The sequence below is a fragment of the Pectobacterium sp. F1-1 genome, assembly GCF_025643735.1.
Lineage (GTDB): Bacteria > Pseudomonadota > Gammaproteobacteria > Enterobacterales > Enterobacteriaceae > Pectobacterium > Pectobacterium colocasium.
Genome location: NZ_CP104733.1, coordinates 4729059 through 4786729 on the forward strand (window position 1 = coordinate 4729059; position 57671 = coordinate 4786729).

The window sequence follows — 57671 nt, forward strand, 5'->3', positions numbered from 1 at the left end:
CACCAAAAATGGCGCTCAAAAACGTTTCCTACGTTTTGTTACTCGTCTCATCCTTGAGACTCGCCCTAAAGGGCCGTCACCTTGTGACGTTCAAAAACGCTCCCGGCGTTTTGTTACTCGTCTCATCCTTGAGACTCGCCCTAAAGGGCCGTCACCTTGTGACGTTCAAAAACGCTCCCGGCGTTTTTGTCTTGGGCGTTGGCGTCGCGCATGATTCATACGCCCGTTAAACAGGGCGCGATGCAACCGATGCTTACGCTTCGATAATAGCCATAGTTTACTGAACAGATAGAGCAGATAAAACGCGACCAGCAATATCAGGAACAGAAACAGCCATTTCATTGATTAGAACGCGTCTTTCGGGTTATTACGTTTCAAAAGCTGCAACATATCTTCCTGCTGCTCTTCTTCGTCATCATCACCCAGCTCAATGCCAAGCTCTTCCATCAGGATATCGATACGATCCAGCGTTTCATCAACCCATGACTGATCTTTAGCGCTTAGCGTTTCACCGCTATCCAGACGATCTAATAAAGCATCCAGACGTGAATCGTTTTCTAACATTTCCAGCTCTTCTTCCGGAGACATTGTCGGTTTGGCAGCAACAACTTTCTCCACAGGCGCAGAAGGCTTCGACTTAGGCTTCGGTTTCTCTACGGCGCTGTCTAACACGCCAAGCTGTACGGGCTTCTTACTACCAATGCGCGGATCGGCTACTTTACGCTGACCAGAACGCTGATCGGTGGATACTTTTTCCTGAGTTCGGCTGCCCGCCGCGTGACCACGATGCTTTTTATCTTTCTTACGCTCACGCGCTTCGCGCTCTAACTCTTCGCGAGTCTTTCTTTTTACTTTGGGTTTTCCTGCCTTATCGGCAGCCCCTTTGACAGGTCGGTTCATAATGTTGTTCTCAGGTACACAGATATAAGGGAAGTGCGGCGGAATCTAGCAGAAAGCCCAAGAATAAAAAAGCGTCCACATCAGACGGCTGAGCTTTGAGGCAGATAAACCCGCCTTTATTGTCAGTTACAGGTATAATCCCCAACCAGACAGAGATCCAGATAGAGATAACCATCGTGACCCTGCAATATAACTACCACATGACGCGTTTTATCATCAGCGCCCCGGATATTCGCCATCTGGCAACAGATAGCGGTATTGAAGTGGCCTTTGCTGGGCGCTCTAACGCCGGAAAATCCAGCGCGCTAAACACGCTGACCAATCAGAAGAACCTGGCACGAACCAGTAAAACGCCGGGCCGTACCCAGTTGATCAACCTGTTCGAGGTGACCGACGGCGTGCGTTTGGTCGATCTCCCTGGCTATGGCTATGCCGAAGTGCCAGAGCAAATGAAGATCAAATGGCAACGTGCGCTCGGTGAATATCTGCAAAAGCGTAACAGCCTGAAGGGGCTGGTTGTGCTAATGGATATTCGCCATCCGCTGAAAGATCTCGATCAGCAAATGATTCAGTGGGCGGTCGATGTCGAGCTTCCAGTCTTAGTGCTGCTGACCAAAGCCGATAAGCTGGCCTCTGGCGCACGTAAGGCACAGTTGAATATGGTTCGCGAGGCAGTCTTGCCATTTATGGGTGATATTCAGGTCGAAGCGTTTTCATCACTGAAAAAACTCGGTGTCGATAAACTACGGCAGAAATTGGATAACTGGTTCAGCACGCTAGAACACGCTGAAGAAGAACAAGAAGCAGAATAATTCTTTCGCGTGGTGCAGAGCATCATCACTCGCATCACGCCCCCACTTTCCCGCAATGATCGCCCACCAGAGACGTTATTTTCACCCTCGAAACCGCGCTGACACCTTGCTGCCAGCCACGTAGCTACCGCCGTTTTGAGGGGTAAAAAACCTGGATAAGCCCCATAAAAAACGCCCCGCTCAAAACTGAGCGGGGCGGCTAATATTCAGCCAAATCCGATTACGTGAAGTAAAAGGTCTGAAAGATAGAACATCTTACCTCTGTACCCTACGTCTTTAACTCTACCCTATTTTTTCACGGGAACAAAGGATTTTTTGTTGTTTACTTTCATAGAAAATGGTTATCGATTACACAAAGTTAAACCAGGTCACACAATACTGTTATTTAATTACAGAAATAGCGCAAGAATCGGCCATTAATGTGCTTCATCCCAGTTCATGCCCGTACCGATGTCGACCTGTAACGGGACATTCAATTGCATACAACCTTCCATTAATGCTTTGATTTTACTAATGGATTCTTCAATAACCGAATCGTGGATCTCGAAAACCAGCTCATCGTGAACCTGCATGATCATCTTCACCTGCGGCGCGTCTTTCTGTAGCCAGTCGTCAATCGCGATCATCGCTTTCTTAATAATATCAGCAGCGGTGCCCTGCATCGGGGCGTTAATCGCCGCACGCTCCGCACCTTTACGCGCCATCGCATTACGAGAATGGATATCAGGCAGATAGAGGCGGCGACCGTCAAGCGTGGACACATAGCCATGCTCCGCGGCCTGTTGGCGTGTACGCTCCATGTAATCCTGCACACCCGGGTAACGCTCAAAATACAGGTTCATGTATTTCTGCGATTCGCTACGGGGAATATTCAACTGACGCGACAGACCAAATGCGCTCATACCGTAGATCAGACCAAAGTTGATCGCTTTCGCACTGCGACGCTGTTCTGATGTCACCTTATCCAACGCAATGCCAAACACTTCTGACGCCGTTGCCCGGTGGATATCCAGTCCGTTCGCAAATGCGTTCAACAGCCCTTTATCACCGGATAAGTGCGCCATGATACGCAGTTCGATTTGCGAGTAGTCCGCCGCCACAATGCTGTAGCCCTTCGGCGCAATAAATGCCTGACGAATACGGCGCCCTTCGTCATTACGCACCGGGATATTTTGCAGGTTCGGATCGCTGGAAGACAAACGCCCGGTCGCAGTAACGGCCTGGTGATAAGACGTATGCACACGCTTTGTCGCCGGATTGATCATCAGCGGTAGCTTATCGGTGTAAGTAGATTTCAGCTTGGCCAACCCACGATATTCCAGGATCAGCTTCGGCAGAGGGTAATCCAGCGCCAGTTCAGCCAGCACTTCCTCATTGGTTGACGGTGCGCCTTTTGGCGTTTTCTTCAGAATTGGCAGCTTTTGCTTTTCATACAGAATGCCCTGTAGCTGCTTGGTCGATGAGAGATTGAACTCTTCGCCCGCCAGCTCATACGCTTGTGTTTCCAGCTCCGCCAAACGGATTGTCAGCTCTTTTGAGTGCTCCGCCAGAATCGCGGGATCGATCAGCACGCCAGTACGTTCGATGCGGGATAAAACTGGCACCAGCGGCATATCGATAGTCTGGAAGACCTGACACAGGTCTGCATGCGGCTGAAGTTTCCCCCACAGTTTCTGGTGCAGATGCAGAGTGACGTCCGCATCCTCGGCCGCATAAGGCCCAGCCTGTTCCAGTGCGATCTGATTAAACGTCAGCTGATTTTTCCCCTTACCCGCGATCTCTTCAAAGGTAATGGTTTTGTGGTTCAGATAACGTTCGGCCAGGCTATCCATATCGTGGCGGCCGGCCACGCTGTCGAGTACGTAGGATTCCAACATGGTATCAAACGCGATACCGCGTAAATCGATGCCGTACCGCTGCATCATGCCTTTATCAAATTTGAGATTCTGACCAACCTTAAGCAGCTTCTCATCTTCCAACAGTGGTTTGAACAAAGCCAAAACCTTGTCGCGATCCAGCTGTTCTGGTGCATCCAGATAGTCATGCGCCAACGGCAAATAAGCCGCTTCACCCGGTTTAATGGCAAATGATAGGCCTATCAGGTTAGCAGTAAGCGTATCCAGCCCGTCGGTTTCTGTATCAAACGCGAAAACGTCAGCCTGTTTTAAACGCTCAACCCAATCAAGCAGCGTTTTCTCATCAAGAATCGTGACATAACCGTCGGCAGAAAGCGCAGGAGCATCCCCCTCTTCAGCAGCCTGCTCAACCACAGCCTTGCTCACAGCCTGAACTGGCTGGCTACTTTTTTTACCTTCCAGCCAGGTGCCAGATTCAACATCTGATAACCAGCGTTTGAATTCATAACGGGAAAAAAGACGATGCAGTTCATCCACGTCCGGTTCATTAACGGTAAGCTGCTCGCTGCTGAGATCCAGCTCAACATCCGTTTTAATAGTGGCAAGCTGATAAGAGAGGTAGGCCACATCTTTATGCTGTTCCAGCTTCGGCGCCATGGTTTTCGCACCACGGAAAGAAAGCTCGGCAATTTTATCCAGATTGGCATACAGCGCATCCAGCCCACCGAGACCTTGCAATAGCGCCTGCGCCGTTTTTTCACCCACACCGGGTACGCCAGGAATGTTATCCGATGCATCTCCCATCAGCGCTAGGAAATCGATAATCAACTCAGGGGGAATACCATATTTATCACACACTTCTTGTGGGCCAAGAATCGTGTTATTCATGGTATTAATGAGCGTCACGCTTGGCGTCACCAACTGTGCCATATCTTTATCGCCGGTACTAATCAGCACCGACTTACCCGCTTTTTCCGCCTGAACGGCGAGCGTGCCAATCACATCGTCCGCTTCTACGCCGGAAACGGCCAAAAGCGGCAGTCCCATCGCTTTCACCATACTATGCAAAGGTTCTATCTGTTCGCGTAGATCCTCTGGCATCGGTGGTCGGTGAGCCTTATAGTTTTCGAACAGTTCATCGCGAAACGTTTTTCCTTTCGCATCAAAAACAACGGCAACATGGCTGGGCTGATATTGCAGCAGCAAACTGCGTAGCATATTCAGTACGCCATACATTGCACCGGTTGCTTCTCCCGCGCTGTTTGTTAGCGGTGGAAAAGCGTGATAAGCACGATACAAATAGGATGAACCGTCTACCAGTATTAAAGGGTTTTCTGCAATCTGAGCCATAGCCTGCCGTGATCGTTGTTGTCTGTCATGGCGCTAAGCATGCCATAGGTCAGGGAAAGAGACGATCCTTAACGTAAGATATTGGCTGATTTTGCATGGATCCTCGCAAGATCTTTCTGTGGATAACTTTGTGAATAGTTTTATCCCGTTAATTATTAATCTCTTTTGTTATCTTACGAATTTTTTTTATATTCATTAATTTCATACATTTATAATATAAACTGTTTATTTTTGAGACATGATAAACCGTCATCCAATTTGTGGATATAAATAAACAGATAAATAGCCATTGTAGGTTAGGGTGATATAAAGATAAGAAGGTGAACAGCGAAAAGGTATACAGTCATGCGGGTAAACCGCATGACTTATTAAATAATTACTTTTTAGTAAGGAGGAAATTCACAACGTCAGCGTACTGTTTGGCATAATTATCCATTGAACTGGTATCAAGGCCATCGCTTTTTATCATGTATTTGCCGTTCACGAACACAGCCGGAACACCTCGCAGTTGCAAATCGGCAGCAGCTTTTTCCTGTTGTGCAACCAGAGATTTCACCACAAAACTATTCAATGCACTGTCGTAGTCTTCCGCTTTTACACCCGCAGCGACAAAAACCTGACGAATGTCTTGAGGTTGTTTCACCGTCTGAGTTTTTTGGACAGCATCAAACATCAGTGGGGAGACTTTGTCTTCTACTCCCAAGGCAATTGCCACCGCCCAAGCCTGAGTCAAGTCCTTACCTAATGGCCCCAGAAAATCGACATGGTACTTTGTTAATTTAGCATCAGTCGGAAGGGATTTCTGAATAGCATCAGGAATATGGTAAACCTGAGAGAACTGGTAACAATGTGGACAATAGAATGAGAAGAACTCCAACACCTGAGGGGATTGAGTAGCAGGTTTATCCAGCGTAACATACTGCTTACCATCAGAAAAATCAGCAGCAGACGCACTAAACGCAAACACAATGCCAGCCAGCACAAGCCATAATTTCTTCATAAATTTAACTCTCTCCATTTAATTTCAGTACATTGGCATTAGCTGCAGAGGAGGTTCCTGTAACAGCTGAGTTTGCCCAATAAATATTGCCGTTTGCTTCAACCAAAAATCAGCATCCGTCATCCAGGGGAAATTTTTCGGAAAAGCTGGGTCTTCCCAGCGACGAGCCACCCAAGCTAAATAATAAATCTGTCGCATCGCACGAAGCGGTTCGATCAGTGCGAGCTCTTTCTCCTGAAACTCCGCAAATTCGCTATAGGCCTCTAACAAAATATCCAGTTGAATACGTTGTTCACGTCGGTCACCGTGCAACAACATCCATAAATCCTGTATTGCCGGGCCATTGCGGGCATCATCCAAATCTACAAATAGCGGGCCATCACGCCACAAAATATTGCCAGGGTGACAATCTCCATGCAAACGCAGTGGCCGCCAGTCGCTGTGCCAATAAGTTTCAACTGTATCAATCAGTTGACGGGTTGCCTGTAAAAAATCATGTCGATGTATTTGCGGTATTAACGGACATGTTTCCAACAACCGATAAGGCTCATGCAGATATTCATTTACCCCAATCGTCGGACGCTTGGTGAATAACGCTTTCTGCCCCGTTTGGTGAATCCGGCCAAGAAAACGACCGACCCACTCTAGCTGATCTTCATTATCCATTTCATACTGCCGCCCCCCCACACTGGGGAATACGGCAAAATGAAAGCCTTCATAGACATTCAGTGTCTGTCCATTAAGCAAAACGGGCGCGACAACAGGGACTTCATCTTCTGCCAACTGCTGGGCAAAAATATGCTCTTCCTGAATCTGTGCCGTGATCCACCGTTCCGGGCGATAAAATTTCACCACAAAGCGTTTACGATCTTCATCCGTAAACTGATACACCCGATTTTCATAGCTGTTTAGCGCCGTCAGGCCGGAATCAACGCGCAGCGCAACGTTCAGCAAGGCATCCATGATCAGCTCAGGGAACAGCGTCTGGAAATTAAAGACTGAACTATTCATCGCGGGCACAATAGGTCAGAGACGACGTAAAACATATGCGTGCAATAGTTAGCATCATGAACGTGTTATTCCTTTCCACTAGTCTTTAATAACTCCCCGGGCACGAAGCAAAGCGGTCTTGAAGTCCTCTTCATAGTCTTTCTTCAAACCGGGAATGACTTGTTCTTTATCTGCATCACGCATTTTTAGATGGTAAATAAGGATATCATCAGTCAGTTCATTTAACTGCCCCTCGAACCCCGCCTCCTGTGCAAGGTTTTGTAAAAATTGCACAAGATTTAAATCGGGTTCTTTTTGCCAGGCTGAGTGCAGCAGTTCAATCAACTCATTAACGCGATGACATTTCATTTTTTTCTCCTTAAAAACGATTTGTACTCAATAAATTTCAATATGCAGTAAGTTACCTAAGAGATATTGAGCATATACCCTTGTATCTTGAAGTTTAGATATTATTGACAATGTAAGTTTGGCACGGTTCATGTAGCCTGTTTTACTCTGGGGTTTCTAAGCCCGTTATTTAGCGCATTGCGCATGAACCGCGCCACTCATCTGAAACCCGAACAGTTGTTTGACCTCATTTCGTATTTGCAAGGAGGGGTAAAAATGAGTCTGCCAGATTTACTTCACATCGGTATTGATGTTTCCAAAGCCTCCCTCGATATCGCTATGGGTTCTGCATTGCCGCCCTTTTCCGCCAGTAATGACCTCGATGGCTTTGACGCTATTCAGGCTGAACTGGCAAAACATTCAGTTTCTCTTATCCTCATGGAGGCCACCGGCGGACTCGAAGCTCCACTGGCTTGTTCGTTACAAGCTGCTGGTTTTGAGGTCGTCGTTATCAATCCCCGCCAGGCAAGAGACTTCGCTCGCGCCATGGGATATCTGGCTAAAACCGACCGCATTGACGCCAAAGTATTAGCGCAAATGGCTGAGGTCATTGACCGACATCCTGAGCGTGAACGTTTCATTCAACCCCTGCCAGATATTCAACGTCAGGCTCTGGCCGCTCTCGTCACGCGGCGACGTCAACTCGTTACCATGCTTGTGGCAGAGAATAACCGACTTGCTTCGGCTCACCCTCAGTCCCGCAAGAGCATAAAGACGATCATTAATGCCCTGAAACACGAACTCGCTCGAATTGACCACGACATGAACAAACATGTTCAAAGCCATTTCAAAGCGCTTTCTGATTTACTTGGCAGCGTCAAAGGCGTTGGGACGACCACCATCTCTACCCTTCTGGCTGAGTTGCCCGAACTGGGGACACTTTCCCGTCGGCAGATAAGTGCGCTGGTAGGCGTTGCCCCTTTAAACCGGGACTCTGGGAAAATGCGCGGCAAACGGACAATATTTGGCGGAAGAGCCAGCATACGTAGCGTGTTGTATATGGCCGCGCTTGTTGCCACACGTTTTAATCCGGTGATTAAAGATTTTTATACCCGCCTTGTGAACGCGGGTAAGCCGAAAAAAGTCGCGCTTGTCGCGTGTATGCGTAAACTTCTGACTATTCTGAACGCGATGCTCAAAACGGGTCAGGCTTGGGACAACGATTTTCATCGAGCTACCCCATGAAAAAATGTTGTTCAAGACAGTTGCTAAATAATTCGAGTTTCAGGACAAAACGTTAGCGTTTTGAACAACGCTATGCGTTGACCCGCTAGGGCGAGGCTCATTTATGAGTCTCGTAATGCGGCAAGCGAGGGAATCCCGATGAGCTTACACTGGTAAGTGATTCGGGTGACCGAACGCGGCCAACGCACATGCAACTTGAAGTATGACGGGTATATAGTGATAAAAATAACAGCCTTGCGTACATGAGGAAAGAACTTGGTCTTCTACAAAAGTTTTCAGAGAATAGTGCAGGGTTATCCCTCAGAAACCTTCAGAACAGAGGAAAGTGGGCATAGATAATTGGGAAGTAAAATGATTACAGGGGTTATTCTCGCAGGCGGACGGGCAACGCGTATGGGCGGACACGATAAGGGTCTGGTAGCACTGAACGGTAAGCCGCTATATCTACACGTTCTATCTCGGCTTAGAGCGCAGGTCGATGAGGTTATTATCAGTGCCAACCGCAATCAGGCTGTGTATGCGCAAAGTGGATGCCGCATTATTAGCGATGCTGATACGCGTTTTTTAGGCCCGCTGGCGGGCATTCTAAGTGGACTACATGCCGCCACGTCTGAATGGGTGGTGTTCGTCCCCTGCGATGTCCCTGCCTTCCCCCTCGATCTGGTGCATCGCTTGTGGCAAAAACGGGGGGAAGAAAATGCGGCTTATGCCACTGACGGAGAGCGTCCACATCCCACATTACTCTTAATTAATAAAAATCTTATTGAACCACTAGAGACCTATCTACATCTCGGAAATCGTAAGCTGATGCTATTTATGGAACAGGTTGGAGCAAAAGCCGTTTCATTTAACGAACAGCCTGAAGCGTTTCACAATCTGAACTCACCTGAAGATTTATCTAATTGGGAGGATCAACGCAGTGGGTTCTAATCATCTCCCTTTACTCGCTGTCGCCGCTTATAGCGGTACAGGTAAAACAACGTTACTTAAATACGTCATTCCTCTGCTGATGAATCATGGTGTTAGAGTCGGGTTAATTAAACATACGCACCACCAAATGGACATTGATACACCAGGCAAAGACAGCTATGAATTGCGTAAAGCTGGCGCGGCGCAAACCATCGTTGCCAGCAATCAAAGGTGGGCATTAATGACGGAGACCCCAGAGCAGGAAGAGCCAAATATTTACAATCTGGTAGAGAAAATGGATGCCTCGACTCTCGACCTAGTGCTGGTTGAGGGCTTTAAACATGAAAAGATCGCTAAAATAGCCCTATTTCGCCAATCGTTGGGCAGAGAATTAAGTGATTTGATCGATGAATATGTTATCGCTATTGCGGCAGATACCGAGATACGCACCATACTTCCGGTGCTTGATATCAATCAGCCTGAGCAAGTTGCTGATTTTATTCACCAATGGCTTAAAAATGGTTCATCGCGCTTAAGCGTGAACCAATAGAAAACGGCGGTAAAAGTGGTTAGTTTTGTATTCGCCAAAACACTAACCGACCACTCAACCGCCGTCTGCCATGAATGCTAACCTCTCTTCCCTTTTCTGGGAAGGCTTTACCGTTGACTCCTTTTCCCATTCCTCATCTGATGCGCTGCTTATTACGCTTCGCCCAGACCCCCGTTTTGCACCCCAGTGCCGCCGGTGTGGCCGAAGAGACTGTGCCGTTCATGATGTCTCTGTACGTCAGGTTCGTGAGCGGGATTTGCTGCACTGGCGCGTCACCCTTCTGGTTCCTGTTCGTCGTCTTCGCTGCGCCTGCTGCGGTGTTGCCACCGAACGTATCTCCTGGTTGCCTGAGAGGCAGCGTTACACCTCTACATTATCCGTCTGGGTTGAGTCTCTTAGCCGTCTACTCCCCGTGAAGCACGTAGCACAGCTGACAGGCCTGCACTGGCACACCATCAAGAATATCGACCTCCGCCGTTTGCGTCGGGAATTGCAGGAGCCAGAGCGACATACACTTCGCCGCCTGATAATGGATGAGTTCGCCCTGTTTAAAGGCCATCGCTATGCCACTGTGGTCGTGGACGCTGATACGCAGCAGGTGCTGTGGGTCGGGGAAGGTCGCAGCCGCGCGGCCTTCCGCCCGTTCTTCACCTGGCTGGGACCGGAAGGCTGCGCGGCTATCGAGTCTGTCGCAATGGACATGAACACGGCGCTGGACCTTGAAGTCAGGGAGCAATGCCCACAGGCGGAAGTGGTCTATGACTTGTTCCACGTGGTGGCGAAGTTCGGTCGCGAGGTCATCGACAGGGTGCGGGTTGACCAGGCGAATCAGCTACGTGACAACGCGAAAGCCCGGAAGGTTATCAAGCGCAGCCGCTGGCTGTTGCTGCGTAACGCTGAAAATCTGCCAGCAGGTCATGATGTAAAGCTGGCAGAGTTGCTGGAGGCCAACCAGCCGCTGAACACCGTGTACGTGATGAAAACTGCGCTGAAAGAGCTGTGGTATGCGCCGGATAAGGAGGTGGCCCGGCATCGCTGGGATGAATGGTACAGGCAGTCTCAGGAGAGCGATATAAAAGCGCTGCAGCAGTTCGCAGATAAGCTCAAGGGCTACGTGAGCGGGATAATCGCCAGTGCTGAACATCGTCTGAATACGAGTGTGCTGGAGGGGATGAATAACAAAATCAAGGTACTAAAGCGAATGGCTTATGGATACCGGGATAACGACTACTTCTTCCTGAAAATTAAAGCAGCGTTCCCCGGTAAAGCGCGATGAACCTTAAAAATAACCGTCTGTAGTTCGGAGTAGGTCGCCGTTTACACTAAGCCATTCAGTAATCGGCTGATAGCGGCGATCTTTCACCACAGTATAGAGATTCATGATGGGTCTTCCTGACGGTGTTGTCTTCTCCAAAACGCAGACAGCAAGAAGCCCAGTCTTTCGACTGGGCTTCTTGTTTTATTTGATGCCTGGCAGTTCCCTACTCTCACATGGGGAAGCCCCACACTACCATCGGCGCTACGGCGTTTCACTTCTGAGTTCGGCATGGGGTCAGGTGGGACCACCGCGCTATCGCCGCCAGGCAAATTCTGTTTCATTCCAACCGTCGCACTTCAGTCGCTTTCGCTTCTCTCTGCACAACCATCAGAACCAATCTTCGAACAAGCTGAGTATTGTTTTTTATGAGTCGCCTCACAAAACACCTTCGGTGTTGTAAGGTTAAGCCTCTCGGGTCATTAGTACTGGTCAGCTCAACGTATCGCTACGCTTACACACCCAGCCTATCTACGTCGTCGTCTTCAACGGCCCTTCAGGGGTATCAAGTACCCAGGGAAGACTCATCTCGAGGCAAGTTTCCCGCTTAGATGCTTTCAGCGGTTATCTCTTCCGCACTTAGCTACCGGGCAATGCAATTGGCATCACAACCCGTACACCAGTGGTGCGTTCACTCCGGTCCTCTCGTACTAGGAGCAACCCCTCTCAATCTTCCAGCGCCCACGGCAGATAGGGACCGAACTGTCTCACGACGTTCTAAACCCAGCTCGCGTACCACTTTAAATGGCGAACAGCCATACCCTTGGGACCTACTTCAGCCCCAGGATGTGATGAGCCGACATCGAGGTGCCAAACACCGCCGTCGATATGAACTCTTGGGCGGTATCAGCCTGTTATCCCCGGAGTACCTTTTATCCGTTGAGCGATGGCCCTTCCATTCAGAACCACCGGATCACTAAGACCTGCTTTCGCACCTGCTCGAGCTGTCACTCTCGCAGTCAAGCTAGCTTATGCCTTTGCACTAACCTCCTGATGTCCGACCAGGATTAGCTAACCTTCGTGCTCCTCCGTTACGCTTTGGGAGGAGACCGCCCCAGTCAAACTACCCACCAGACACTGTCCGCAACCCGGTTTACGGGCCCACGTTAGAACATCAAACATTAAAGGGTGGTATTTCAAGGTCGGCTCCATGCAGACTGGCGTCCACACTTCAAAGCCTCCCACCTATCCTACACATCAAGGCTCAAGGTTCAGTGTCAAGCTATAGTAAAGGTTCACGGGGTCTTTCCGTCTTGCCGCGGGTACACTGCATCTTCACAGCGAGTTCAATTTCACTGAGTCTCGGGTGGAGACAGCCTGGCCATCATTACGCCATTCGTGCAGGTCGGAACTTACCCGACAAGGAATTTCGCTACCTTAGGACCGTTATAGTTACGGCCGCCGTTTACCGGGGCTTCGATCAAGAGCTTCTCCTTACGGATAACCCCATCAATTAACCTTCCGGCACCGGGCAGGCGTCACACCGTATACGTCCACTTTCGTGTTTGCACAGTGCTGTGTTTTTATTAAACAGTTGCAGCCAGCTGGTATCTTCGACTGGTCTCAGCTCCATCCGCGAGGGACTTCACCTTACACCAGCGTGCCTTCTCCCGAAGTTACGGCACCATTTTGCCTAGTTCCTTCACCCGAGTTCTCTCAAGCGCCTGAGTATTCTCTACCTGACCACCTGTGTCGGTTTGGGGTACGATTCGGTGTTACCTGGAGCTTAGAGGCTTTTCCTGGAAGCGTAGCATCAGTTACTTCATCACCGTAGTGACTCGTCATCACGCCTCAGTGTTAACGATGACCCGGATTTACCAAAGTCACCCACCTTCACGCTTAAACCGGGACAACCGTCGCCCGGATAACCTAGCTTTCTCCGTCCCCCCTTCGCAGTAACACCCAGTACAGGAATATTAACCTGTTTCCCATCGACTACGCTTTTCAGCCTCGCCTTAGGGGTCGACTCACCCTGCCCCGATTAACGTTGGACAGGAACCCTTGGTCTTCCGGCGTGCGGGTTTTTCACCCGCATTATCGTTACTTATGTCAGCATTCGCACTTCTGATACCTCCAGCAACCCTCACAGGCCACCTTCGCAGGCTTACAGAACGCTCCCCTACCCAACAACACCTGAGTGTCGCTGCCGCAGCTTCGGTGCATGGTTTAGCCCCGTTACATCTTCCGCGCAGGCCGACTCGACCAGTGAGCTATTACGCTTTCTTTAAATGATGGCTGCTTCTAAGCCAACATCCTGGCTGTCTGTGCCTTCCCACATCGTTTCCCACTTAACCATGACTTTGGGACCTTAGCTGGCGGTCTGGGTTGTTTCCCTCTTCACGACGAACGTTAGCACCCGCCGTGTGTCTCCCGTGATAACATTCTTCGGTATTCGCAGTTTGCATCGGGTTGGTAAGTCGGGATGACCCCCTAGCCGAAACAGTGCTCTACCCCCGAAGATGAATTCACGAGGCGCTACCTAAATAGCTTTCGGGGAGAACCAGCTATCTCCCGGTTTGATTGGCCTTTCACCCCCAGCCACAAGTCATCCGCTAATTTTTCAACATTAGTCGGTTCGGTCCTCCAGTTAGTGTTACCCAACCTTCAACCTGCCCATGGCTAGATCACCGGGTTTCGGGTCTATACCCTGCAACTTAACGCCCAGTTAAGACTCGGTTTCCCTGCGGCTCCCCTAAACGGTTAACCTTGCTACAGAATATAAGTCGCTGACCCATTATACAAAAGGTACGCAGTCACCTAACAAGTAGGCTCCCACTGCTTGTACGTACACGGTTTCAGGTTCTGTTTCACTCCCCTCGCCGGGGTTCTTTTCGCCTTTCCCTCACGGTACTGGTTCACTATCGGTCAGTCAGGAGTATTTAGCCTTGGAGGATGGTCCCCCCATATTCAGACAGGATGTCACGTGTCCCGCCCTACTCATCGAACTCACAATCTGTGCATTTTTGTGTACGGGACTATCACCCTTTACTGTGCGACTTTCCAGACGCTTCCACTAACACACAAACTGATTCAGGTTCTGGGCTCTTCCCCGTTCGCTCGCCGCTACTGGGGGAATCTCGGTTGATTTCTTTTCCTCGGGGTACTGAGATGTTTCAGTTCCCCCGGTTCGCCTCATTAACCTATGGATTCAGTTAATGATAGTGTGTCGAAACACACTGGGTTTCCCCATTCGGGTATCGTCGGGTATAACGCTTCATATCAGCTTACCGACGCTTATCGCAGATTAGCACGCCCTTCATCGCCTCTGACTGCCTAGGCATCCACCGTGTACGCTTAGTCGCTTAACCTCACAACCCGAAGGTGTCTTTGATAAATCAAAGTCATTATCGTGCTGTGATTATTTGAGAGACTCATTGACAGACAGAATCATCACAACTCACCCGAAGGCAGTCATGCATATTCAGCTGTCATGTTTCAATTTTCAGCTTGTTCCAGATTGTTAAAGAGCAATATCTTAAACCCTGACTATTGCTAATCAGTTTTAAGATATGAGGTAAGCAGATTACTTACTGAAGACCCCCGCTTTCACCGGAATGGTCGGATGCGCTGGCGTCCCCTAGGGGATTCGAACCCCTGTTACCGCCGTGAAAGGGCGGTGTCCTAGGCCTCTAGACGAAGGGGACACGACACCGTACTTTGTTGACGCTTTTGCTCGTTATTTTCATCAGACAATCTGTGTGAGCACTTCACTCAACGCACATCTTCTTGGTAAGGAGGTGATCCAACCGCAGGTTCCCCTACGGTTACCTTGTTACGACTTCACCCCAGTCATGAATCACAAAGTGGTAAGCGCCCTCCCGAAGGTTAAGCTACCTACTTCTTTTGCAACCCACTCCCATGGTGTGACGGGCGGTGTGTACAAGGCCCGGGAACGTATTCACCGTAGCATTCTGATCTACGATTACTAGCGATTCCGACTTCATGGAGTCGAGTTGCAGACTCCAATCCGGACTACGACGTACTTTATGAGGTCCGCTTGCTCTCGCGAGGTCGCTTCTCTTTGTATACGCCATTGTAGCACGTGTGTAGCCCTACTCGTAAGGGCCATGATGACTTGACGTCATCCCCACCTTCCTCCAGTTTATCACTGGCAGTCTCCTTTGAGTTCCCGGCCTAACCGCTGGCAACAAAGGATAAGGGTTGCGCTCGTTGCGGGACTTAACCCAACATTTCACAACACGAGCTGACGACAGCCATGCAGCACCTGTCTCAGAGTTCCCGAAGGCACCAAAGCATCTCTGCTAAGTTCTCTGGATGTCAAGAGTAGGTAAGGTTCTTCGCGTTGCATCGAATTAAACCACATGCTCCACCGCTTGTGCGGGCCCCCGTCAATTCATTTGAGTTTTAACCTTGCGGCCGTACTCCCCAGGCGGTCGATTTAACGCGTTAGCTCCGGAAGCCACGCCTCAAGGGCACAACCTCCAAATCGACATCGTTTACAGCGTGGACTACCAGGGTATCTAATCCTGTTTGCTCCCCACGCTTTCGCACCTGAGCGTCAGTCTTTGTCCAGGGGGCCGCCTTCGCCACCGGTATTCCTCCAGATCTCTACGCATTTCACCGCTACACCTGGAATTCTACCCCCCTCTACAAGACTCTAGCTTGCCAGTTTCAAATGCAGTTCCCAAGTTAAGCTCGGGGATTTCACATCTGACTTAACAAACCGCCTGCGTGCGCTTTACGCCCAGTCATTCCGATTAACGCTTGCACCCTCCGTATTACCGCGGCTGCTGGCACGGAGTTAGCCGGTGCTTCTTCTGCGGGTAACGTCAATCGGTGAGAGTATTAATCTCACCGCCTTCCTCCCCGCTGAAAGTGCTTTACAACCCGAAGGCCTTCTTCACACACGCGGCATGGCTGCATCAGGCTTGCGCCCATTGTGCAATATTCCCCACTGCTGCCTCCCGTAGGAGTCTGGACCGTGTCTCAGTTCCAGTGTGGCTGGTCATCCTCTCAGACCAGCTAGGGATCGTCGCCTAGGTGAGCCATTACCTCACCTACCAGCTAATCCCATCTGGGCACATCTGATGGCGCGAGGCCCGAAAGTCCCCCGCTTTGGTCCGAAGACGTTATGCGGTATTAGCTACCGTTTCCAGTAGTTATCCCCCTCCATCAGGCAGTTTCCCAGACATTACTCACCCGTCCGCCGCTCGTCACCCAAGGAGCAAGCTCCTCTGTGCTACCGCCCGACTTGCATGTGTTAGGCCTGCCGCCAGCGTTCAATCTGAGCCATGATCAAACTCTTCAATTTAAGATTTGTTTGATTTGCTGAACTCGTCAGCGATGCTCAAAGAATTAAAACTGTTTATTCGTAATGAATTTACTGTTGTTCACTCTTCAAGACTTTTTATATCGTCAAGATACGGTCTTGTGAGTGCCCACACAGATTGTCTGATTAAATTGTTAAAGAGCAGTGCCACAATCTCTCGTGGCGCGGGTCGCATATACTATGCTAATCCGCTTTAAAGTCAAGTCATTGCTGACTGCTTTATGAAATCTTTTTTCTGTCATCACAACTGCGTTTGCGCTGTTGCCGTGTCAGTGGAGGCGCATTATAGGGACTTCTCGCCGCCTGACAAGCGCTAAATGCAAAAAAATTATCGAGTGGGGATTTTTTCAGCAAAGCGCATTAAAAGACGCCGTTATGCCGGATTTTTCGCCGCTAATTGGGAGAAAATCTCACCGTACAGACTGACGCACCATTAATTCCGGCGTCAACACCAGCGCATTAGGTTCAGTATTGGGATGTTCCAGACGATACAAAAGTGTATCCACCGCCAATTCGCCGAGTTCATCCTTCGGTTGGTGAACAGTAGTAAGAGGTGGAGACATATAGCGGGCCAGCTCAATGTCATCGTAACCCACAACCGCCATGTCTTGCGGAATAGAAAGCCCAGCCTGATAAAGCGCATGGTACACGCCAACGGCCATCGCATCGTTACTGGTGAATACCGCTTCAGGTTTATCTTCCAGCGCTAACAACTGCTGCATAGCGCGGTAGCCCGCTTCAAACTCAAAATCGCCGAAAATTTCATAGTCAGCGGGAATGAATAGCCCAGCGAGCTGCATCGCCTGCCGATAGCCTTCTAATCGGTTATAGGCGGTCGTCTTATCTTTCGGACCCGCAATGCAGGCTATCTTTTTATAGCCACGAGAAATGAGATAATTGGTCGCGATCTCCCCACCGAGCAGAGAGTTATCTTTAATAACGTCCATGACGCCTTCAAAAGGTGCCCAATCCATCATAACCATAGGTATAGAAGGATAGCGACTCATCATTTCAGGCAAAGGGCGATGGCTTTCAGTGCACATCAACAGTACGCCGTCGACCCGCTTTTGCAGCAGCGTTTCGAGACTATGGCTCATTCTGTCGCGATCGCCTTCGGTGTTGCACAGAATCAGGCTATAGCCTCGCTCATAACAGCAGCGCTCTACGCCACGAACCACTTCGGCATAAAACGGGTTATTACTGGCAGTGAGCAACATGCCGATGGTGCGGGTCTGGTTTATTTTCAGACTTCTGGCCAGCGCAGACGGCGCATAGTTGAGATCCTCAACGGCCTTCATCACTTTGTCGCGAATGGTATCGCTGACAAAGCGATTGTTATTAATGACGTGAGATACGGTAGAAGTAGAAACGCCCGCAAGACGGGCGACATCTTTCATGGTGGCCAAAGATCACCCCTGGGTTTGCAAAAATGCGTCGATCTCTTCACGCCACGGGACAGAGGGCTGAGCACCCCGGCGAGTAACGGCTATCGCAGCTGCCGCATGGGCAAATTTTACTGCGGAGGACATCGGTTTATTTTCCAGCAACGCGGTAACAAGCGCACCATTAAATGTATCCCCGGCGGCAATAGTATCCACGGCTTTTACACGATACCCCGGAATGCGCTGCCCCTGGCCATTTTCACTTAGCCATACGCCACGGCTACCCAACGTGATGAGAACCGTTTCAATGCCTTTATCGTGCAGAACCTGTGCTGCGCGAGCCGCATCGTCTTCCGTCTCAACGGTAATTCCCGTCAGGAACTGTGCTTCGGTTTCATTCGGCGTGATCATATTGACCAGCGATAACAGTTCATCGGGCAGTTCACGGGCAGGGGCGGGGTTCAGAATCACTTTTGTTTGGTGTTCATGCGCGAGTTTAGCGGCCGCAATAACCGTTTCCAACGGCGACTCAAGCTGCATAAGCAACGCAGAAGCATCAATAATGTGTTGCTGATGACGATGAAGGTAATCAGGCGACACAGCAGCATTCGCACCGGCGTTAATCGCAATCATGTTCTCAGCGTCGGCGTTAACAAAAATCAGCGCAACACCGGTTGTTTCCCCGGAGATAGCCTCGACGGCGGAAACATCAATATTATCCTTGGATAGCTGCTGGCAAATACGGGTACCGATATCATCTTCTCCGACGCAGGCAATAAAAGCGATGTCTGCGCCGCTTCGACCAGCGGCAACGGCCTGATTGGCACCTTTCCCACCGAAAGCAACGCTATATTGCTCACCGATCACCGTTTCGCCTGGACGGGGGAATTGCTCAAGATTGAGAATATGGTCAGCATTAATACTGCCCAGCACCACCAGCTTACCCGTTTTCATTATGTCGAATCCCGCTACGTTAATAATGCGCCACCACAAACGGGTGGCGCGAGCCCTGCTTTATTCTTTAATTATTTTGCTACCAGCTTCAGGTCAACCGGAATGATGGCCTGCGTTTTTTCGCCTTTCAGCACTTTCGCAGCCGTTTCGATACCGATTACACCAATCTGATCAGGACGCTGAGCAACCGTTGCAGCCAGCTTGCCTGACTCAACAGCCTTCACGCCATCCTGAGTGCCGTCAAAGCCGACAACCAGCACATCTGTTTTGCCTGCGGTTTGCAGTGCACGCAGTGCACCTAACGCCATTTCATCATTCTGAGCAAATACGGCCTGAACGTCAGGGTGCGCGGTCAGCAGGTTCTGCATCACGTTAAGCCCTTTAGTACGATCGAAGTCGGCCGGTTGGCTGGCCAGCATCGCGAATTTATTTTTCTCAGCAGATTTCATGAAGCCTGCACCACGCTCGCGCGCGGCAGACGTTCCGGCGATCCCTTCCAACTGAATCACTTTAGCGCCTTCACCCAGTTTCTTGGCAATGAAGTCACCAGCAACTTTACCACCGAAGGCGTTATCAGAAGCGACGTGGCTTACAACTTCACCACTGCTGGCAACGCGGTCCAGCGTAATAACAGGGATCTTGGCCTGATTGGCCATTTTGATCGCATTACCGACCGCATCAGAATCAGTTGGGTTGATGAGCAGAACTTTGGTTCCACGTACCGTCAAATCCTGAACGTTAGCCAGTTCTTTTGCGGGGTTATTCTGAGAATCCAGCACGATCAGCTCGTAACCCAGTTTGTCGGCTTCTTTCTGCGCACCCTCTTTCATTGAAACAAAGAACGGGTTATTCAGCGTAGAAACCACCAGCGCAACCGTATCTTTGGCCAAGGCATTAGCACTGACAGTCGCGCTCAGCGCAACAGCGGAAACCAGAGTAGCCAGCTTTTTCATATTCATAACTCAATTCCTGTGTGAATGAAGGTTATTTACTGCTTTTGTTATCTACCAGAACCGCCAGCAAAATAACGACTGCTTTAACGATCATTTGGTAGTAAGAAGAAACACCTAATAAATTCAGTCCGTTGTTGAGGAAACCAAGGATAAGTGCGCCGATCAGCGTGCCAACGATACGCCCTTTTCCTCCAGCCAGACTGGTACCGCCCAATACCACAGCCGCAATAGCATCCAGTTCATACCCTGTGCCTGCCGTAGGCTGTGCAGAGGACAAACGAGCGACTTCGATAATTCCCGCCAGAGCAGACAGCAGCCCACACAGGGAATAGACAATAATCTTGATTTTATCAACGCTGATGCCGGACAAACGGGTAGCAGATTCATTGCCGCCCAGCGCATAGATATAGCGTCCAAGGCGTGTGTGGTGCAGCATGTACCAGGCCGCCGCGAACACGATAGCCATGATCCAGATGGGTGTCGGAATCCCCAGCGGACGACCGATGCCGAACCAGCCAAATGCATCCGCCACGTCGGAAAAGCCGGTATTAATCGGGCTACCGTTGGTATAGACCATCGTCACGCCGCGCAGTAACAGCATCATGACCAGCGTGGCGATAAACGCCTGCACTTTTCCTTTGGAAACAATGACACCGGTGCCCGCACCAATCAGCGCCCCCAGCGCCAGCGCGCCAAACACGGCCACCAGCGCATTGACTTCAAGCCCGACAATGGAAGCCGCGACCGCACCGGTCAACGCCAGCAGTGACCCCACCGACAAATCGATGCCTGAGGTCAAAATCACCAGCGTCATGCCAACGGCCATGATGGCGTTCACCGACGTCTGCTGAAGAATATTGAACAGGTTGTTCAGGGTGAAAAAGTTAGGGCTCATGGCGGAAACAATCGCAATAAGGATCAGGAGCGCGATCAGCGATTTCTGCTCCAATAACCACTCTTTGCTGAACCAGCGTTTTGCCGCGATAGGTTGAGAACTCATGTCTGACTTACTCCTGCTTTGCGCCGTATTGCTTACCAACGGCCGCAGCCATCAGTACTTCCTGGGTTGCCTGCTCAATCGGGAAATCACCGCTCAAGCGCCCTTCATGCATCACAATGATGCGATCGCTCATTCCCAAGACTTCGGGCATTTCGGATGACACCAAGATGATACTCAGCCCTTCTTCTTTGAATTGATTGATTAACTGATAAATTTCTTTCTTCGCCCCGACATCGACACCACGCGTCGGTTCATCGAGGATCAGGACATTCGGACGCGTCATCAGGCCGCGGGCTATCGCCACTTTCTGCTGATTACCGCCGGAAAGCAGGCCAATAGGCTGCTCCATTGATGGCGTTTTAACGTTGAACAGGCGAATAAAGTCGGCAACCGTCAATTGCTCTTCGGCGTGTTTCAACCGACCGCCCGCATGGCTGAAATAACGCAGTGCAGTTAAGGACATGTTTTCTTTTACCGACATGCCCAACACCAGACCATCACGCTTACGATCTTCCGAGATGTAAACGATGCCGTTCGCCAAACCATCCTGCGGTTTTCGGGTTACCACGTCGCGGCCATCCAGCGTCACATTACCGCCAGTCCGCGGCAGTGCACCGTAAAGAATCTTCATCAGCTCGGTACGACCCGCGCCCATTAGCCCGGCAACACCCAGAATTTCACCTTTCCGCACCGTAAAGCTGACGCTATCAACGCCCGGCCCAGACAGGTTTTGTACCTTAAGGCGAACCTCTCCCGGTTCTTTACTCGAACGTGGGTACTGATCTTCCAGCTTGCGGCCCACCATCATTTCAATCAGCGTATCTTCCTCTAAGTCACTGACCGGACGCTCGCCGATAAACTGGCCATCGCGGAACACGGTAATGTCATCGCAGATTTCAAAGATTTCTTTCAGACGGTGGGAAATATAGACAATGCCGCACCCCTGAGATTGCAACTCTTTGATGACACTAAATAGCGAAGCGGTTTCGGTATCCGTCAGAGCATCGGTAGGTTCATCCATGATGATGACTTTCGATTCAAAGCTCAGCACCTTGGCAATTTCCACCATTTGCTGATCGCCAATCGATAACTCTCCGACCATACGACGGCTGTCGTAGCGCAGATTAAGGCGCTTCAGCAGCTTGTCGGCTTCCGCATACATCTTATTCCAGTCGAGACGGCCAAAGCGGTTGGTAAATTCGCGACCAAGAAAGATATTCTCGGCAATCGTGAGCTGGGGAATCAGGTTAAGTTCCTGATGGATGATACCGATACCTGCTTCCTGGGACGCTTTCGGCCCGTTGAAATCCACCTCCTGCCCCAGAAAATGGATACTACCGGCATCTTTACGGTAGATCCCGGTCAGGACTTTCATCATGGTGGATTTGCCCGCACCGTTCTCGCCCACCAGCGCCATCACTTTTCCCGGATAGACGTTAAGCGCCGCACCGGACAGCGCCTTAACGCCGGGAAAAGATTTCGTGATGCCTTGCAGTTGCAGTAAAGGTTGCATGGATGCCTCAGAACGTTACGCCAGCACAAAGGATGACATTGGCATACGGAGAGCATTCTCCGCTGCGAATGATGGCCCGGCTTTTGCCGCTTTGGGTTTTAAATTCTTCATGGCTGACATAGTGCAATGCAATTGAGTTTCCCTGGTGTTGTTCAAGTTGCTTCAATTGATCGAGTAATGCGTCATGGACTGCGGGGTTCTTCTCAATTATCTCTTCCGCCAGAATAGCGGCCTCAACCTGCATTTCACTGGTGACCACACTCACCACCTGCAAAAACGTCGGCACGTTGTGCGTCAACGCCAGATCGATACGCGTCGTTGTTTCAGGAATCGGTAAACCCGCATCACCAATAACAAGGCTATCGGTATGGCCCAGTCGAGCAATCACGGAAGAAATATCTGAATTCAATAATGCTGCTTTTTTCATCTTTTCACCCCACCAGCGAAACGTTTCGCTAATAACATTCTAGAAAAAGAAGAGAGAAAGGCAACGGAGAGATAAAAAAAATGTGATCGCTATCGAAACGTTTCGCTAACAAAAAAATAAAGAGAACAAGAGGCGGTTATAGAAGATAGAGCAATGACGGGCAAAAGCCCGCCAATAGGGAATTGAGGATAACGATTTAGAGTTTACGAATCTGCTTCACATCCAGTTCGACGGAATTGAAGTCTTTATCCAGTTCCCCCTGAATTTCCACTTTATCAGTGGGTGAAATCATCTGGCCATTCCAGCGCTTGTGATCGATCTCAACCTCCATCGTGCCTGTCGAATCGCGGAACAGGTAGTTCTCATCACCGATTCGTTTTTCAATATTGCCGCTCAGCGTAACCCAACTGTCGTCACGCAGATCTTTAGCCTTATCTACCGTCGTAAGGGAACCCTGCGAATCGATGAATCCCCCTTTATGCGTGCCAACCGCCGGCGTTTCAGGGTTGACGAACCCACCGCCACTTTGCGCGGCAAATACCGGTGCAGAAACCAGAGCGGTAATGGCAAGTAACGCAGCTGCTTTTTTCATATTTACCTTCCTTATTTTGTCTGTCGTTTCGAGTCAACGATTTCGCAGTCAGCCTGCGGGAGTAATTGGTCTTCGGGAAGGATTAAAACAAACCGTTCTTAACAGAATCTTAAGGAATCAGCGTCTGCATTTTTAATTTTTTTTATATTGCCGAAATCGCCCGATTTCAGCGATTTGTCCTGTACATGTCGCCTCCCGATTTCGTATAAAACCGGAAAAGGCGCAAACGCGACAGCAGCACATTTCCTGTGAGGCAGCCATGAGAATATTGTTAATCGAAGACGATCGCCTGATTGGCGACGGCCTGAAAGCAGGCTTAATCAAACTGGGTTTTAATATTGACTGGTTTACGGAAGGCAAAGCGGGTGCCGCGGCCTTGAAGGCTGCGCCCTATGATGCGATTGTGCTCGATCTCAGCCTGCCGGGTATGGACGGAATGGATATCCTGCGCCAGTGGCGTCAGGCTGGGCATGACGAACCGGTGCTGATTCTGACCGCTCGGGATGCGCTGGAACAGCGTGTAGAAGGGCTACAGCAGGGTGCCGATGATTATTTATGTAAGCCCTTTGCGCTGACAGAAGTGGCCGCTCGCCTTCAGGCGCTGATTCGCCGTCGTCACGGCCAACTTCAACCGACATTAACGCACGGTGCGGTTTCCCTTGAGCCGGGATCGCGGAGCGTCACCCTTAACAACGAACCGCTGATACTAAAATCTCGCGAACTGGCGTTACTGGAACTGTTTTTGCTCAATCCAAACCGCGTACTCACACGCGCGCAGTTGGAAGAAAAACTCTATGGGTGGGACGATGATGTCTCCAGCAATGCGGTAGAAGTGCATATCCACCACCTGCGCAAAAAGTTAGGTGGCGGGTTTATCCGTACCGTGCATGGCGTTGGCTACATTCTGGGAGATGCGCCATGAACCGACTCAGCCTGCGTTTACGCCTGATTGCGGGTTTTACGCTGCTGACGCTGATTTGCTGGGGCGTTGCCAGTCTGCTTTCGTGGTATCAAACGCGTCATAACATCAATGAGCTATTTGATACCCAGCAAATGCTGTTTGCCAAACGTCTTGCCACCATGAACCCCGATGAATTGCGAATTCAGTCGACTTCTCTGCCCAAAACCAAAAGTCTGGTACATAAGGATCGAGGCAAGCAGGACGACGATGCCCTAGCCTTCGCCATTTTTACTCGCGACGGGAAGATGGTGTTGAATGATGGTGAGAACGGCAAAGATTTCATTTTTGATTACCAGCGAAACGGCTTTACCGACGGCAAATTGCGCGATGACAGTGACGCATGGCGCATCGTCTGGCTAACAACAGCGGATAATCGCTATGCGATCGCGGTTGGGCAGGAATGGGAATACCGTCAGGACATGACGCTGGATATTGTAAAAACCAACCTGATGCCCTGGTTATTCGCCCTTCCGATCATGCTGGCACTACTATTCTGGCTGGTCACACGTGAACTCTCACCGCTAAAACGTATAACCGCCGAGCTTCAGCAACGTTCCCCCGACGACAGTACACCTCTGGCAACGCAGCACATTCCACAAGAAGTTCGCCCGCTGGTTAACGCGCTGAACCACCTGTTTTCCCGTATCAGCGACATGCTGGTTCGAGAACGTCGTTTTACCTCCGATGCCGCTCACGAATTGCGTAGCCCGCTGGCGGCGCTGAAAGTCCAAACCGAAGTCGCGCAATTGGCGCATGACGATGAAGCCATGCGCCGCCATGCCCTGATCAATCTGGACAAAGGGATCGAACGGGCCACCCGGCTGGTGGATCAACTCCTGACGCTGTCTCGACTGGATGCCGACGCCTCCCCCGAAGGGATGCAGCCCGTCCAGTTCAATGAACTACTGCAACAGGCGGTGATCGCCCACTACCACACAGCGCAAACCGCAGGTATCGAACTGACGCTGGATTTACCGGACACCCCGGTTATCCGACAGGGCCACCCGCTGCTACTAACTCTGCTGGTACGCAATCTGCTGGATAACGCTATTCGCTACAGCCATGAAAGGGGAACGGTAAGCCTGACGCTGACAGCGCGCGGCTTTCAGGTTGCCGATAACGGACCGGGCATTAGCGAGGAGGCGCTGGCAAGAATTGGCGAACGTTTTTATCGTCCGCCGGGGCAAGAGAAATCCGGTAGCGGTCTGGGGATTTCCATCGTCAACAACATCGCTAAATTGCACCACATGCGGGTCACGTTCACCAATCAGCCCGGAGGCGGGCTGATCGTGTCAGTGAATTGGTAAAGGTTCTAAGACGTTACGTAGAGGTAAGATCGAGATACACGGTCGACCACGGGGCGAGGTATCCCTACGGGAACCTCATCCCCGTGTTTCCCTAATAACAAACAACGAGTCGCTGTCAGTGTATTAACTGATAGAAAATGAGTGGGAACACTTAAATTTCGACCTGTATCCCCAGCTCAATCAGCCTGTTCGGCGGTATTTCAAACTGATCCGCCGCTCGTAATGCATTGCGGCTGAGCATCATGAATAGCTTGCCGCGCAAGCGCAGATACCACGGGCGCTCACCGATAATCAGCGATTCATTGGACATAAAGAAAGAGGTTTCCATCATTTGGCAGGTTAACCCATCCTGCCAGCAGCGCTGAAAGACCTCTTCCACATCCGGCGTCTCACGCCAGCCATAGTTGGCAATCACGCGCCAGAACGTCGGCGAAAGCTGTTCAACCGTCACTCGACGTGCGTTCAGCACATAGGGCGCATCCTCCGTTCTCATGGTCAACAGCACCACGCGCTCGTGCAGGATTTTATTGTGCTTAAGGTTATGCAGCAGTGCGAATGGAATCACGCGAGTCGCACGCGAGAAATACACGGCGGTCCCTGGCACACGCGTCGGCGGCGTTTTCTCCAGTGACGCAATCATGGCATCCAGCGAGTTACCATGCTCATGCAGCCGACGCAGCAGCCTGAAACGCTCGCTTTTCCACGTCGTCATGATAATAAACATCACCATACCCAGCGCCAGCGGCAGCCAGCCGCCGGAGAGGATCTTGACCACGTTGGCCAAAAACATCGGCACGTCGATAACCAGTAAACCCGCCAGCAACACCCACGCCAGGTAGCGATTCCAGAGCCAATTCTTCACCGCCACCGTACAGAACAGAATGCTGGTAATCACCATCGTGCCCGTTACCGCAATCCCGTAAGCCGCCGCCAGATTGCTCGAATGCTCAAAGCTGACAATCACGATGACGACGGCGATATACAGCATCCAGTTAATGGCAGGAATATAAATCTGACCGGATTCCATATCTGACGTGTGTACGATACGCATCGGCGGTAAATAGCCCAGCCGCACCGCTTGACGCGTCAGGGAGAACACGCCGGAAATCACCGCCTGCGAGGCAATAATTGTCGCCAGCGTGGCCAATATCATCAGTGGAATCAGCGCCCAATCTGGCGCCAACAGGAAAAACGGGTTCTTGATGGCTTCAGGGTCTTTTAACAGCAACGCACCCTGCCCGAAGTAATTTAACACCAGCGACGGCAACACCACCGTAAACCAGGCCAGACGAATCGGGAATTTACCGAAGTGGCCCATATCGGCATACAGCGCCTCGACCCCGGTAATCGCCAGCACTACCGCCCCCAGCGCGAAGAACGACACCGCTTTATATTCGGCAAAGAAGCGCACGGCGTACATCGGATTCAACGCCTGCAAGACTTCGGGGTTGGCGACCACGCTGCGCGCACCCAGCACGCCAAGCGTTAAAAACCAAATCAGCATCACGGGTGCAAACAGCTTGCCGACGCTACCCGTACCGTGTTTTTGAATGATAAACAGTAACGTCAGGACGACAATCGAGAGCGGAACGATATAGCTGTCCATCGACGGCGCGGCAATTTCCAGCCCTTCCATCGCCGACATGACCGAGATGGCTGGCGTGATGACCACTTCCCCATAGAAGAAGCTGCCGCCAATCAACCCCATGATAACCAGCACGGACGTCATACGATCGGAGGTATTGCGTCCGGCTAGCGACATTAAGGTAAGAATCCCACCTTCGCCTGCGTTGTCCGCACGCATCACATAGGTCAGGTATTTCAGCGAAACAACAAGGACCAACAGCCAAAAGATCAGTGAAAGGAAGCCAAAAACCGAATCAGGTTCGACCCCAAAACCAAACTGCCCTGATAAACATTCCCTTAACGTATAAAGAGGGCTGGTTCCTATATCTCCATAAACCACCCCGATGGCCGCCAGCGTGACCGCTGGAAGCGAACGTTTATGTTCTGAGCTCATAAACCTATCTTCTGTTATTAATCAGTCCGCGAAGCGCATCGTTCACTGCAACCCGTCCAAGAGCGCACAGTATGCACAAATCAGGGTAAAAACCCATTTTTATTATGTGAATCGCCAGCTCAAGCCTCGCTGTAAAAGCGGGTTTATTGATTACTGTCGCCATTAGGTTGAATAATTCGTAAAAGTATTCTAATAAAAAACTGTGATCTGCCGTTTAATATTATTGTCTTTATAAAAGTAGGGGCTTTATGAAGTTCCGCTTTTAGTCATGCAGTGAGATTTAAAGATAAACGATTTCAGTACATCACACATGGACTAACGGATTAATTATGCGTCAAACTGCGGCATTGGCTGAAAGAATTTCTCGTCTCAGTCATGCGCTAGAACACGGACTCTACGAAAGACAGCACACCATTCGTCTCTGTCTGCTGGCCGCACTAAGCGGGGAAAGTGTTTTCCTGCTGGGGCCGCCAGGTATAGCCAAAAGTATGATCGCTCGGCGTCTTAAATTCGCTTTTCGTCATGCGAACGCGTTCGAGTACCTGATGACTCGCTTTTCCACCCCGGAAGAGGTATTCGGTCCCCTTTCCATTCAGGCGTTAAAAGACGAAGGGCGCTATCAGCGCCTGACCGCTGGCTATCTGCCGGAAGCTGAAATCGTGTTTCTGGATGAGATCTGGAAAGCGGGCCCCGCCATTTTGAATACCCTGCTGACGGCCATTAACGAGCGACGTTTCCGTAACGGCAACAGCGAAGACACGATCCCGATGCGCTTGCTGGTCGCAGCCTCGAATGAGTTACCAGAAGCGGATGGCGGTCTGGAAGCGCTGTACGACCGCATGCTCATCCGCCTGTGGCTCGATCGTGTTCAGGAAAAACAGAATTTCCGTGCACTCCTCGTGAACAACAGCAGCGAACGCGATAACCCTGTACTACCGGCTCTCAGTGTCAGCGATGAAGAGTACCAACAGTGGCAGAAAGACATTGAGCACATCGCGCTGCCTGAAGCCAGTTTCGAGTTGATTTACACCTTGCGCCAGCAGCTTGATACGCTAGAACAGGCGCCTTACATTTCCGATCGGCGCTGGAAAAAAGCCCTGCGTCTGCTTCAGGCCAGCGCATTTTTCTGCGGTCGGGATGCCATTACGCCAGTTGATATCATTCTACTGAAAGACTGTCTCTGGCATGACCAAAGCACCCTGGCGCTCATTGAGCGTCAGCTTGAGCTGTTGATCACCGAACACGGTTACCAACAGAGAAATCTGCTGTTCCGCCTACAGCAGGTGAATACCAAACGCCAGCAATACCAACGAGAACAAAGCGAATTACAGGCATTTTCAGTAGAGAAGCAGGGGCACTTCCTCGGCCGGAAAATCCACTACACGCTGCCTGAAACCATCATCACAGACACATTGGATCTGGTATTACAGCGCCCACTGATCTTGCATGATATTGAAGTCAGCCATGTGATTATTGAAAAGAATGCGCTGCAAAGTTGGCTACAGAAAGGGGGAGAGATTCGAGGTAAGCTCAACGGTATTGGCTTTACTCAACGTCTCGATCTGGCGGTGAACGATCGTCAGCATTTAACCATTCGCGACATCAGTCTGCAAACCTCCATTCTTTCTCTACCGGAAAAGCGAAACAGTGCACTTCCAGCCGAAATTACCGATGAATATGAAAAACTAAGTATGCAGTTGCGCGAACAGCGCCGCTTATTCAGCCAGCATCAGCCTTGCCTGTTTGTCCCCAGTGAGTGGTTGGCCAAAATAGAAGCCAGCCTGCAACAGGTCGCTGAGCAGATCCAGCAATCAGAGCAACAGGACTAACGCCCGATGATCACGCTGGAATCACTGGAAATGCTGCTGTCTATCGATGAAAACGAGCTGCTGGACGATCTTATCGTCACACTGCTGGCAACGCCTCAGCTCGCTTTCTTCTTTGAAAAGTATCCCAGCCTGAAGTACGCGTTACTCAACGACCTGCCTCACTGGAAAGAAACCTTAAAACAGCGCCTGCGTGCCACACAGGTACCGCCGGAGCTGGAAAAAGAATTTAGCTGCTACCAGCGTTCACAATCGATCGACAATCAGACTTTTCAGGCACGCCTGCCTGCGATTATGGATACGCTGAACAACGTGGAATCCCCCTTTCTGACACAGGCCTCACTGCTCATGGCTTCTCCAGAGCGAACCTTAGGGCAGAAGGTTACGAGCGGGCTTCACGCACTCTTTCTTCAGCGCTGGCGGCTAAGCCTCACTCTGCAAACTGTTTCACTGCATCAGCAATTGATGGATCAGGAGCGGGAAATCCTGCTGGATGAACTGCAACAACGCCTGACCCTCAGCGGCAAACTCGAACCTATTCTGGCCGAAAACGAAAATGCGGCCGGACGGCTCTGGGATCTCAGCGCCGCGCAGCGTATTCACGCCGATCCCCGTCCGTTACTGGATTTCGGCGCTTTCCTGCAACGCCAGCCTGCATTACAAAAACTGGCGGAACGCTTAGGCCGCAGCCGAGAAACCAAATCCATCCTCACGCAAGAGGCACCACAAGAAGCCTTCCGGGTCAGAGAGCGGGAACCCGCCACCGTGCCTGAGCAGGTGAGCGGCGTGCATCAGAGCGATGACATTTTGCGTTTGATGCCGACAGAGCTGGCCACATTGGGCATTAGCGAATTGGAATATGAATTCTATCGTCGCCTGCTAGAGCATCGGCTGCTGACCTATCGCTTACAAGGGGAGAGCTGGCGCGAGAAAATCACCGAGCGCCCCGTTGTCCATCAGCAAAACGAGCAGCAGCCGCGTGGCCCGTTTATCGTCTGCGTCGATACATCAGGCTCGATGGGCGGCTTTAATGAACGCTGTGCCAAAGCCTTCTGCCTTGCGCTGATGCGCATCGCGCTCGCCGATAACCGCCGTTGTTACATCATGCTGTTTTCTACCGGCGTGGTGAAATACGAACTCACGTCTGCGGATGGATTAGAGCAGGCGATACGTTTTCTCAGCCAGTCCTTCCGTGGTGGTACGGATATGAGCGCCTGTCTATCAGCGTTGTTGGATAAGATGGATGAAGCACTTTGGCATGATGCCGATGCGGTGGTGATTTCAGATTTTATTGCCCAACGATTGCCGGATGAGGTGGTCGATAAGGTGAAAAGCCGCCAGAAGCAGCTACAGCATCGTTTCCATGCTGTAGCGATGTCCGATCACGGCAAACCCGGCATCATGCGCATCTTTGACCATATCTGGCGCTTTGATACCGGGTTAAAAAGCCGCTTAATGCGCCGCTGGCAACACGGAAAAACGCATTAAAGCAGGCCGGAAACTGACTCATGCAGCGGCTGTGGCCAGACGCCGCACTGAACCTGACCAATGTGCGACAATTGCAGCAGCAGCATGACCAGGCGAGACTGACCGATTCCCCCGCCGATCGTTTGCGGCATCTCACCGCGCAGCAACGCCTGATGCCATTCCAGCTTCAGTCGTTCTTCATCCTGCGTCAGCGCCAGCTGGCGAGTGAGTGCCTCTGCATCCACACGAATGCCCATGGATGAAATCTCAAACGCATCGTTCAGAACCGGGTTCCATACGACAATATCGCCGTTCAGACCCGCCAGTTCCTGCTCGCCAGGCGTTGTCCAGTCATCATAATCCGGCGCACGCACATCGTGAGATTGCCCGCTGGACAGCTTGCCGCCAATCCCTATCAAGAAGACAGCGCCCAGTTCTTTCGCAATCGCTCGCTCACGCCCTTTGGCATCCAGATCGGGGTAGCGCTTCAGCAACGTTTCGGTATGCACAAAATGAATCTGTTCTGGCAGGAAAGGCTGAATGCCAAACGCCTGATGAACCGCAGCCTCTGTCGCCTTGATACCCTGATAAATACGCGTCACCGTCGATTTCAGGTACTCTGCATGACGCTCGCCGTCTCCCATCACGCGCTCCCAGTCCCACTGATCGACATAAACCGAGTGGATCGGGCTCAGACGATCTTCGTCCGGGCGCAGCGCCTTCATATGGGTATAAATGCCTTCACCGCTGCTAAAATCATACGCGCCCAGCGTTTTACGTTTCCATTTAGCCAGTGAGTGCACCACTTCAAAGGTGGCATCCGGCAGGGCTTTCACCTTAACCTGCACCGCTTTTTCCGTACCGGACAAGTTATCCTGCGTACCATCACCGATACGGCTAAGAATCGGTGCCTGAACTTCAATCAATCCCAGAAGTTGCTCCAGTTGGCTGGAGAAGAAAGATTTAACGAAGCTGATTTGCTGCTGTTTTTCGATGTACTGCTTTTTCATTGCCGCGTCTCTTATTCATCGTATTTAGTTATTCATTAAGCAATAAAAACCGCTAGCCATTCAATAATCTTATGGATAAATTGCTCTTGTGCTTTTAATCCGTCATTTTATAGCGGTATAAAATCATTATTCGCTAAAATAGGAGGCTCAAAGTGGCAGAAATTTATCAGATCGATAATCTCGATCGCGGCATTCTTTCCGCCTTAATGGAAAATGCGCGCACCCCCTATGCCGAACTGGCAAAACAGTTTTCTGTCAGTCCGGGCACCATCCACGTTCGGGTAGAGAAAATGAAACAGGCGGGCATCATTGTCGGCACACGTCTGGACGTAAACCCGAAACAGCTTGGCTATGACGTGTGCTGCTTTATCGGCATCATTCTGAAAAGCGCCAAAGATTATCCCTCGGCGCTGGAGAAGCTGAACAATCTGGAAGAAGTGGTCGAGGCCTATTACACCACCGGGCATTACAGCATCTTTATTAAGGTCATGTGTCGCTCGATAGAAGCATTGCAACATGTACTTATCAACAAGATCCAAACTATTGATGAAATTCAGTCCACGGAAACGCTAATCTCTCTGCAAAACCCCATCATGCGGACGATCGCGCCATAATGCTTTTTTCCTATACCCATATTATCCACAGGTAGATCCCAGCCAGATCACAGCGTACAATGTCCCGTCTTTTATCGGATGGGATCGCTATGGCAGACATTACCTTGATCAGTGGCAGTACCCTTGGCAGCGCCGAATACGTCGCAGAGCATTTGGCTGAACTGCTGGAGAAGGATGATTTTTCCACTGAACTTCTGCACGGTCCTGAGCTTGATGCACTGCCTGAAAGTGGTGTGTGGCTGGTGGTGACCTCCACCCACGGCGCAGGGGAATTTCCTGATAACCTGAAAGCGCTGTTTGATCAGTTAGAACAGCAGAAGCCCGATCTTTCTCAAGTGAGCTTCGGTGCGATAGGGATCGGTAGCAGAGAATACGACACGTTCTGTGGCGCGATCCAAACAGCGGATCGTGTACTAACCCAGTTAGGGGCGAAACGGATCGGTGAAATCCTTGAGATCGACATCACCCAGCATCAGATTCCTGAAGATCCGGCTGAAGAATGGCTAGGATCGTGGGTTAATTTACTCAAATAAGATTAAATATTCGTCAGTTGAATGTGGATAACTATACTTAATTCTGGTGTAAAAGCCGTAGTTATCCCAATAACAACCCGAGTGCGTTTTTTGTCCTGTGTATAAACCCACATTAAGATCCCAGCTTATACTGGCGAGGATCACCGATCATTCACAGGTAAGGATCAATGCCATTCTCTTGATCTTTAATGTGAATAATCACTTATCCACACAACCAGACGATCCTAATAAGAGATCTAATAAAGAGATCTTTAAATAAAAAGATCTTTCTTTAATTAACGAGGATCCAACGGACTTGGTCGTTGGCTCAAAGTTGAGTAGAATCCCCCACCCCAGGGCAAATAACGATCGTTCTCCACTCATCATTCGCAATAATGCGAGGAGCAGTACCATGTTTTATCCAGATCCCTTTGACGTCATCGTGATCGGTGGCGGTCATGCCGGAACAGAAGCTGCGATGGCTTCTGCCCGAATGGGCCAACAGACGCTTTTACTTACACACAATATTGATACGCTGGGGCAAATGTCTTGTAACCCGGCGATTGGCGGTATTGGCAAAGGCCATCTGGTTAAAGAGATCGATGCCATGGGAGGGTTGATGGCACGCGCTGTCGACCAGGCCGGTATACAGTTTAGGATACTAAACAGCAGTAAAGGCCCAGCGGTCAGAGCCACTCGCGCACAAGCGGATCGTGTGCTCTATCGCCAGGCTGTTCGCACCGCGCTGGAGAATCAACCAAACCTGATGATCTTCCAGCAGGCTGTTGACGATCTGATTGTGGAAAACGATCGTGTCGTGGGCGCAGTAACCCAGATGGGGCTAAAATTTCGTGCAAAAGCCGTCGTATTAACGGTTGGCACTTTCCTTGACGGCAAGATTCACATCGGGCTGGACAACTACAGCGGCGGGCGTGCAGGCGATCCACCTTCTATTCCACTGGCACGTCGCCTGCGTGAGCTACCGTTACGCGTTAACCGCCTGAAAACCGGTACTCCGCCGCGTATTGACGCCAGAACGATCGATTTCAGCGTGTTGGCTCAACAGCACGGCGACAATCCAATGCCCGTTTTCTCATTCCTGGGGAATGCGAGCCAGCATCCGGCACAAATGCCGTGCTACATCACGCATACCAACGAGAAAACCCATGATGTGATCCGTAATAATCTGGATCGTAGCCCGATGTATGCCGGGATCATCGAAGGGATCGGCCCGCGTTATTGCCCATCGATCGAAGACAAAGTCATGCGTTTTGCCGATCGAAACACTCATCAGATCTTTCTTGAGCCAGAAGGCCTGACCAGCAACGAAATTTATCCTAACGGGATTTCAACCAGTTTGCCGTTTGACGTTCAGTGGCAGATTGTTCGTTCAATGGCAGGAATGGAAAATGCACGCATTGTCCGCCCTGGCTATGCGATTGAGTACGACTTCTTTGACCCTCGCGATCTGAAGCCGACGCTGGAAAACAAATTTATTCATGGCCTGTTCTTCGCCGGACAAATCAACGGCACAACAGGGTACGAAGAAGCCGCTGCACAGGGCATGCTGGCCGGGCTGAATGCCGCTCGGTTGGCTGCCGATAAAGAAGGCTGGTCACCGCGTCGCGATCAGGCCTATCTTGGCGTACTGGTTGACGATCTCTGTACGTTGGGAACCAAAGAACCCTACCGTATGTTTACGTCGCGTGCCGAGTATCGTTTGATGCTGCGCGAAGATAACGCCGATCTGCGTTTGACTGAAATCGGTCGCGAGTTGGGGATGGTTGACGATCATCGCTGGGCGCGTTTCAACGAGAAACTTGAGAGTATTGAAAAAGAGCGCCAGCGCCTGCGTGATATTCACGTTCACCCACAGTCTGAGCAGTTAGAGCAAGTTAACTCGTTGCTGAAAACGCCGTTGTCCCGCGAAGCAAACGGTGAAGAGCTGCTGCGTCGCCCGGAAGTGGATTACGTTCAACTGACTGCGCTACCGCTGTTTGCTCCAGGATTAACCGACGAGCAGGCTGCTGAACAGGTTGAAATTCAGGTCAAATACGAAGGGTATATTGCTCGTCAACAGGATGAAATCGAGAAACAGTTGCGTAATGAAAATACGTTGCTGCCTGCCGATCTGGATTACAAGCAGGTTAACGGCTTGTCCAACGAGGTGATCGCTAAACTGAACGATCACAAACCGTCGTCTATCGGTCAGGCTTCACGGATTTCCGGTATTACGCCTGCGGCAATCTCCATTCTGCTGATCTGGCTTAAAAAACAGGGTCTGCTGCGCCGCAGCGCCTGATTTAAGGTAAACTTATCCCTTAAATAGCCGGTTATCCGGCTATTTTTATTATTAACCTCATATTTTTCATCGGGATATTATTGTGCGCAACACACTCGATAATCTGCTAAACGCGGCTAGCATTGTGATTTCAGATAAGCAAAAAAATCTTCTGATACAGTATGTTGACATGCTGAATAAGTGGAACAAGGCTTATAACCTGACGTCTGTACGCGATCCGCAGCAAATGCTTGTCCGCCACATCATGGACAGTATCGTGGTTGAGCCACATTTACACGGGCAACGTTTTATCGATGTCGGAACAGGGCCTGGGTTGCCGGGGATTCCATTAGCGATTGTTCGCCCTGATTCGCATTTTACCTTGCTGGATAGCCTGGGTAAGCGTGTACGTTTCCTGCGTCAGGTTCAGCATGAACTGCAACTTGAAAACATCACGCCGGTGCAAAGTCGCGTTGAAGAATTTCCGGCAGAGCCGCCTTTTGATGGCGTGATCAGTCGGGCATTTGCTTCTCTGCATGACATGATTAGCTGGTGCAGCCATCTTCCAGCCAGATCGACAGGGCGATTTTATGCGCTAAAAGGCGTACTTCCAGAGGATGAATTGTCATCCTTGCCACAAGGTGTCCTATTGGATCAGGTCGTTCGCTTATCTGTTCCCGAACTGGAAGGTGAGCGCCATTTGGTCGTGCTTAAACCAAACTAATTTTGTTTTTTATCAAAAAAATTATAACTAAATATTGCGTGTGACGTTACCACCTCATTTATCGGTGGCAACGTTCCAGAACGCATCACGATCACTGAAATTTTACATCTTCGTTTTTTCAGCGCCCTCCTTTTGCTTTCGCACTGAATAATAACGAACGAAAATAAATCATCGGCATCAAAATTTAGTTATTTTTGTGTTAATTGAGTAAAAAAACGATATCAATAATGTCAATAGGTGGTTGAAACGTTGTTTGTTACGTTTTCTGAATCGATATTTTTATAAGTTATTGAAATTAAATAAAATAAATAGATTGTTTTGCTGGCGGCAAAAAAAAGCACGTTCTGTTATAAACAGTCGAAAAGCCTTTTATGTGAGTCACATCACAGATTGGAGGCCTTTAGAAATTAATTACACCAGACGTGATCAGGGATGATTGTTAGTAAAAACGGGGCTTCAGAAAGAAATTTAAATAATTGTTCACCTTTTCGCTACTTATCGATTGAATTCGCAGGTATGACCCGTATAATTTGCTCGTTTTTTGCTGCTTGACTCAATGGTGTAAAGGCAGTTTTATACGTCATTCGGTATACCTCTGAAAAGGTACGGAGAGAGCAAACGTCATGCCTGTATCCCTTTACAGCGGAAAAGTAGCCTTCAGGCTGCTGTTGTTACAGTTAGTGACTTTTGCTTTGTTGAGTGCTGTTTTCAGCCTCAATAGCGTCAATGCTGCCGCTTCTGCATTAGGTGGGGGATTGGCAGCCTGGTTGCCGAATGTTTTGTTTGTGCTGTTTGCCTTGCGTCATCAGTCGCACAAGCCCGCTGATGGGCGTGTGGCCTGGTCATTCGCGATTGGCGAGGCGCTCAAGGTATTTATCACCATTGCACTGTTAGTGGTGGCGTTAGGCGTGTTTAAAGCGGCATTTTTTCCGCTTGGCCTGACTTATTTATCGGTGCTGATTATGCAGATCGTGGCACCGGCCGTAATTAATCGTTACCGTAGTTAACAACAAAAGGGTAAGGGACATCATGGCTGCTGGAGAAATCTCTACTCCGCAAGAGTATATCAGTCACCACTTGCACCATTTGCAGGTAGGGACGGGTTTTTGGTCGATCAACGTCGATTCGATGTTTTTCTCCATCGCTCTTGGGATCCTCTTTCTGGTTATCTTTCACCGTGTCGCTAAGCGTGCAACCAGCGGTGTGCCAGGTAAGCTGCAAACGGCCGTCGAACTGGTTATCGGTTTCGTTGATGGTACCGTGCGCGATATGTTCCATGGCAAAAGCAAACTGATTGCTCCTCTGGCACTGACCATTTTCGTCTGGGTTTTCCTGATGAACCTGATGGATCTGCTGCCTATAGATCTGTTGCCGCAAGCCTGGGCGGGTATCTATAGTCTGCTGGGATACGATCCGGCGCATGCTTATCTGCGTGCTGTGCCGACAGCTGACGTGAACATTACGCTGTCGATGGCGCTTGGGGTGTTTATCCTGGTTCTGTTCTACAGCATCAAAATGAAGGGTCTCGGTGGTTTTGTTAAAGAACTGACCATGCAGCCGTTCAACCATCCAGTATTTATTCCTATTAACCTGATTCTTGAAGGTGTCAGCCTGCTGTCCAAACCTATTTCTTTAGGCTTGCGACTGTTTGGCAATATGTATGCGGGTGAGTTGATCTTCATCCTGATTGCCGGTCTGTTGCCGTGGTGGTCACAATGGCTGTTAAATGTGCCTTGGGCTATTTTCCACATTTTGATTATTACGCTTCAGGCTTTTATTTTCATGGTTCTGACGGTTGTTTATCTCTCGATGGCATCTGAAGAGCATTGATTTTCTTTCAACAAATAACGTTTTTAACTGAAACAAACTGGAGACTGTCATGGAAAACCTGAGTGTGGATCTGCTGTACATGGCTGCCGCGTTAATGATGGGTTTGGCGGCAATCGGTGCTGCGATCGGTATCGGCATTCTGGGTGGTAAATTCTTGGAAGGTGCTGCTCGCCAGCCTGACCTGATTCCTTTACTGCGTACACAGTTCTTTATCGTCATGGGTCTGGTTGACGCCATCCCGATGATCGCTGTTGGTCTGGGGCTGTATGTGATGTTTGCGGTGGCCTAAGCAGAATGTTTTCTGCTGAGGTTAAAACATCAACTTATTTAACTTTGAAAGAGGCATTGTGCTGTGAATATTAATGCAACAATCCTCGGCCAGGCCATTGCGTTCGTCCTGTTTGTCTGGTTCTGCATGAAGTATGTATGGCCGCCTATGATGGCAGCCATCGAGAAACGTCAGAAAGAAATTGCTGACGGTCTGGCTTCTGCTGAACGTGCCAAAAAAGATTTGAACTTGGCTCAGGCCAATGCGACAGATCAACTGAAGAAAGCCAAAGCGGATGCTCAGGTTATCATCGAGCAGGCGAACAAACGCCGTGCTCAGATCCTGGATGAGGCGAAAGCTGAAGCGGAAGCTGAACGTAACAAGATTGTGGCTCAGGCGCAGGCTGAAATTGAAGCCGAACGTAAACGCGCTCGTGAAGAGCTGCGTAAGCAAGTTGCCGTATTGGCGATTGCCGGTGCCGAGAAAATTATTGAACGTTCCGTGGATGAAGCTGCTAACAGCGACATCGTTGATAAACTGGTCGCTGAACTGTAAGGAGGGAGGGGCTGATGTCTGAATTTGTCACGGTAGCTCGCCCCTACGCCAAAGCAGCTTTTGACTTTGCGGTTGAGAATCAGGCCTTGGATCGCTGGCAGAACATGCTGGCGTTTTCGGCCGAAGTAGCGCGCAATGAGCAGATTGCCGAGCTGCTTTCCGGTGCGGTTGCACCGATTGAGCTGGCGAAAACATTTATTGCCGTTTGTGGTGATCAACTTGATGAAGCCGGTCAGAACCTGATTAGGGTTATGGCCGAAAACGGACGTTTACCGGTACTTCCTGAAGTGCTGGAACAATTTATTCAACTGCGGGCGGCTCTGGAATCGACGGTTGACGTCGATGTGATTTCTGCCAACACGTTGAGTGAGCAGCAGCTGTCGAAGATCGCTGCCGCTATGGAAAAACGTCTGTCACGCAAAGTGAAGCTGAATTGCAAAATTGATAAGTCTGTCATGGCCGGCGTGGTTATCCGCGCGGGCGATATGGTGATAGATGGCAGCATTCGCGGTCGTCTGGAACGTCTGGCAGACGTCTTGCAGTCTTAAGGGGACTGGAGCATGCAACTGAATTCCACCGAAATCAGCGAACTGATCAAGCAGCGCATTGCTCAGTTCAATGTGGTGAGCGAAGCTCACAATGAAGGTACTATTGTTTCCGTCAGTGACGGAATCATCCGCGTCCACGGTCTGGCAGACGTGATGCAGGGAGAGATGATCTCTCTGCCGGGTAACCGTTATGCGATCGCTCTGAACCTGGAGCGCGACTCCGTGGGTGCGGTCGTCATGGGTCCGTATGCGGATCTGGCTGAAGGCATGAAAGTAAAATGCACCGGCCGTATTCTTGAAGTTCCCGTTGGCCGTGGCCTGCTGGGCCGTGTGGTCAACACGCTGGGCGCACCGATTGACGGTAAAGGCGCACTGGATCACGACGGTTTCTCTGCGGTTGAAGCGATTGCGCCTGGCGTTATCGAACGTCAATCCGTTGATGAGCCGGTACAAACGGGCTATAAGTCCGTTGATGCCATGATTCCAATCGGTCGTGGTCAGCGTGAGCTGATTATCGGTGACCGTCAGACGGGTAAAACTGCTCTGGCTATCGACGCCATCATCAACCAGCGTGATTCCGGTATCAAATGTGTGTACGTCGCTATCGGCCAGAAAGCCTCCACGATTTCTAACGTGGTGCGTAAACTGGAAGAGCACGGCGCACTGGAAAACACTATTGTTGTCGTTGCTACCGCGTCCGAGTCTGCTGCTCTGCAATATCTGGCACCGTATGCCGGCTGTGCGATGGGTGAGTATTTCCGCGACCGCGGTGAAGATGCGCTGATTATTTATGATGACCTGTCCAAACAGGCCGTTGCTTATCGTCAGATTTCTCTGCTGCTCCGTCGTCCACCAGGTCGTGAAGCTTATCCTGGTGACGTTTTCTATCTCCACTCCCGTTTGCTGGAGCGTGCATCGCGCGTTAACGCCGATTACGTTGAAGCATTCACCAAGGGTGAAGTGAAGGGGAAAACCGGTTCGTTGACCGCTCTGCCGATCATCGAAACGCAAGCAGGTGACGTTTCTGCGTTCGTTCCGACCAACGTAATTTCTATTACCGATGGTCAGATCTTCCTGGAATCCAACCTGTTTAACGCCGGTATTCGTCCTGCGGTTAACCCAGGGATCTCCGTATCCCGTGTGGGTGGTGCAGCACAGACCAAGATCATGAAGAAACTGTCCGGTGGTATTCGTACCGCTCTGGCACAGTACCGTGAACTGGCGGCATTCTCTCAGTTCGCTTCCGATCTTGATGATGCAACCCGTAAGCAGTTGAGCCACGGTCAGAAAGTGACCGAGCTGTTGAAGCAGAAACAGTATGCGCCGATGTCTGTCGCACAGCAGTCTCTGGTTCTGTTTGCGGCGGAACGTGGTTATCTGGAAGATGTTGAGCTGTCGAAAGTCGGTAGCTTTGAAGCGGCACTGCTGGCTTACGCCGATCGTGAGCATGGCGAACTTCTGCAACAAATCGACCAAACTGGCGCTTATAACGATGAGATCGAGGGCAAATTTAAAGGCATCCTCGATACTTTTAAGGCAACCCAGTCCTGGTAACGCCCGGTGGCCTGCTGTAAAGCAGGCCGCAAGGCTTTGAGGAGAAGCAAAGATGGCCGGCGCAAAAGAGATACGTAGTAAGATCGCAAGCGTCCAAAATACGCAGAAGATCACCAAAGCAATGGAAATGGTCGCCGCTTCCAAAATGCGTAAATCGCAGGATCGTATGGCGGCCAGCCGTCCTTATGCGGAAACCATACGCAATGTGATTGGTCACCTTGCGTTAGGAAATCTGGAATATAAACACCCGTACCTGGAAGAACGCGATGTTAAGCGTGTTGGGTATTTGGTGGTGTCTACTGACCGTGGCCTGTGCGGTGGCTTGAACATTAACCTGTTCAAGAAACTGTTGGCTGATATGAAATCCTGGAGCGACAAAGGCGTTGAAACTGATTTAGCGCTGATTGGTTCCAAAGCGGTTTCTTTCTTCGGTTCGGTAGGCGGAAACATTGTTGCTCAGGTTACCGGTATGGGAGATAACCCTTCCGTATCAGAACTGATCGGCCCGGTTAAAGTTATGCTGCAAGCCTATGACGAAGGTCGTCTGGACAAGCTGTATATCGTAAGCAACAAGTTTATCAATACCATGTCTCAGGAACCGCTTGTTGTTCAAGTGTTACCGTTACCGCCTTCGGATGACGGTGAGTTGAAGAAGAAATCCTGGGATTACCTGTATGAACCCGATCCTAAGTCGCTGCTGGATACCCTGCTGCGCCGTTATGTGGAATCTCAGGTTTATCAGGGCGTCGTAGAAAATCTGGCCAGTGAGCAGGCCGCGCGAATGGTTGCGATGAAAGCCGCGACCGATAACGGCGGTAGCCTGATCAAAGAGCTGCAGTTGGTATACAACAAAGCTCGTCAGGCCAGCATTACCCAGGAACTCACCGAAATCGTCGGGGGAGCCTCCGCGGTTTAAAGCAGGTTTACGAATTACGTATTGTCGAATTACGTAGAGGATTCAAGATGGCTACTGGAAAGATTATCCAGGTAATCGGCGCCGTGGTGGACGTCGAGTTCCCGCAAGATGCCGTACCGAAGGTGTACGATGCGCTTGAGGTAGAGAACGGCGCTGAAAAACTGGTGCTGGAAGTGCAGCAGCAGTTAGGCGGCGGCATTGTTCGTTGTATCGCAATGGGTTCTTCTGACGGTCTGCGTCGCGGGTTGAACGTGAATAACCTGAACCACCCGATCGAAGTACCGGTAGGTAAAGCAACGCTGGGTCGTATCATGAACGTGTTGGGTGATCCCATCGACATGAAAGGCGACATCGGCGAAGAAGAGCGTTGGGCTATTCACCGCGCAGCGCCAAGCTATGAAGAGCTGTCAAACTCACAGGAACTGCTGGAAACCGGCATCAAGGTTATCGACCTGATGTGTCCGTTTGCCAAGGGCGGTAAAGTGGGTCTGTTCGGTGGTGCGGGCGTAGGTAAAACCGTAAACATGATGGAGCTGATCCGTAACATCGCGATCGAGCACTCCGGTTACTCCGTGTTTGCAGGCGTGGGTGAACGTACCCGTGAAGGTAACGACTTCTACCACGAAATGACCGATTCCAACGTAATCGACAAAGTATCACTGGTTTATGGCCAGATGAACGAGCCACCAGGTAACCGTCTGCGCGTCGCATTGACCGGTCTGACCATGGCGGAAAAATTCCGTGATGAAGGCCGTGACGTACTGCTGTTCGTCGATAACATCTATCGTTATACCCTGGCCGGTACTGAAGTATCTGCACTGCTGGGTCGTATGCCTTCTGCGGTGGGTTATCAGCCGACGCTGGCGGAAGAGATGGGCGTTCTGCAAGAACGTATCACCTCAACCAAAACCGGTTCTATCACTTCCGTGCAGGCCGTTTACGTTCCTGCGGATGACTTGACTGACCCATCTCCAGCCACCACTTTTGCTCACTTGGATGCAACCGTGGTACTGAGCCGTCAGATCGCTTCTCTGGGTATCTACCCGGCCGTTGACCCGCTGGATTCCACCAGCCGTCAGTTGGATCCGTTGGTTGTTGGTCAGGAACACTATGATGTTGCCCGTGGCGTGCAGTCTATCCTGCAACGTTATCAGGAACTGAAAGACATCATCGCGATTCTGGGTATGGACGAGCTGTCTGAAGAAGACAAGCTGGTGGTATCTCGTGCTCGTAAAATTCAGCGCTTCCTGTCACAGCCGTTCTTCGTAGCGGAAGTATTTACCGGTTCTCCTGGTAAATATGTTGCCCTGAAAGACACGATCCGTGGCTTTAAAGGGATTATGGAAGGCGAATACGACCACCTGCCAGAGCAGGCGTTCTACATGGTTGGTTCCATTGAAGAAGTTGTGGAAAAAGCCAAGAAACTGTAACGCCTTGTAGGAGGGTGACATGGCTATGACTTACCATCTGGATGTCGTGAGTGCAGAACAGCAAATGTTCTCCGGTCTGGTGCAGAAGATCCAGGTAACGGGGAGCGAAGGCGAACTGGGTATTTATCCGGGACATGCCCCTCTGCTTACTGCCATTAAGCCTGGTATGGTTCGTATCGTTAAGCAGCACGGTGAGGAAGAGTATATTTATCTTTCTGGCGGCATCCTTGAGGTGCAACCGAACGCAGTTACCGTTCTGTCTGATACCGCTATCCGTGGGCAGGATCTGGATGAAGCACGTGCGCTGGAAGCGAAACGCAAAGCTGAAGATCATATCCGTAATTCGCATGGCGATGTGGATTATGCTCAGGCTTCAGCAGAGCTGAGCAAAGCGATTGCGAAGCTGCGCGTTATCGAGCTGACCAGAAAAGCGATGTAACAGATAAGCTTGCAATAATTGAAGGCCAGTCAGTTCACACTGACTGGCCTTTTTGCACTTAAGTCTATGTTACATACCAAAAATGCCTGCGAGAGCAGGCATTTTTGGTATGACAAAGTGCGTCGAGCGATAGTAACGGATAGATCGTAAAGACGCTGTGAATACGTCCATGTACGCTCGGCTTGCGCCATCCATGGCGCAAACGCTTTACTCTTCTATTCCGTTACTACCGTTTCCGTTCGGTAAATGGGTTTCCCACCACCTTAATTGGGATACTTGAAGCCCTTATTTTTTCTTCAGGAAGTCGCCAAGTACCAGATTGCCTTTGGCATCACGTGTAAACGTTTCAGGTACGGTTACCGATACGAAGTTATTTACGGTGATTTCCTTACCTTGCGCGTTAACAGAGCGGTCGCCTTTGATGAAATAGTTGGTGTTATCGATATTGCCGACAACCGCATCATCATATTTACCCGCTTTGGTCTTCAGTGAAATGTTGTTCTTGAAGACGCCTTGTTTTTCCGGGCCAGAGTAAGGGCTTGGGCGGAAAATAAAGTTAAAGCGTTCGTTATCTAACGCGATGTTGTCTTCAACGATCAGTGCGCCAGGGTTGAAGTTGTCAGTGAAACCATCAAGCTTGTTACCCACGGCAATGCTGTGTTTAACCTGATGCGCCACCGGCTGACCTTCGCCACCCATTTTGAAGCCGTTGCTAGTGTTGTTCATGGCAATTGAGTTCTCGATCACCACAACGCCGTTTGCGCCGTCTTCAATTTTGTTAAACAGGTCGAAGCCGTCATCGATATTGTTGTGCGAGAACGCGCCGCGAATCACGTTGCCTTCACCCACACGCATTTTCACCGCGAAACCATCGGCGTTAATTTTGCCTGGGTCCTGATTACTGTGAGATTCTGAATTCAGAATCAGGTTATGACTGGCCCACAGCGGTCTGCCCACATCGGCTGTTGAGGTCACCTGAATACCGGTATCGTCAGCGTGATGCGCCAGAACGCGTTCGATGGTGTTGTAGCTACCCTCGATACGGAACGGTTTCTCTGTGATTTCAATCCCTTTAACATGCCAATGGCTCGCTTTCAGTTGCAGGCCATGAATGACGGCTTTATTACCGACAGTAAACAGGTTTTTGACGGCTTTTTGCTGGCCGCTGGCGCTGACAGGGATTTCAGACGCGTTGTAATCACCATCGCTGAGCCAAATGGTGCCGCCTGCTGGCAGAGCGGCGACGGCGCTGGCAAAATCGAGCGGTGCATTTTTACTGCCGTCATTGCTGGCTGAACCTTGTGGCGAAACATACAGATTTTTAGCGTCTGTATAGGCCACTTTTTCAACCTTGAATGTGCTCTCTTTTACCGCTTTATCATCCCCTTCCGCAGGCTGATAGGCTATCTTGAACTCAGCACTGTTGCCGGCAATTTTCGCTGGCAGAGAGAAGGTCTCTCCCGCTTTTACCTGCTTGGCATCACCCAGCGATTTACCGTCTTGTGATACGGTAATTGTGCCGTTGTAATTGGCTTTCGCCTGTACAACATAGTGTTCGCTGGTGGTTTTAGGCGATGACATCACCTGAAGCAAAGGATCATAAGCCTTAGCCTTAAACTCCGGTGACGCTTTGGTTTGCGCCGGCGTGGTGGTCAACTGAGCATTGCTGACGGTGATTTTGGCGTTACGAGAAGCAAAGAAACCGACGTAGTAGTGGTCTTTATCCAGCTTGGTAACGACGTCCGCACCTTTGACTTCTTTAGAGACCCAGTTATCCGTGCCTTTCGGTGCATAAGAGGTGATAAAGCCGTCGTTGGTGCGCTCCAGTTTCAGACGGAAGGTCGGCGTTTGATCCAGATTCACATTTTCCTGATAGCTGGTTTTGGTAATCTTCGCGCCTGCGTTGCCCCACGGCTGCGTTACGCCATTACGCAAAATCGCCTGTAGCTTGATTTCGGTATGAGACTTTTTATCCTGCGTCATGATGGCGTTCATCACCATGTTGGATGCGGCAGGGAATTCTTCATACCCTTCTTTCAGCGGTTCCTGACGCGGCACGCCTATAATATCGCGCACCAGAATCCCCGCCCCTTCCTGAGCCGCAGGTTTGGCACCGTTTTCTGGCCCAAACTGTTCTACGGTAATGTCAGACTGAAGCGTGAAATTCACATTAGCAGGCAACTGCGTATAGAAAAACGTCAGCCCGTCATGGGTGTTAGCAATCTTTCCGCCACGGCTCTCGATCGTGATCGGAGCGGACAAATCCGCGTTATCTCCCGGCGCTAATTTCTTGCCGTTGATGGTGACGTCATTAACACCAATTTTTTCCGGCAGGACATTGGATGAGAAGTTTACGTCTGTTGATTGGCCAAAGGCGATACCGTGCCAGACTGGTGCTGATTCTGTCGCGGCGTGTGTACTGAAGCTGAAAAGTAATGCATTCGTCAACGCGACGGCTGCGAGGCGTGAAGAACGGTGTTTCCGTAAAGAACCACATTTTGGTGAAGAACAACGTTTCATTGTGTCTCCTTCGTTATTGAATTATTCGCCCGCGTATATTGCTATAAATGAAACGCTGTTTCTTTTGCGTGTGTCACAAATGGAAATACTTAAAAACAAAGTCTGTTTTTTATGAAACTTCGTGCCATTTCTGTTTTTGGGGACTTCACCCTCCCACCAGGAGTATTCGCCGCGTTGTGCGAGATTTTCAGAAAAAACTCACCAAAAAGTATCCGCGTTATGTATGAGTTTCGGTAAACTCTGGTTATTCATGCCGTAACAGGCTAGCCATTTTTATTCTTGCGGAGCGGTGGCTTCGCACTGTCAGGATGCTTATGTCAAATAGTGCTATGAGTGTGGTGATCCTTGCTGCGGGTAAAGGAACCCGTATGTATTCCGACCTTCCCAAGGTGTTACATAAGCTGGCAGGTAAGCCGATGGTTCAGCACGTCATTGATGCGGCAATGACGACAGGCGCACAACACGTTCATCTGGTATACGGTCACGGCGGTGATTTGCTAAAACGTGAATTGACCGATCCGGCCTTGAACTGGGTATTACAAGCGGAACAACTCGGAACCGGTCATGCCATGCAGCAAGCTGCTCCTCATTTTGCCGATGATGAAGACATCCTGATGTTGTATGGCGATGTGCCGCTGATTTCTTCACAAACCCTGGGGCGTTTACGTCAGGCTAAGCCGCAGGGCGGTATCGGCCTGTTGACGGTGAAGTTGAGCGATCCAACGGGCTATGGGCGAATTGTGCGTGAAAACGGTGCCGTAGTCGGGATCGTCGAGCACAAAGATGCTAGTGAAGAACAGCGCCAGATTAACGAGATCAATACCGGCATTTTGATTGCGAACGGCAAGGATTTGAAGCGTTGGTTAAGCCAGTTGAACAACAATAACTCACAAGGCGAGTTTTACATCACCGATATTATTGCGATGGCAGCGGAAGAAGGTCAGCGTGTTGAAGCGGTCCATCCCGAGCGACTGAGTGAAGTGGAGGGCGTTAATAATCGCCTGCAACTGTCGGCGCTAGAGCGGGTTTATCAACGTGAGCAGGCGGATAAACTGTTGCTGGCCGGTGTGATGCTGCTCGACCCGGCACGGTTTGATCTGCGTGGTGAGCTGACCCATGGTCGCGATGTGGTGATTGATGTCAATGTCGTCGTGGAAGGCAATGTTAAGCTAGGCAACCGGGTGAAAATCGGCGCAGGCTGTGTGATTAAAAACAGCATCATTGGCGACGATTGTGAGATAAGCCCTTACTCGGTGTTGGAAGACGCGGTGTTAGAAGCTGCGTGTACCGTTGGCCCGTTTGCCCGTTTGCGCCCAGGTGCAGAGCTGGCTGAAGGCGCGCATGTCGGTAACTTTGTCGAATTGAAAAAGGCGCGTTTAGGTAAAGGCTCAAAAGCAGGCCACTTGAGCTATTTGGGGGATGCGGATATCGGTTCCGGTGTTAATATTGGCGCGGGAACGATCACCTGTAATTATGACGGTGCGAATAAACACAAAACGGTGATTGGCGACGATGTGTTTGTTGGCTCGGCTACGCAATTGGTAGCGCCCGTTAGCGTTGCCAGCGGTGCGACCATTGGTGCGGGAACAACGGTTACGCGTGATGTAGCAGAGAATGAGCTGGTGGTCGGCCGCGTGAAACAGCGGCATATTTCCGGCTGGGTACGGCCAGTGAAAAAGAAATAATATTTGATGCCTCCGCACGCGGCGGAGGCGGTTTTGCCCTGTGCTTTGGCCTATTCCCGAGCACAGAACAAAACATAATAATCCCCAACTCTCTACAAGGCTCGGGGAACCCGGAAAAACCGGAACAATCAGGTCTAAGACATCCCTGGTGACACAATATGTCACTTTTATAGGAATACCATCGATGTGTGGAATTGTAGGCGCTGTTGCGCAACGTGATGTTGCTGAAATTTTGCTGGAAGGTTTACGCCGTCTTGAGTACCGCGGCTATGACTCTGCGGGCCTGGCGGTTGTTGACAGCGAAGGACATGTCGCTCGTTTGCGTCGTCTGGGAAAAGTGCAGGTGCTGTCTCAGGCTGCCGATGAACATGAGCTGCGCGGCGGTACGGGAATTGCCCATACTCGTTGGGCAACGCACGGCGAACCTTCTGAAGAGAACGCACACCCGCATGTTTCTGAACATATCACTATCGTCCATAACGGCATTATCGAAAACCATGAGCCGCTGCGCGAACTGCTGATCGGTCGCGGCTATCGCTTTGTTTCTGAAACCGATACGGAAGTGGTTGCCCATCTGGTTCATTTCGAACAGCAGCAGAACGGCGGAACGCTGGTTGAAATCGTTAAGCGTGTGATCCCACAGTTGCGCGGTGCGTATGGCATGGTGGTGTTGGATAACCGTGACCCAAGCGTACTGGTTGCCGCACGTTCTGGTAGCCCGCTGGTGATTGGCCGTGGTGTCGGTGAAAACTTCATCGCCTCCGATCAGCTGGCGCTGCTGCCAGTGACTCGCCGTTTCATGTTCCTGGAAGAAGGCGACATCGCGGAAATTACCCGCCGTGACGTACGCGTGTTTGATAAATCCGGCCAGATTGCCGTACGCGAAGAAATTGAATCAAAAGTGAATTACGATGCCGGCGACAAAGGCGCGTATCGTCACTACATGCAGAAAGAGATCTACGAACAGCCGATGGCAATCAAGAACACCCTTGAAGGGCGTTTCAGCCATGGCGAGATCAATCTGTCTGAGTTAGGCCCGAAAGCGGATGAGCTGTTGGCGAAGGTTGAACACGTTCAGATCATTGCCTGCGGTACATCCTACAACTCCGGTATGGTTTCCCGTTACTGGTTTGAATCACTGGCCGGTATTCCGTGCGACGTGGAGATTGCTTCCGAATTCCGCTATCGCAAGCCTGCCGTGCGTAAGAACAGCCTGATGATTACCCTGTCTCAGTCCGGTGAAACCGCAGATACACTGGCGGCACTGCGTTTGTCCAAGGAGCTGAGCTATCTGGGTTCGCTGGCCATTTGTAACGTTGCGGGTTCCTCGCTGGTGCGTGAATCCGATCTGGCGCTGATGACCAAAGCGGGCGTAGAGATTGGCGTGGCGTCGACCAAAGCCTTCACTACCCAGCTTACCGTTCTGCTGATGCTGGTGGCGCGCGTTGGCCGTCTGCGCGGTATGGATGCGCAGATGGAGCATGATATCGTTCATGGTTTGCAGGCGCTGCCTGCGCGTATTGAGCAGATGCTGTCTCAGGACAAGCTCATCGAATCTCTGGCAGAAGGTTTCTCTGACAAGCACCATGCGCTGTTCCTTGGTCGTGGCGATCAGTATCCGATCGCGATGGAGGGCGCGCTGAAGCTGAAAGAGATCTCTTACATCCACGCGGAAGCCTATGCGGCAGGTGAGCTGAAACACGGCCCGCTGGCGCTGATTGATGCGGACATGCCGGTTGTGGTGGTGGCACCGAACAACGAACTGTTGGAGAAATTGAAATCCAACATCGAAGAAGTGCGGGCGCGCGGCGGTGAGCTGTATGTCTTTGCTGATGAAGATGCCGGTTTCACCAGCAGCGAAAATATGAAAATTATTCCGCTGCCGCACATCGAAGAAGTGATTGCGCCAATCTTCTATACGGTGCCGTTGCAGTTGCTGTCTTATCACGTCGCGCTGATTAAAGGCACCGATGTCGATCAGCCACGTAACCTGGCGAAATCCGTTACTGTTGAGTAATGTTTAAAAAACGAAGGTAAATAGCTGTCGGGTGACAAAATATTTGTAAAATGAAAAAGCCCAGTAATGCTGATTAAAAAGCATACTGGGTTTTTTTGGTTGATCGCAGTTTGGGTTGTGATCCTACCCACGTAATATGGACACATCCCTGAGCGAGATTTTCATTTTCAAATTGTTTCAAGCTGAGACCACTACAGGCATTGTGGTGTCGCCAGCGATTGTAATCGCACTCAATATAATTAAACACCGCCGTTCGCATTATTTCTCGACAGATGAAGCGCTCTCTGTGCATAGGATCAGTTAGCTTTGTGTTAGTTTGTAGATATTCATTTTTTGGGTGCTTTTCAATAGGTGGGTTCAGCTTTATAGTAATCAGTGGCCTCAGCCTGTAAAGAGAGATTCGTATGGGGGAAAAGGATTGAACTTCCAAGGTTTGCAAGCCAAGTACCGGCGGCTATTTGCCGAGAACGCAGCTTGGAAGTTGTTAAAGGCCGATAATGCGCCTTATATCCTTGCGTTCATTGCTGCTCTCTTTTTGGAAGACAGTGAAGTTCCCTACGGTCGAGCTAGAATCTTGTTGGATGTTGAGATTGAACGCAGCCGCGAGCTCGGCATTTGGTCAACCGAGACGTCGGCAGCCACTTATCTGAATCAATGGATTAAGAATGGCTGGTTACGAGAAATGGATGATTTACTGACTAAAACTGACGCCAGTGAAATAGCACTTAGATTCTGTAAAGGGCTCGATGAACGCAATTCAGGCACAACAGCCTCACATTTGCGTATTGTTCAAGAAGCCGTTCGTGACTTAGCGGTTGCAATTAGTCCTAACGTTGATGAGAGAGTGACTTTGCTTGAAAGCAAAAAGGCAGAGATTCAACGCGAAATCGAGGCGCTTCAAGCGGGGATTGTCCCGGTTCTAAGTGAGTCCGATCAAAGAGAGCGAATCCGTCAGATCTATCAACTGGCTTCAGTGCTGACGGGTGATTTTCGTCGTGTAGAGGACGAAATTAGGACTCTAGATAGAGAACTCAGGATTCAGATTATAGAAGGTGACATCTCTCGTGGGGATGTGCTGCTCTCCGTAATGGAAAGAGAAGCATTGCTTTCTACTACAGAAGCAGGAAGTGCGTTTGAAGGCTTTTTTCAGTTGCTGTGTGATCAAAACCGCTCAATGGAATTTCGTGAGCAGCTCCGTAGCATTCTTAGTAGACCGGTCGGTCAGCAATTATCCAGTAGTCAGCATCAGTTTCTTAGTCACCTTATGCGTGAGCTGAGCCGCGAGAGCGAAAGGGTTTTTCGTGTCAGGCGGCGTACTGAAGAGAGCCTGCGTTCCTATATAGAAAGTGGCGCTGCTGCCGAAAATCAGGCGGTTGATAGATTGCTTTCAAAGCTAGAAAGACAAGCTGTATTGCTGCGTGATGAAGGCTTCGATTTGACAACGGAAACGGTACTTAGTCTCCCTGTTGGTCCTATAGAAATTAAATCCCCTGAATCGATCAAATTAAGAACCCCGGACGACAAGCTCGATACATCGGGTGTTGAAGAAAACGCCAATAGAAGAGAACCAAGTGCTCACGTGCTTGACTGTCTCGATGCTGTTCAAGTAAGACAGGTGGCTTATCAGGTCCTTAACACCCTGAGAAAACATGGCCCGATGTCGATTGCCAGGCTTGTAGACGAAACCCCGTTGACGTCAGGGCTGGAGGAACTGGTCGCGTATTTGCGAGTAGCAAAAGCGGTGAATGCGACCATGCTAGATGAAAAAGAGGATGTAATCGTAGTTGATAAGCAAGGCGTTAAGCTGAAAGCGTCTATACCTACCTATCTATTAACTGCCGAACTATTCCCAGAAGACATCGATGAACTTACCCTCTAGCGGGTAGCAAAGGAAAGCCAATGACGAACAACACGCCACCCAATAGCTTCTTCTCGATGGTAACAGGCAAATCCGATCAAGAGCTACATAACGAAGGCAATGAAGGAAACAGCGAGGTATCGGATGATCCCCATAATTTAAATGATCCAATTCCCAAAGTTCCGAATCGAGACTTTGAAGACCAGTCTTTGGAAAGCGACGGGGCGGGGTTAATAACGGAGAGCGCCAAATTCAGTGATTCTGAAATGCCTCATGATACCCGGCGAGTTTTGGTTCATCTGATGCGGCAGGGCTCCATTATGGCATCACAAAAACCGAAACTATTTGAACAGCTTTGCCGTTATGAATTGGCGATACGGAAGCATCTATCTGAAGTTTACCTCCAACTGGTACTTGATCAGAAATCTGGTGTGGCATTCGTGGCCAGTACTCTCTCAGAGTATGTTGGCAATATCGAAGATGATGGGTTGGAAGATGAGGCGTCAGATTCTGACGAATCAGCCACCTTGATCCCAAAGCGTACCCTTTCCCTGTTTGATACATTGATACTACTTGTTTTAAGAAAGCATTATCAGGATCGAGAGTCGGCAGGAGAACAAAAAATTACGATTGATATCGAACGTTTAGAATCCTATCTGACGCCCTTCCTTCCGATAACTGACCACGCGTCAAAAGATCGAAAAAAGCTACTGATTAGAGTAAAAGAGATGGTTAAGCGGAAAGTTTTGTCGACGATCAGAGGCGAAGAAGATCGATACGAAATCACCCCCATCATTCGTTACGTAGTGAATGCCAGTTTTTTAGAGACAATGTTGACTGAATACACTGCGCTAGCCCTAGAGCAACTCAACGAAACAGGTCGTGCGGGAAGAGATCAGAAATGACTGCTGATTTATTCGAAAACTTAGCTAAGTCTTCTACCAATGATATCGGTGACTCAATACCAAGTAATGATTTGTTTTCTCAGGGGCAAATAAGGTTGTCTGAACTATCAGTGTTCAACTGGGGGTCTTTTCATGGGTTACATACTGCTGCTATTGACCCGGAAGGAACATTGGTAACGGGAGACAATGGTGCCGGAAAGTCGACTTTTATTGATGGGTTGATGGCTCTTCTTCTGCCGGCAGGCAAAGCAATATTCAATGTCGCCGCAGCACAAGGTGATCGCTCCGACCGTTCTCTCTTATCTTATATGCGGGGAAGTTTTGGTTCGGCTCATGATGGAGCTTCAACCCGTGTAAAAAGCAAACGGGAAAAGGGCGTTGTTACCGGCCTGAGAGCACTTTATCGAGCTGACGATGATTCATGTATCACTTTAGCGGTGCTTTTCTGGACTACAAGCGCGACAAATACACTGGGTGATGTAAAGCGTGTTTATCTTGTCGCCAAGCGTAATCTCCAACTTAAAGAGCTTCTCGATGCCTTTGGTGAAGGTAATACGAGGCAACTCAAACAGTGGTTACGGGACGATCCTGCCATAACAGATTGCGACAGTAATTTCTCAGATTATCAGGAGCTATACCGAAAGCATCTCTATATGGACAACAAGAACGCCCCTGCATTGTTGTCGCGAGCGCTTGGTTTAAAAAAGATTGATGATCTAACCAAGCTAATACGTGAGTTAGTGCTCGAACCAAGTGGTGTAAAAGAGGATGCGAAAAATGTTGTGGAGGAATTTGCCGACCTCGTAGCAATACATGAACAGCTGATTGATGCGAAAGAGCAGTACAGCCATTTAAGCAGATTGCCTGAGCTGGCCGATTCCATCGCAAAGGCCACCAAGTCCCTTGATTCACTCCTGCTGGAAAAAAGTAACCTAGCGACGTACTTTGGTGAGGCGCTTTCCATTCTTTGGGCGGAGAAGCTAGAAGATATAGATAAAGCGCTGGATTCAATATCAAGAGAAATTAACCGTGTAGAAATCGACGAAAGTGATGCCCAGTCATCCGTTGAGAAGAGGCATGAAGAATATCTGAATCTTGGTGGCGATAAAATTGAATCACTGAAAAACGAGATTAAATATATTAGAGGCAAGCTTGATGATGTAATTCAGGTTTCATCTAAATATCAGGTTGATTGCCGAAGACTTAGTTTGAATTCGGAGATTAATGAAGGCGTTTTTTTCACTAACAAGAGCACGGCAATCGAGAATTTTGCCAAAATTGAAGAAGACACTAAGCAGGCACAAGATCACTTTGGTGATGTTGCCGCTCAGTTAAGTGAGCAACAGAAAAATTTAAATGCGATTAAAGGCGAGATTCTGGAGATAGAGGCTCGTCCAGATTCAAATATCGATGTTCGTTACCAGAAGCTCCGAGATGAAATGATTGAATCACTTGACTTGCCAAGCGAGGAACTTGTTTTCATCGGTGAGTTGCTGGATGTCAAAGATGACGAAAAGCCATGGCAAGGGGCCATTGAGCGGGCACTGGGTGGACTAAAAACGACTATGCTTGTGCCCCAAAAGAATTACTCGATGGTCACGCGCTGGCTCAATGTTAGACATACTGGTTTGCATGTACGGGCTCAAATTGTCTCTCAAGTTCGAACAGATCAAAAATCCACAGGTTTCACTGAATTCAGTGAGCGGGGTTATCTTCGCAAATTGATATGGAAAGACCATGCGTATCGAGATTGGTTGAAAAGTCATTTGCACAATTTTGATTTACAGTGTGTGTCTGGCACGGATGAACTTGATGCCACTCCATTTTCAATGACTAGGGAAGGCCTTGTGCATATGGAGCGAGGCCGTTTTGAGAAAAAAGACCAGCGGAAGATAGATGATCGAAGAAGTTGGAGTCTTGGATTCTCGAACAAATCGCGCCTGGCGCTGCTAAATACAGATAAAGGGTCTGCGGAACTTCGTTTGTCTGAGTTGGATAAGACTTTAAGTGAGGCAAGAGAAGCACTCAATAAAAACGCTGAGAGAGCTAATCTCTGGGAACGTCTGAGCTCGTACACCTGGGAACAGGTCAATGCACCATACTGGCAAAGACGTTTGGAAAGTGTGCAAGCTGATCTGGATGAACTAGAAAAATCGGGTGGCAACCTTGAAGTGGCCAGAAGTCGGTGGGATACGGCTAAAGAACACCTGAAAAAGATTCAGGAAAGCAAGGGGCAGCTTTTAACGAAGAAAGGGTCACTAGGGAACGATAAATCTCATGCTCAAGAACAGTTGGACAAATATCAGCAGCTAGCCGCCGCCGGAATGACAGATGGCGTCAGGCAATTGCTTCAATCAAGGGTGGGCGAGATTCGGTTAGATGATGCCCATCGACAAGCGAACTTTGAAAAAGCCATTGATGGTGAATTAGACAAGATACGTTCCTCTAAGAGCACAGCGGAGAATGTCGCAAACGGGATAATGGGTTCGTTCCGAGGAAAGGATAAATGGCAACCTATCACTGTTGACTGGCCTACAGGGCTGGAAGGATTGCAATATTATCTGGAACACTATACCTATATTGAGACGGAAGGGCTACCAGAGCTAATTGATCAGTTTAAAGAGCGATTGAACAAGCATGCCACTCAATCATTGGCTCGCATCAAGACAAAGCTTGAATCTGAAAGAGAAGATATTTTAGAAAGAATAGATACGATCAACCAGGTTTTGAAGCGCACTGAATTTAAACAAGGAAGCCATTTAAGGCTGGGTTCCAAGCGTGAAAAATATCCACATGTGCTGGAATTTGAGCGAAAAGTCAGAAGTGCACTGAGTCAAGCAACGAGTGATGACCATGAAGCTCGATTCAGGCTCTTGTCTGACGTGGTTGATATTCTTGATAAGGCGAGTGCACCGGGCACATCCACCAATGAAGAAAGCAAGAGGCTTCTGGACCCGCGTTATCAGATGTCATTTTTTGCTGAAGAGATTGACTCGCATACGCTTGAAGTTCGAGATGTGCTTGAATCAAGCAGTGGAAAGTCTGGTGGTGAGAAAGAGTCATTTGCTGGCACTATCGTTGCGGCAAGCCTTGCTTATGTATTAACACCGGATGGGTACGACAGGCCAATTTACTGCACTGTGTTTCTGGATGAGGCGTTTTCTAATACCGCAGAGGCTGTCAGTCGTCGAGTTATTAGAGTATTCAAGGAATTGCATATACACGTTAATTTGATTACGCCTTATAAAAACCTCAACCTGGCAAGGGAGTCTGCACGATCGCTACTTATTGCTGAGCGTGACTCAGCACTCCATGAAAGTCATTTGTGCGAAGTCACATGGGAAGAAATAGATCAGCGCATGGCTCATCAGAAGGAATCAGCCCAGTTAAAGGAAATAGCTGGTGAAATCGAGCTGAAAGAGTTGCGAAACACGGAAGTTGAGCCTAGTGATGTCTGAAACAAATAGTCGACCACCATGGGGGCTTCTCCAGCAAGATGCCGTTGAAGTACTGAAGGCTAAGTATTGGAATAATAGAAAGACTTTAAAGAGTTTGCTTATTGGTAAGACCGAATTTCCGATACAGATATCTCTGAAGCCGCCAAAAGGAAATGCAGCCCTGAATAATATCATTCATTTTCAGGAGTTTGTGGATTCCTGGAAGTCGTTTTGCGAACAGGCTGCATATGAGTCCATACAAGTTAACGTCCGTTGGGATACCGTAACATTTAGATCGCTTTCTGAGCAGAAAGTGCCAACCTATTTGACAATACCTGATATCAGCTCGCTTGCTCAAATGCTTGGTGATGAGGCAGGGAAACAGCTTAGAAACTGGCAGTCCAGAATTGCAAATATCTTTGATTCACTCTCCATAGAACTTGCTAAATGCACTGTCCACTCAATAAGGCCAACCTATGAGCGTGAATTGTTCTCCGTACTCATTTCGAATCTGGAAACCTTATCCGGTTTTAGTGATTCAGACATGCAATTGCTAGTTAAACTCATTCCTCAGTTTCACAAAGGCATGGGGAGTGGATGTTATTTAAGGGCTCTTCCTGTCATATTTGTCGATACCAAATTCATAGAGAAAAATCTGGGGTTTATTGAGTCAGTTACCGCAGCCATCATCGATTGCTCTGCAAAGGAAATGGGGCTTTTGAGTTGGCTGGATTGCAGAGATAAGCCAAAAGATTGGTTGTTAGTAAGGCCGTTGTGTAAAAACACTGCGGATTCCCTCGGAGGTCTGCCAGTGTTACGAATGTCGTCTGAAACATTATTAGGCTTCGAGTTGCCTGCTAAAAATATTCTTGTGATTGAGAATGAGCAGTCGTGCCTGTCTCTCGATAATATCCCTGACACGATCGCTGTGTCGGGAGGAGGCAAGAACGTTTCATGGATGAGGGCTGATTGGCTTGGCAATAAGCGAGTTGCCTATTGGGGTGATATTGATTCTGAAGGGCTTGCCATACTCAGTGATGTTCGCAGTAAGTTGAGTACGGTTATCCCGCTGATGATGGATTTGGAGACCGTTGAGGCCTACCGAGATAGGATGGTTGACGAGCCAGAATCGTTAGCTAGAGAGCCCGTTGCATTGACTGACCGGGAACTGATGCTCTTTAGAATGCTGCGCAATGGTGATTACGGCTGTACGCGTTTAGAACAAGAGCGTTTGCCGATGGATTTTGTCCACGAGAAAGTGCGGCAGTGGGCTGGCTAAGTGGGACTGTCATTAATTGCGTGTTTAAGGCATAACATGCCTTGCAAGACGAAGACTGCACCGCCGGTATTGCCGGTGATTCCAGCCGAGCTGCTTGAGCCGTTCGGCAATGGCTTGATGACGACTGAAGCCATCAATGCAGCGACGCTGGCCCTGAAGAACGCCTTGATTGAACGGGCGCTGGCTGGTTGCCCCTGGATTTTCCTGTCCACGGCCTACTTGTCATAAAACTGTCATATTTCGTACATTTTACTGTCACTAAATTGTCCTATTTTTCCTCCTGCGAACTACACTCTGATTTGACAACTCTGATTGATAACGG

Annotated in this window: 44 protein-coding genes, 1 tRNA gene, 3 rRNA genes and 2 pseudogenes; 29 read left to right on the forward strand and 21 right to left on the reverse strand. The window is 49.8% G+C overall.

The window, feature by feature from the left end; genetic code table 11:
• Positions 1–165: 165 nt before the first annotated feature.
• Both NAL19_RS21235 and yihI read right to left on the reverse strand, forming a co-directional pair.
• Positions 166–342, reverse strand: a complete 177-nt coding sequence (locus NAL19_RS21235) for a hypothetical protein (RefSeq protein WP_263058381.1) — start codon at positions 340–342, stop codon at positions 166–168.
• A 3-nt stretch (positions 343–345) separates the two neighbouring features.
• Positions 346–900, reverse strand: coding sequence for a Der GTPase-activating protein YihI (gene yihI, locus NAL19_RS21240; RefSeq protein ID WP_263058382.1), 555 nt, complete (start codon positions 898–900; stop codon positions 346–348).
• A gap of 176 nt (positions 901–1076) precedes the next feature.
• Here yihI and yihA point away from each other — a divergent pair, with 176 nt between their 5' ends.
• A complete protein-coding gene (gene yihA / locus NAL19_RS21245) occupies positions 1077–1712 on the forward strand; it encodes a ribosome biogenesis GTP-binding protein YihA/YsxC (RefSeq protein WP_263058383.1) in 636 nt (211 codons plus the stop codon).
• Positions 1713–2128: 416 nt separating this feature from the next.
• On the opposite strand, the gene polA is transcribed toward yihA, so the two are convergent.
• The 4 genes from polA to NAL19_RS21265 form a co-directional block, all read right to left on the reverse strand.
• The gene (gene polA / locus NAL19_RS21250; protein WP_263058384.1) at positions 2129–4918 is read right to left on the reverse strand and encodes a DNA polymerase I; all 2790 of its coding nucleotides are present in this window, start codon (positions 4916–4918) and stop codon (positions 2129–2131) included.
• 376 nt (positions 4919–5294) lie between these two features.
• Positions 5295–5918 (reverse strand): thiol:disulfide interchange protein DsbA, encoded by a 624-nt coding sequence (gene dsbA, locus NAL19_RS21255; protein WP_263058385.1) that lies wholly within the window; start codon positions 5916–5918, stop codon positions 5295–5297.
• Between the two features lie 24 nt (positions 5919–5942).
• Positions 5943–6929, reverse strand: coding sequence for a serine/threonine protein kinase (locus tag NAL19_RS21260; protein WP_263058386.1), 987 nt, complete (start codon positions 6927–6929; stop codon positions 5943–5945).
• Between the two features lie 78 nt (positions 6930–7007).
• Entirely contained in the window at positions 7008–7277 is a 270-nt protein-coding gene (locus NAL19_RS21265) for a YihD family protein (protein WP_225086316.1), read from the reverse strand.
• 255 nt (positions 7278–7532) lie between these two features.
• Between NAL19_RS21265 and NAL19_RS21270 the strand changes: the two genes are divergently transcribed.
• From NAL19_RS21270 to NAL19_RS21285, 4 genes are all read left to right on the forward strand, one after another.
• Positions 7533–8501, forward strand: coding sequence for an IS110 family transposase (locus NAL19_RS21270; RefSeq protein WP_225086736.1), 969 nt, complete (start codon positions 7533–7535; stop codon positions 8499–8501).
• Positions 8502–8852: 351 nt separating this feature from the next.
• Complete coding sequence (gene mobA, locus NAL19_RS21275) at positions 8853–9431, forward strand: molybdenum cofactor guanylyltransferase MobA (RefSeq protein ID WP_225086317.1); 579 nt, start codon at positions 8853–8855, stop codon at positions 9429–9431.
• Positions 9421–9960 (forward strand): molybdopterin-guanine dinucleotide biosynthesis protein MobB, encoded by a 540-nt coding sequence (gene mobB / locus NAL19_RS21280; protein WP_225086318.1) that lies wholly within the window; start codon positions 9421–9423, stop codon positions 9958–9960. Before mobA ends, mobB begins: the two co-directional genes overlap by 11 nt.
• 70 nt (positions 9961–10030) lie before the next feature.
• Positions 10031–11236 carry an ISL3 family transposase gene (locus tag NAL19_RS21285; RefSeq protein WP_225086319.1) on the forward strand — a complete coding sequence of 402 codons (1206 nt, stop codon included), beginning with the start codon at positions 10031–10033 and terminating at the stop codon, positions 11234–11236.
• A gap of 192 nt (positions 11237–11428) precedes the next feature.
• On the opposite strand, the gene rrf is transcribed toward NAL19_RS21285, so the two are convergent.
• From rrf to NAL19_RS21340, 11 genes are all read right to left on the reverse strand, one after another.
• Positions 11429–11544: ribosomal RNA gene (gene rrf, locus NAL19_RS21290) — 5S ribosomal RNA — on the reverse strand.
• A 132-nt stretch (positions 11545–11676) separates the two neighbouring features.
• Positions 11677–14583, reverse strand: a 23S ribosomal RNA gene (locus NAL19_RS21295).
• 260 nt (positions 14584–14843) lie between these two features.
• Positions 14844–14919, reverse strand: a tRNA-Glu gene (locus tag NAL19_RS21300).
• An 86-nt stretch (positions 14920–15005) separates the two neighbouring features.
• Positions 15006–16547: ribosomal RNA gene (locus NAL19_RS21305) — 16S ribosomal RNA — on the reverse strand.
• Together the 16S, 23S and 5S rRNA genes with 1 tRNA gene alongside form the textbook arrangement of a ribosomal RNA operon.
• Positions 16548–16975: 428 nt before the next feature.
• Positions 16976–17971 (reverse strand): ribose operon transcriptional repressor RbsR, encoded by a 996-nt coding sequence (gene rbsR / locus NAL19_RS21310; protein WP_225086321.1) that lies wholly within the window; start codon positions 17969–17971, stop codon positions 16976–16978.
• A gap of 3 nt (positions 17972–17974) precedes the next feature.
• On the reverse strand, positions 17975–18901 hold the full coding sequence (rbsK, locus tag NAL19_RS21315) for a ribokinase (RefSeq protein WP_039546223.1): 927 nt from the start codon (positions 18899–18901) through the stop codon (positions 17975–17977).
• Positions 18902–18972: 71 nt separating this feature from the next.
• Positions 18973–19860, reverse strand: a complete 888-nt coding sequence (rbsB, locus tag NAL19_RS21320; protein WP_005976509.1) for a ribose ABC transporter substrate-binding protein RbsB — start codon at positions 19858–19860, stop codon at positions 18973–18975.
• A gap of 25 nt (positions 19861–19885) precedes the next feature.
• A complete protein-coding gene (gene rbsC, locus NAL19_RS21325; RefSeq protein WP_263058387.1) occupies positions 19886–20854 on the reverse strand; it encodes a ribose ABC transporter permease in 969 nt (322 codons plus the stop codon).
• A gap of 7 nt (positions 20855–20861) precedes the next feature.
• Positions 20862–22367 (reverse strand): ribose ABC transporter ATP-binding protein RbsA, encoded by a 1506-nt coding sequence (gene rbsA, locus NAL19_RS21330; protein ID WP_263058388.1) that lies wholly within the window; start codon positions 22365–22367, stop codon positions 20862–20864.
• A gap of 7 nt (positions 22368–22374) precedes the next feature.
• On the reverse strand, positions 22375–22794 hold the full coding sequence (gene rbsD / locus NAL19_RS21335; RefSeq protein WP_039325667.1) for a D-ribose pyranase: 420 nt from the start codon (positions 22792–22794) through the stop codon (positions 22375–22377).
• A gap of 196 nt (positions 22795–22990) precedes the next feature.
• Complete coding sequence (locus NAL19_RS21340) at positions 22991–23386, reverse strand: YgiW/YdeI family stress tolerance OB fold protein (protein WP_225086325.1); 396 nt, start codon at positions 23384–23386, stop codon at positions 22991–22993.
• Between the two features lie 259 nt (positions 23387–23645).
• Between NAL19_RS21340 and qseB the strand changes: the two genes are divergently transcribed.
• Positions 23646–24308, forward strand: coding sequence for a quorum sensing response regulator transcription factor QseB (gene qseB / locus NAL19_RS21345; protein WP_263058389.1), 663 nt, complete (start codon positions 23646–23648; stop codon positions 24306–24308).
• A complete protein-coding gene (qseC, locus tag NAL19_RS21350; RefSeq protein WP_263058390.1) occupies positions 24305–25654 on the forward strand; it encodes a quorum sensing histidine kinase QseC in 1350 nt (449 codons plus the stop codon). The genes qseB and qseC overlap by 4 nt, the downstream gene beginning before the upstream one ends.
• Positions 25655–25805: 151 nt before the next feature.
• Here qseC and kup read toward each other — a convergent pair whose 3' ends face one another.
• The gene (kup, locus tag NAL19_RS21355; protein ID WP_263058391.1) at positions 25806–27674 is read right to left on the reverse strand and encodes a low affinity potassium transporter Kup; all 1869 of its coding nucleotides are present in this window, start codon (positions 27672–27674) and stop codon (positions 25806–25808) included.
• A gap of 329 nt (positions 27675–28003) precedes the next feature.
• On the opposite strand from kup, the gene ravA reads away from it, so the two are divergent.
• Together ravA and viaA are read left to right on the forward strand one after the other, a co-directional pair.
• Positions 28004–29503 (forward strand): ATPase RavA, encoded by a 1500-nt coding sequence (ravA, locus tag NAL19_RS21360; protein WP_263058392.1) that lies wholly within the window; start codon positions 28004–28006, stop codon positions 29501–29503.
• Positions 29504–29509: 6 nt separating this feature from the next.
• A complete protein-coding gene (gene viaA, locus NAL19_RS21365; protein WP_263058393.1) occupies positions 29510–30988 on the forward strand; it encodes an ATPase RavA stimulator ViaA in 1479 nt (492 codons plus the stop codon).
• On the opposite strand, the gene asnA is transcribed toward viaA, so the two are convergent.
• Positions 30985–31977 carry an aspartate--ammonia ligase gene (asnA, locus tag NAL19_RS21370; RefSeq protein WP_263058394.1) on the reverse strand — a complete coding sequence of 331 codons (993 nt, stop codon included), beginning with the start codon at positions 31975–31977 and terminating at the stop codon, positions 30985–30987. The genes viaA and asnA overlap by 4 nt on opposite strands.
• A 152-nt stretch (positions 31978–32129) precedes the next feature.
• Here asnA and asnC point away from each other — a divergent pair, with 152 nt between their 5' ends.
• From asnC to NAL19_RS21435, 13 genes are all read left to right on the forward strand, one after another.
• Complete coding sequence (gene asnC / locus NAL19_RS21375) at positions 32130–32591, forward strand: transcriptional regulator AsnC (RefSeq protein ID WP_010300103.1); 462 nt, start codon at positions 32130–32132, stop codon at positions 32589–32591.
• Positions 32592–32680: 89 nt separating this feature from the next.
• Positions 32681–33124 carry an FMN-binding protein MioC gene (gene mioC, locus NAL19_RS21380; RefSeq protein ID WP_225086332.1) on the forward strand — a complete coding sequence of 148 codons (444 nt, stop codon included), beginning with the start codon at positions 32681–32683 and terminating at the stop codon, positions 33122–33124.
• 391 nt (positions 33125–33515) lie between these two features.
• Entirely contained in the window at positions 33516–35405 is a 1890-nt protein-coding gene (mnmG, locus tag NAL19_RS21385) for a tRNA uridine-5-carboxymethylaminomethyl(34) synthesis enzyme MnmG (protein WP_225086333.1), read from the forward strand.
• Between the two features lie 82 nt (positions 35406–35487).
• Complete coding sequence (gene rsmG / locus NAL19_RS21390) at positions 35488–36108, forward strand: 16S rRNA (guanine(527)-N(7))-methyltransferase RsmG (RefSeq protein ID WP_263058395.1); 621 nt, start codon at positions 35488–35490, stop codon at positions 36106–36108.
• 623 nt (positions 36109–36731) lie between these two features.
• On the forward strand, positions 36732–37115 hold the full coding sequence (atpI, locus tag NAL19_RS21395) for a F0F1 ATP synthase subunit I (protein ID WP_180743538.1): 384 nt from the start codon (positions 36732–36734) through the stop codon (positions 37113–37115).
• 22 nt (positions 37116–37137) lie between these two features.
• Positions 37138–37938 carry a F0F1 ATP synthase subunit A gene (gene atpB / locus NAL19_RS21400; protein ID WP_180743537.1) on the forward strand — a complete coding sequence of 267 codons (801 nt, stop codon included), beginning with the start codon at positions 37138–37140 and terminating at the stop codon, positions 37936–37938.
• Positions 37939–37987: 49 nt separating this feature from the next.
• Complete coding sequence (gene atpE / locus NAL19_RS21405) at positions 37988–38227, forward strand: F0F1 ATP synthase subunit C (RefSeq protein ID WP_005976545.1); 240 nt, start codon at positions 37988–37990, stop codon at positions 38225–38227.
• A gap of 63 nt (positions 38228–38290) precedes the next feature.
• Entirely contained in the window at positions 38291–38761 is a 471-nt protein-coding gene (atpF, locus tag NAL19_RS21410) for a F0F1 ATP synthase subunit B (protein WP_010681466.1), read from the forward strand.
• 14 nt (positions 38762–38775) lie between these two features.
• Positions 38776–39309, forward strand: a complete 534-nt coding sequence (gene atpH, locus NAL19_RS21415; protein WP_039363754.1) for a F0F1 ATP synthase subunit delta — start codon at positions 38776–38778, stop codon at positions 39307–39309.
• Between the two features lie 12 nt (positions 39310–39321).
• Positions 39322–40863, forward strand: a complete 1542-nt coding sequence (atpA, locus tag NAL19_RS21420; protein ID WP_005976551.1) for a F0F1 ATP synthase subunit alpha — start codon at positions 39322–39324, stop codon at positions 40861–40863.
• A 52-nt stretch (positions 40864–40915) separates the two neighbouring features.
• A complete protein-coding gene (gene atpG, locus NAL19_RS21425) occupies positions 40916–41779 on the forward strand; it encodes a F0F1 ATP synthase subunit gamma (RefSeq protein ID WP_015842330.1) in 864 nt (287 codons plus the stop codon).
• Between the two features lie 47 nt (positions 41780–41826).
• Positions 41827–43209: a F0F1 ATP synthase subunit beta gene (atpD, locus tag NAL19_RS21430; RefSeq protein ID WP_263058396.1), complete on the forward strand. Its 1383-nt coding sequence runs from the start codon at positions 41827–41829 to the stop codon at positions 43207–43209.
• Positions 43210–43228: 19 nt separating this feature from the next.
• On the forward strand, positions 43229–43648 hold the full coding sequence (locus NAL19_RS21435) for a F0F1 ATP synthase subunit epsilon (protein ID WP_263058397.1): 420 nt from the start codon (positions 43229–43231) through the stop codon (positions 43646–43648).
• A gap of 285 nt (positions 43649–43933) precedes the next feature.
• Here the strand turns inward: NAL19_RS21435 and pelX are convergent, their stop codons facing one another.
• Positions 43934–46168, reverse strand: a complete 2235-nt coding sequence (gene pelX / locus NAL19_RS21440) for a pectate disaccharide-lyase PelX (protein WP_263058398.1) — start codon at positions 46166–46168, stop codon at positions 43934–43936.
• 314 nt (positions 46169–46482) lie between these two features.
• On the opposite strand from pelX, the gene glmU reads away from it, so the two are divergent.
• Together glmU and glmS are read left to right on the forward strand one after the other, a co-directional pair.
• Positions 46483–47853, forward strand: a complete 1371-nt coding sequence (gene glmU, locus NAL19_RS21445; protein WP_263058399.1) for a bifunctional UDP-N-acetylglucosamine diphosphorylase/glucosamine-1-phosphate N-acetyltransferase GlmU — start codon at positions 46483–46485, stop codon at positions 47851–47853.
• A 184-nt stretch (positions 47854–48037) separates the two neighbouring features.
• The gene (glmS, locus tag NAL19_RS21450; protein WP_263058400.1) at positions 48038–49870 is read left to right on the forward strand and encodes a glutamine--fructose-6-phosphate transaminase (isomerizing); all 1833 of its coding nucleotides are present in this window, start codon (positions 48038–48040) and stop codon (positions 49868–49870) included.
• Between the two features lie 151 nt (positions 49871–50021).
• Here the strand turns inward: glmS and NAL19_RS21455 are convergent.
• A pseudogene (locus tag NAL19_RS21455) lies at positions 50022–50162 on the reverse strand (IS3 family transposase); the annotation flags it as partial.
• A gap of 126 nt (positions 50163–50288) precedes the next feature.
• Between NAL19_RS21455 and NAL19_RS21460 the strand changes: the two are divergent.
• From NAL19_RS21460 to NAL19_RS21480, 5 genes and pseudogenes are all read left to right on the forward strand, one after another.
• Positions 50289–51749 (forward strand): DUF3375 domain-containing protein, encoded by a 1461-nt coding sequence (locus tag NAL19_RS21460; RefSeq protein WP_263058401.1) that lies wholly within the window; start codon positions 50289–50291, stop codon positions 51747–51749.
• 20 nt (positions 51750–51769) lie between these two features.
• Positions 51770–52633 (forward strand): DUF4194 domain-containing protein, encoded by an 864-nt coding sequence (locus tag NAL19_RS21465; protein ID WP_225086341.1) that lies wholly within the window; start codon positions 51770–51772, stop codon positions 52631–52633.
• Entirely contained in the window at positions 52630–56091 is a 3462-nt protein-coding gene (locus NAL19_RS21470; RefSeq protein WP_225086342.1) for an ATP-binding protein, read from the forward strand. Before NAL19_RS21465 ends, NAL19_RS21470 begins: the two co-directional genes overlap by 4 nt.
• Positions 56084–57349: a Wadjet anti-phage system protein JetD domain-containing protein gene (locus NAL19_RS21475; protein WP_225086343.1), complete on the forward strand. Its 1266-nt coding sequence runs from the start codon at positions 56084–56086 to the stop codon at positions 57347–57349. Before NAL19_RS21470 ends, NAL19_RS21475 begins: the two co-directional genes overlap by 8 nt.
• Positions 57350–57385: 36 nt before the next feature.
• A pseudogene (locus tag NAL19_RS21480) lies at positions 57386–57538 on the forward strand (IS256 family transposase); the annotation flags it as partial.
• Between the last annotated feature and the right edge of the window lie 133 nt (positions 57539–57671).

Coding starts and splice junctions, on each gene's coding strand:
- NAL19_RS21235 (WP_263058381.1), bottom strand. CDS start 342: ATGAAATGGCTGTTTCTGTTCCTGATATTGCTGGTCGCGTTTTATCTG.
- yihI (WP_263058382.1), bottom strand. CDS start 900: ATGAACCGACCTGTCAAAGGGGCTGCCGATAAGGCAGGAAAACCCAAA.
- polA (WP_263058384.1), bottom strand. CDS start 4,918: ATGGCTCAGATTGCAGAAAACCCTTTAATACTGGTAGACGGTTCATCC.
- dsbA (WP_263058385.1), bottom strand. CDS start 5,918: ATGAAGAAATTATGGCTTGTGCTGGCTGGCATTGTGTTTGCGTTTAGT.
- NAL19_RS21260 (WP_263058386.1), bottom strand. CDS start 6,929: ATGAATAGTTCAGTCTTTAATTTCCAGACGCTGTTCCCTGAGCTGATC.
- NAL19_RS21265 (WP_225086316.1), bottom strand. CDS start 7,277: ATGAAATGTCATCGCGTTAATGAGTTGATTGAACTGCTGCACTCAGCC.
- NAL19_RS21270 (WP_225086736.1), top strand. CDS start 7,533: ATGAGTCTGCCAGATTTACTTCACATCGGTATTGATGTTTCCAAAGCC.
- mobA (WP_225086317.1), top strand. CDS start 8,853: ATGATTACAGGGGTTATTCTCGCAGGCGGACGGGCAACGCGTATGGGC.
- NAL19_RS21285 (WP_225086319.1), top strand. CDS start 10,031: ATGAATGCTAACCTCTCTTCCCTTTTCTGGGAAGGCTTTACCGTTGAC.
- rbsK (WP_039546223.1), bottom strand. CDS start 18,901: ATGAAAACGGGTAAGCTGGTGGTGCTGGGCAGTATTAATGCTGACCAT.
- rbsB (WP_005976509.1), bottom strand. CDS start 19,860: ATGAATATGAAAAAGCTGGCTACTCTGGTTTCCGCTGTTGCGCTGAGC.
- rbsC (WP_263058387.1), bottom strand. CDS start 20,854: ATGAGTTCTCAACCTATCGCGGCAAAACGCTGGTTCAGCAAAGAGTGG.
- rbsA (WP_263058388.1), bottom strand. CDS start 22,367: ATGCAACCTTTACTGCAACTGCAAGGCATCACGAAATCTTTTCCCGGC.
- rbsD (WP_039325667.1), bottom strand. CDS start 22,794: ATGAAAAAAGCAGCATTATTGAATTCAGATATTTCTTCCGTGATTGCT.
- NAL19_RS21340 (WP_225086325.1), bottom strand. CDS start 23,386: ATGAAAAAAGCAGCTGCGTTACTTGCCATTACCGCTCTGGTTTCTGCA.
- qseB (WP_263058389.1), top strand. CDS start 23,646: ATGAGAATATTGTTAATCGAAGACGATCGCCTGATTGGCGACGGCCTG.
- qseC (WP_263058390.1), top strand. CDS start 24,305: ATGAACCGACTCAGCCTGCGTTTACGCCTGATTGCGGGTTTTACGCTG.
- kup (WP_263058391.1), bottom strand. CDS start 27,674: ATGAGCTCAGAACATAAACGTTCGCTTCCAGCGGTCACGCTGGCGGCC.
- ravA (WP_263058392.1), top strand. CDS start 28,004: ATGCGTCAAACTGCGGCATTGGCTGAAAGAATTTCTCGTCTCAGTCAT.
- viaA (WP_263058393.1), top strand. CDS start 29,510: ATGATCACGCTGGAATCACTGGAAATGCTGCTGTCTATCGATGAAAAC.
- asnA (WP_263058394.1), bottom strand. CDS start 31,977: ATGAAAAAGCAGTACATCGAAAAACAGCAGCAAATCAGCTTCGTTAAA.
- mioC (WP_225086332.1), top strand. CDS start 32,681: ATGGCAGACATTACCTTGATCAGTGGCAGTACCCTTGGCAGCGCCGAA.
- mnmG (WP_225086333.1), top strand. CDS start 33,516: ATGTTTTATCCAGATCCCTTTGACGTCATCGTGATCGGTGGCGGTCAT.
- atpI (WP_180743538.1), top strand. CDS start 36,732: ATGCCTGTATCCCTTTACAGCGGAAAAGTAGCCTTCAGGCTGCTGTTG.
- atpB (WP_180743537.1), top strand. CDS start 37,138: ATGGCTGCTGGAGAAATCTCTACTCCGCAAGAGTATATCAGTCACCAC.
- atpE (WP_005976545.1), top strand. CDS start 37,988: ATGGAAAACCTGAGTGTGGATCTGCTGTACATGGCTGCCGCGTTAATG.
- atpH (WP_039363754.1), top strand. CDS start 38,776: ATGTCTGAATTTGTCACGGTAGCTCGCCCCTACGCCAAAGCAGCTTTT.
- atpA (WP_005976551.1), top strand. CDS start 39,322: ATGCAACTGAATTCCACCGAAATCAGCGAACTGATCAAGCAGCGCATT.
- atpG (WP_015842330.1), top strand. CDS start 40,916: ATGGCCGGCGCAAAAGAGATACGTAGTAAGATCGCAAGCGTCCAAAAT.
- atpD (WP_263058396.1), top strand. CDS start 41,827: ATGGCTACTGGAAAGATTATCCAGGTAATCGGCGCCGTGGTGGACGTC.
- NAL19_RS21435 (WP_263058397.1), top strand. CDS start 43,229: ATGGCTATGACTTACCATCTGGATGTCGTGAGTGCAGAACAGCAAATG.
- pelX (WP_263058398.1), bottom strand. CDS start 46,168: ATGAAACGTTGTTCTTCACCAAAATGTGGTTCTTTACGGAAACACCGT.
- glmU (WP_263058399.1), top strand. CDS start 46,483: ATGTCAAATAGTGCTATGAGTGTGGTGATCCTTGCTGCGGGTAAAGGA.
- glmS (WP_263058400.1), top strand. CDS start 48,038: ATGTGTGGAATTGTAGGCGCTGTTGCGCAACGTGATGTTGCTGAAATT.
- NAL19_RS21465 (WP_225086341.1), top strand. CDS start 51,770: ATGACGAACAACACGCCACCCAATAGCTTCTTCTCGATGGTAACAGGC.
- NAL19_RS21470 (WP_225086342.1), top strand. CDS start 52,630: ATGACTGCTGATTTATTCGAAAACTTAGCTAAGTCTTCTACCAATGAT.
- NAL19_RS21475 (WP_225086343.1), top strand. CDS start 56,084: ATGTCTGAAACAAATAGTCGACCACCATGGGGGCTTCTCCAGCAAGAT.